At 65.1% G+C, this 54,062-nt stretch carries 56 protein-coding genes and 2 tRNA genes (2 of these 58 cut by a window edge); 31 read left to right on the top strand and 27 right to left on the bottom strand.

Annotation, left to right across the window (positions count from 1 at the left end; all coding sequences use genetic code 11):
- Nucleotides 1-453, bottom strand: partial view of a glycine zipper 2TM domain-containing protein gene (locus CAG41_RS07635; RefSeq protein ID WP_085581628.1) — the 5' portion only. The gene continues 12 nt to the left of window position 1, outside the view; 453 of the gene's 465 nt are visible here — the first part of the coding sequence; it begins with the start codon at nucleotides 451-453; its stop codon lies beyond the left edge, outside the window.
- Nucleotides 454-621: 168 nt separating this feature from the next.
- On the opposite strand from CAG41_RS07635, the gene CAG41_RS07630 reads away from it, so the two are divergent.
- Nucleotides 622-858 (top strand): hypothetical protein, encoded by a 237-nt coding sequence (locus CAG41_RS07630; RefSeq protein ID WP_085581626.1) that lies wholly within the window; start codon nucleotides 622-624, stop codon nucleotides 856-858.
- A gap of 5 nt (nucleotides 859-863) precedes the next feature.
- Here the strand turns inward: CAG41_RS07630 and pdxH are convergent, their stop codons facing one another.
- From pdxH to dinG, 5 genes are all read right to left on the bottom strand, one after another.
- Complete coding sequence (gene pdxH, locus CAG41_RS07625; protein ID WP_085637319.1) at nucleotides 864-1,511, bottom strand: pyridoxamine 5'-phosphate oxidase; 648 nt, start codon at nucleotides 1,509-1,511, stop codon at nucleotides 864-866.
- Between the two features lie 24 nt (nucleotides 1,512-1,535).
- Nucleotides 1,536-2,636 carry an OmpA family protein gene (locus tag CAG41_RS07620; protein WP_085706823.1) on the bottom strand — a complete coding sequence of 367 codons (1,101 nt, stop codon included), beginning with the start codon at nucleotides 2,634-2,636 and terminating at the stop codon, nucleotides 1,536-1,538.
- 113 nt (nucleotides 2,637-2,749) lie between these two features.
- Nucleotides 2,750-3,895, bottom strand: a complete 1,146-nt coding sequence (locus CAG41_RS07615; RefSeq protein WP_085581620.1) for a serine hydrolase domain-containing protein — start codon at nucleotides 3,893-3,895, stop codon at nucleotides 2,750-2,752.
- A gap of 193 nt (nucleotides 3,896-4,088) precedes the next feature.
- Complete coding sequence (locus tag CAG41_RS07610) at nucleotides 4,089-6,449, bottom strand: beta-galactosidase (RefSeq protein WP_085656091.1); 2,361 nt, start codon at nucleotides 6,447-6,449, stop codon at nucleotides 4,089-4,091.
- 95 nt (nucleotides 6,450-6,544) lie between these two features.
- A complete protein-coding gene (dinG, locus tag CAG41_RS07605; RefSeq protein ID WP_085581616.1) occupies nucleotides 6,545-8,689 on the bottom strand; it encodes an ATP-dependent DNA helicase DinG in 2,145 nt (714 codons plus the stop codon).
- A 99-nt stretch (nucleotides 8,690-8,788) separates the two neighbouring features.
- On the opposite strand from dinG, the gene CAG41_RS07600 reads away from it, so the two are divergent.
- Nucleotides 8,789-9,253 carry a CopD family protein gene (locus CAG41_RS07600; protein WP_085706822.1) on the top strand — a complete coding sequence of 155 codons (465 nt, stop codon included), beginning with the start codon at nucleotides 8,789-8,791 and terminating at the stop codon, nucleotides 9,251-9,253.
- Between the two features lie 57 nt (nucleotides 9,254-9,310).
- Here the strand turns inward: CAG41_RS07600 and CAG41_RS07595 are convergent, their stop codons facing one another.
- From CAG41_RS07595 to CAG41_RS07580, 4 genes are all read right to left on the bottom strand, one after another.
- Nucleotides 9,311-10,069 carry a collagen pro alpha-chain precursor gene (locus tag CAG41_RS07595; protein ID WP_085632144.1) on the bottom strand — a complete coding sequence of 253 codons (759 nt, stop codon included), beginning with the start codon at nucleotides 10,067-10,069 and terminating at the stop codon, nucleotides 9,311-9,313.
- Entirely contained in the window at nucleotides 10,062-10,340 is a 279-nt protein-coding gene (locus CAG41_RS07590) for a DUF1145 domain-containing protein (RefSeq protein WP_085581610.1), read from the bottom strand. Before CAG41_RS07590 ends, CAG41_RS07595 begins: the two co-directional genes overlap by 8 nt.
- Before the next feature lie 161 nt (nucleotides 10,341-10,501).
- On the bottom strand, nucleotides 10,502-11,221 hold the full coding sequence (locus tag CAG41_RS07585) for an OmpA family protein (RefSeq protein WP_085581608.1): 720 nt from the start codon (nucleotides 11,219-11,221) through the stop codon (nucleotides 10,502-10,504).
- 90 nt (nucleotides 11,222-11,311) lie between these two features.
- Nucleotides 11,312-12,007, bottom strand: a complete 696-nt coding sequence (locus tag CAG41_RS07580; RefSeq protein WP_085581606.1) for an OmpA family protein — start codon at nucleotides 12,005-12,007, stop codon at nucleotides 11,312-11,314.
- A gap of 199 nt (nucleotides 12,008-12,206) precedes the next feature.
- On the opposite strand from CAG41_RS07580, the gene CAG41_RS07575 reads away from it, so the two are divergent.
- From CAG41_RS07575 to CAG41_RS07560, 4 genes are read left to right on the top strand one after another with little or no spacing between them, the layout of a single operon-like run.
- A complete protein-coding gene (locus CAG41_RS07575) occupies nucleotides 12,207-12,704 on the top strand; it encodes a DUF6231 family protein (RefSeq protein WP_085581604.1) in 498 nt (165 codons plus the stop codon).
- Nucleotides 12,705-12,708: 4 nt separating this feature from the next.
- Nucleotides 12,709-13,185, top strand: a complete 477-nt coding sequence (locus CAG41_RS07570) for a YchJ family protein (RefSeq protein WP_085632142.1) — start codon at nucleotides 12,709-12,711, stop codon at nucleotides 13,183-13,185.
- A gap of 40 nt (nucleotides 13,186-13,225) precedes the next feature.
- Entirely contained in the window at nucleotides 13,226-13,711 is a 486-nt protein-coding gene (locus tag CAG41_RS07565) for an LEA type 2 family protein (protein ID WP_085706821.1), read from the top strand.
- Between the two features lie 5 nt (nucleotides 13,712-13,716).
- Complete coding sequence (locus CAG41_RS07560; protein ID WP_085581598.1) at nucleotides 13,717-13,917, top strand: SEC-C metal-binding domain-containing protein; 201 nt, start codon at nucleotides 13,717-13,719, stop codon at nucleotides 13,915-13,917.
- A 254-nt stretch (nucleotides 13,918-14,171) separates the two neighbouring features.
- Here the strand turns inward: CAG41_RS07560 and CAG41_RS07555 are convergent, their stop codons facing one another.
- Nucleotides 14,172-14,729, bottom strand: coding sequence for a cysteine hydrolase family protein (locus tag CAG41_RS07555; protein ID WP_085637342.1), 558 nt, complete (start codon nucleotides 14,727-14,729; stop codon nucleotides 14,172-14,174).
- 188 nt (nucleotides 14,730-14,917) lie between these two features.
- On the opposite strand from CAG41_RS07555, the gene CAG41_RS07550 reads away from it, so the two are divergent.
- The 8 genes from CAG41_RS07550 to CAG41_RS07515 all read left to right on the top strand — a co-directional run bounded on the left by CAG41_RS07550 (nucleotide 14,918) and on the right by CAG41_RS07515 (nucleotide 24,803).
- The gene (locus CAG41_RS07550; RefSeq protein ID WP_085706820.1) at nucleotides 14,918-17,365 is read left to right on the top strand and encodes a penicillin acylase family protein; all 2,448 of its coding nucleotides are present in this window, start codon (nucleotides 14,918-14,920) and stop codon (nucleotides 17,363-17,365) included.
- 355 nt (nucleotides 17,366-17,720) lie between these two features.
- The gene (locus tag CAG41_RS07545; RefSeq protein ID WP_085581590.1) at nucleotides 17,721-18,743 is read left to right on the top strand and encodes a ligase-associated DNA damage response exonuclease; all 1,023 of its coding nucleotides are present in this window, start codon (nucleotides 17,721-17,723) and stop codon (nucleotides 18,741-18,743) included.
- Complete coding sequence (locus CAG41_RS07540; protein WP_085637348.1) at nucleotides 18,740-20,392, top strand: ATP-dependent DNA ligase; 1,653 nt, start codon at nucleotides 18,740-18,742, stop codon at nucleotides 20,390-20,392. Before CAG41_RS07545 ends, CAG41_RS07540 begins: the two co-directional genes overlap by 4 nt.
- Before the next feature lie 227 nt (nucleotides 20,393-20,619).
- Complete coding sequence (locus tag CAG41_RS07535) at nucleotides 20,620-21,402, top strand: transporter substrate-binding domain-containing protein (protein ID WP_085581586.1); 783 nt, start codon at nucleotides 20,620-20,622, stop codon at nucleotides 21,400-21,402.
- 56 nt (nucleotides 21,403-21,458) lie between these two features.
- The gene (locus CAG41_RS07530) at nucleotides 21,459-22,187 is read left to right on the top strand and encodes an ABC transporter permease (protein ID WP_085581584.1); all 729 of its coding nucleotides are present in this window, start codon (nucleotides 21,459-21,461) and stop codon (nucleotides 22,185-22,187) included.
- On the top strand, nucleotides 22,184-22,894 hold the full coding sequence (locus CAG41_RS07525; protein ID WP_085581582.1) for an ABC transporter permease: 711 nt from the start codon (nucleotides 22,184-22,186) through the stop codon (nucleotides 22,892-22,894). The genes CAG41_RS07530 and CAG41_RS07525 overlap by 4 nt, the downstream gene beginning before the upstream one ends.
- 12 nt (nucleotides 22,895-22,906) lie before the next feature.
- Nucleotides 22,907-24,025 (top strand): succinylglutamate desuccinylase/aspartoacylase family protein, encoded by a 1,119-nt coding sequence (locus CAG41_RS07520; protein ID WP_085706819.1) that lies wholly within the window; start codon nucleotides 22,907-22,909, stop codon nucleotides 24,023-24,025.
- 13 nt (nucleotides 24,026-24,038) lie between these two features.
- Nucleotides 24,039-24,803 carry an ABC transporter ATP-binding protein gene (locus tag CAG41_RS07515; protein ID WP_085581578.1) on the top strand — a complete coding sequence of 255 codons (765 nt, stop codon included), beginning with the start codon at nucleotides 24,039-24,041 and terminating at the stop codon, nucleotides 24,801-24,803.
- Nucleotides 24,804-24,882: 79 nt separating this feature from the next.
- Here the strand turns inward: CAG41_RS07515 and CAG41_RS07510 are convergent, their stop codons facing one another.
- Nucleotides 24,883-25,092 carry a hypothetical protein gene (locus CAG41_RS07510; RefSeq protein ID WP_085581576.1) on the bottom strand — a complete coding sequence of 70 codons (210 nt, stop codon included), beginning with the start codon at nucleotides 25,090-25,092 and terminating at the stop codon, nucleotides 24,883-24,885.
- Between the two features lie 107 nt (nucleotides 25,093-25,199).
- On the bottom strand, nucleotides 25,200-25,766 hold the full coding sequence (gene dcd / locus CAG41_RS07505; protein WP_085581574.1) for a dCTP deaminase: 567 nt from the start codon (nucleotides 25,764-25,766) through the stop codon (nucleotides 25,200-25,202).
- 353 nt (nucleotides 25,767-26,119) lie between these two features.
- Here dcd and CAG41_RS07500 point away from each other — a divergent pair, with 353 nt between their 5' ends.
- Nucleotides 26,120-26,329: a cold-shock protein gene (locus tag CAG41_RS07500; protein WP_017902777.1), complete on the top strand. Its 210-nt coding sequence runs from the start codon at nucleotides 26,120-26,122 to the stop codon at nucleotides 26,327-26,329.
- Nucleotides 26,330-26,447: 118 nt separating this feature from the next.
- On the opposite strand, the gene CAG41_RS07495 is transcribed toward CAG41_RS07500, so the two are convergent.
- Nucleotides 26,448-27,455 carry a DUF481 domain-containing protein gene (locus CAG41_RS07495; protein ID WP_085581572.1) on the bottom strand — a complete coding sequence of 336 codons (1,008 nt, stop codon included), beginning with the start codon at nucleotides 27,453-27,455 and terminating at the stop codon, nucleotides 26,448-26,450.
- A gap of 178 nt (nucleotides 27,456-27,633) precedes the next feature.
- Between CAG41_RS07495 and CAG41_RS07490 the strand changes: the two genes are divergently transcribed.
- From CAG41_RS07490 to CAG41_RS07475, 4 genes are all read left to right on the top strand, one after another.
- Nucleotides 27,634-27,987 carry an MGMT family protein gene (locus CAG41_RS07490; RefSeq protein ID WP_085581570.1) on the top strand — a complete coding sequence of 118 codons (354 nt, stop codon included), beginning with the start codon at nucleotides 27,634-27,636 and terminating at the stop codon, nucleotides 27,985-27,987.
- A 43-nt stretch (nucleotides 27,988-28,030) separates the two neighbouring features.
- On the top strand, nucleotides 28,031-29,590 hold the full coding sequence (locus CAG41_RS07485) for an AmpG family muropeptide MFS transporter (protein WP_085581568.1): 1,560 nt from the start codon (nucleotides 28,031-28,033) through the stop codon (nucleotides 29,588-29,590).
- Between the two features lie 130 nt (nucleotides 29,591-29,720).
- The gene (locus tag CAG41_RS07480) at nucleotides 29,721-31,436 is read left to right on the top strand and encodes a proline--tRNA ligase (protein WP_085581566.1); all 1,716 of its coding nucleotides are present in this window, start codon (nucleotides 29,721-29,723) and stop codon (nucleotides 31,434-31,436) included.
- Between the two features lie 17 nt (nucleotides 31,437-31,453).
- Complete coding sequence (locus tag CAG41_RS07475; protein WP_085581564.1) at nucleotides 31,454-32,407, top strand: hypothetical protein; 954 nt, start codon at nucleotides 31,454-31,456, stop codon at nucleotides 32,405-32,407.
- 66 nt (nucleotides 32,408-32,473) lie between these two features.
- On the opposite strand, the gene dinB is transcribed toward CAG41_RS07475, so the two are convergent.
- Nucleotides 32,474-33,535 (bottom strand): DNA polymerase IV, encoded by a 1,062-nt coding sequence (gene dinB, locus CAG41_RS07470; RefSeq protein WP_085581562.1) that lies wholly within the window; start codon nucleotides 33,533-33,535, stop codon nucleotides 32,474-32,476.
- A 281-nt stretch (nucleotides 33,536-33,816) separates the two neighbouring features.
- Between dinB and CAG41_RS07465 the strand changes: the two genes are divergently transcribed.
- From CAG41_RS07465 to CAG41_RS07450, 4 genes are all read left to right on the top strand, one after another.
- Nucleotides 33,817-33,893, top strand: a tRNA-Met gene (locus tag CAG41_RS07465).
- Nucleotides 33,894-34,087: 194 nt separating this feature from the next.
- Nucleotides 34,088-34,164: transfer RNA gene (locus tag CAG41_RS07460), tRNA-Met, on the top strand.
- A gap of 278 nt (nucleotides 34,165-34,442) precedes the next feature.
- Complete coding sequence (mprF, locus tag CAG41_RS07455) at nucleotides 34,443-37,082, top strand: bifunctional lysylphosphatidylglycerol flippase/synthetase MprF (protein ID WP_085581560.1); 2,640 nt, start codon at nucleotides 34,443-34,445, stop codon at nucleotides 37,080-37,082.
- Nucleotides 37,082-38,377: a virulence factor family protein gene (locus tag CAG41_RS07450; protein ID WP_085581558.1), complete on the top strand. Its 1,296-nt coding sequence runs from the start codon at nucleotides 37,082-37,084 to the stop codon at nucleotides 38,375-38,377. Before mprF ends, CAG41_RS07450 begins: the two co-directional genes overlap by 1 nt.
- Nucleotides 38,378-38,432: 55 nt before the next feature.
- On the opposite strand, the gene CAG41_RS07445 is transcribed toward CAG41_RS07450, so the two are convergent.
- From CAG41_RS07445 to CAG41_RS07435, 3 genes are all read right to left on the bottom strand, one after another.
- Nucleotides 38,433-38,720 carry a type II toxin-antitoxin system RelE/ParE family toxin gene (locus CAG41_RS07445; protein WP_085581556.1) on the bottom strand — a complete coding sequence of 96 codons (288 nt, stop codon included), beginning with the start codon at nucleotides 38,718-38,720 and terminating at the stop codon, nucleotides 38,433-38,435.
- 11 nt (nucleotides 38,721-38,731) lie between these two features.
- Nucleotides 38,732-39,022 (bottom strand): Phd-YefM, encoded by a 291-nt coding sequence (locus CAG41_RS07440; RefSeq protein WP_085581554.1) that lies wholly within the window; start codon nucleotides 39,020-39,022, stop codon nucleotides 38,732-38,734.
- Between the two features lie 175 nt (nucleotides 39,023-39,197).
- Complete coding sequence (locus tag CAG41_RS07435; protein WP_371856103.1) at nucleotides 39,198-41,039, bottom strand: potassium transporter Kup; 1,842 nt, start codon at nucleotides 41,037-41,039, stop codon at nucleotides 39,198-39,200.
- Between the two features lie 347 nt (nucleotides 41,040-41,386).
- On the opposite strand from CAG41_RS07435, the gene rimO reads away from it, so the two are divergent.
- The 5 genes from rimO (at nucleotide 41,387) to tsaA (ending at nucleotide 45,487) form a co-directional block, all read left to right on the top strand.
- The gene (gene rimO / locus CAG41_RS07430; RefSeq protein WP_085632127.1) at nucleotides 41,387-42,724 is read left to right on the top strand and encodes a 30S ribosomal protein S12 methylthiotransferase RimO; all 1,338 of its coding nucleotides are present in this window, start codon (nucleotides 41,387-41,389) and stop codon (nucleotides 42,722-42,724) included.
- Nucleotides 42,725-42,847: 123 nt separating this feature from the next.
- Entirely contained in the window at nucleotides 42,848-43,321 is a 474-nt protein-coding gene (locus CAG41_RS07425; protein WP_085632125.1) for a GNAT family N-acetyltransferase, read from the top strand.
- A gap of 216 nt (nucleotides 43,322-43,537) precedes the next feature.
- A complete protein-coding gene (locus tag CAG41_RS07420) occupies nucleotides 43,538-44,248 on the top strand; it encodes an rRNA pseudouridine synthase (protein WP_085581546.1) in 711 nt (236 codons plus the stop codon).
- 69 nt (nucleotides 44,249-44,317) lie between these two features.
- Entirely contained in the window at nucleotides 44,318-44,785 is a 468-nt protein-coding gene (locus tag CAG41_RS07415; protein ID WP_085581544.1) for a DUF1456 family protein, read from the top strand.
- Nucleotides 44,786-44,788: 3 nt separating this feature from the next.
- Nucleotides 44,789-45,487, top strand: a complete 699-nt coding sequence (gene tsaA, locus CAG41_RS07410; RefSeq protein WP_085581542.1) for a tRNA (N6-threonylcarbamoyladenosine(37)-N6)-methyltransferase TrmO — start codon at nucleotides 44,789-44,791, stop codon at nucleotides 45,485-45,487.
- A gap of 91 nt (nucleotides 45,488-45,578) precedes the next feature.
- On the opposite strand, the gene fpr is transcribed toward tsaA, so the two are convergent.
- The gene (gene fpr / locus CAG41_RS07405) at nucleotides 45,579-46,358 is read right to left on the bottom strand and encodes a ferredoxin-NADP reductase (RefSeq protein ID WP_003222277.1); all 780 of its coding nucleotides are present in this window, start codon (nucleotides 46,356-46,358) and stop codon (nucleotides 45,579-45,581) included.
- 147 nt (nucleotides 46,359-46,505) lie between these two features.
- Between fpr and CAG41_RS07400 the strand changes: the two genes are divergently transcribed.
- On the top strand, nucleotides 46,506-47,432 hold the full coding sequence (locus CAG41_RS07400; protein ID WP_085581540.1) for a LysR family transcriptional regulator: 927 nt from the start codon (nucleotides 46,506-46,508) through the stop codon (nucleotides 47,430-47,432).
- Here the strand turns inward: CAG41_RS07400 and CAG41_RS07395 are convergent.
- The 3 genes from CAG41_RS07395 to CAG41_RS07385 form a co-directional block, all read right to left on the bottom strand.
- Nucleotides 47,429-47,791 (bottom strand): diacylglycerol kinase, encoded by a 363-nt coding sequence (locus CAG41_RS07395; RefSeq protein WP_085581538.1) that lies wholly within the window; start codon nucleotides 47,789-47,791, stop codon nucleotides 47,429-47,431. The genes CAG41_RS07400 and CAG41_RS07395 overlap by 4 nt on opposite strands.
- A gap of 75 nt (nucleotides 47,792-47,866) precedes the next feature.
- Nucleotides 47,867-48,517, bottom strand: coding sequence for a response regulator transcription factor ErdR (gene erdR, locus CAG41_RS07390; protein ID WP_085581536.1), 651 nt, complete (start codon nucleotides 48,515-48,517; stop codon nucleotides 47,867-47,869).
- 224 nt (nucleotides 48,518-48,741) lie between these two features.
- Nucleotides 48,742-49,485 (bottom strand): tRNA-uridine aminocarboxypropyltransferase, encoded by a 744-nt coding sequence (locus CAG41_RS07385; protein WP_085581533.1) that lies wholly within the window; start codon nucleotides 49,483-49,485, stop codon nucleotides 48,742-48,744.
- 189 nt (nucleotides 49,486-49,674) lie between these two features.
- Between CAG41_RS07385 and CAG41_RS07380 the strand changes: the two genes are divergently transcribed.
- Nucleotides 49,675-50,100, top strand: coding sequence for a PA3611 family quorum-sensing-regulated virulence factor (locus tag CAG41_RS07380; protein ID WP_085581531.1), 426 nt, complete (start codon nucleotides 49,675-49,677; stop codon nucleotides 50,098-50,100).
- Here CAG41_RS07380 and CAG41_RS07375 read toward each other — a convergent pair whose 3' ends face one another.
- On the bottom strand, nucleotides 50,101-50,295 hold the full coding sequence (locus CAG41_RS07375; protein ID WP_085581529.1) for a hypothetical protein: 195 nt from the start codon (nucleotides 50,293-50,295) through the stop codon (nucleotides 50,101-50,103).
- Nucleotides 50,296-50,647: 352 nt separating this feature from the next.
- Here CAG41_RS07375 and CAG41_RS07370 point away from each other — a divergent pair, with 352 nt between their 5' ends.
- The gene (locus tag CAG41_RS07370) at nucleotides 50,648-51,763 is read left to right on the top strand and encodes a TIGR00730 family Rossman fold protein (RefSeq protein WP_085581527.1); all 1,116 of its coding nucleotides are present in this window, start codon (nucleotides 50,648-50,650) and stop codon (nucleotides 51,761-51,763) included.
- A gap of 46 nt (nucleotides 51,764-51,809) precedes the next feature.
- On the opposite strand, the gene recX is transcribed toward CAG41_RS07370, so the two are convergent.
- The 4 genes from recX to CAG41_RS07350 all read right to left on the bottom strand — a co-directional run.
- Complete coding sequence (recX, locus tag CAG41_RS07365) at nucleotides 51,810-52,280, bottom strand: recombination regulator RecX (protein ID WP_085581525.1); 471 nt, start codon at nucleotides 52,278-52,280, stop codon at nucleotides 51,810-51,812.
- A gap of 8 nt (nucleotides 52,281-52,288) precedes the next feature.
- Nucleotides 52,289-53,350: a recombinase RecA gene (gene recA / locus CAG41_RS07360; RefSeq protein WP_085581524.1), complete on the bottom strand. Its 1,062-nt coding sequence runs from the start codon at nucleotides 53,348-53,350 to the stop codon at nucleotides 52,289-52,291.
- A gap of 83 nt (nucleotides 53,351-53,433) precedes the next feature.
- Entirely contained in the window at nucleotides 53,434-53,934 is a 501-nt protein-coding gene (locus CAG41_RS07355; protein ID WP_085581522.1) for a CinA family protein, read from the bottom strand.
- A gap of 68 nt (nucleotides 53,935-54,002) precedes the next feature.
- Nucleotides 54,003-54,062 carry the end of a lysis system i-spanin subunit Rz gene (locus CAG41_RS07350; protein WP_085581520.1) on the bottom strand. 477 nt of this gene lie beyond the right edge of the window, so 60 of the gene's 537 nt are visible here — the last part of the coding sequence; its start codon lies beyond the right edge, outside the window; the stop codon is at nucleotides 54,003-54,005.

Here is a 54,062-nt window from a genome sequence, read left to right as displayed (position 1 = left end):
GCGGCTGGTGCCACCCACGGTGGAGATGCGTACGCGCTCGCCCACGCGGAACACTTCGTTCGGCTGCACTTCCTGCACGTAGGCGCGCATGCTGCCGTCGTCTTCGCGAACGGTGATTTCGACGCCCTGGGTGCGGGTCAGGCCTTCTTCGGCGGCGGAGCCGACCAGGCCGCCGGCCACGGCACCGATGACCGCCGCCACGATGCTGCCTTTGCCGCCGCCGATGGCGCTGCCGCCGACGCCGCCCACCGCTGCACCGGCGAGGCCGCCGATCGGGGTCTTGGTGCCTTCGATCTTCACCGGACGCAAGGATTCGATGGTGCCCATGCGAATCGTCTGCACGCGACGCGCTTCGTCACGGGAGTAGGTGTCGCCGGTCAGGCTCGACTGGCAGCCGGTGAGCAGCATCGCCATCGTGGAAAAGGAAGCAACCAGCAGGACAGACTTACGCATAGGATCAACTCCAAAGGACAGGTATTCATTAAACTCCGCAGCTTGACGCCTGTCACGGCGCCGCCCGGATAAAATTGGTTTCATTCAGGCCCGGTACAGGCGCCTCAAACGATTCACCCAACAGTAGCGCCAAAATCGGAAAACCGCGCCACAGCCCCAAGGATTTTCATGGATTACTTCATCATCGTCGCCACAACCGTTGCCGGTCTGTACTTCCATGGGTGGCTGTACGTGCGAATCAAACGCTGGATGGATCGCGATCTGGCATTGTCGCTGGCCGGCAAGGACGAAAGCAAACGCGCCTTCATGCTTGAACGCTTGGCACAGGCTCAAAAACAGAAGATCAAGCGTCGGGATCTGCCGCAGTGGCTCAAGGCCGCTGCGGCAGACTATCCCGAGCGGTAGACTGCCTACGGCGCCAGACGTTCCAGAATCCAGCCGGCGCCCTGCATGCGATAGTTGAGGCGATCGTGCAGACGGCTCGGACGGCCCTGCCAGAACTCGATGCGCTCGGGAAGCAGACGGTAACCGCCCCAGTGTTCAGGGCAGTCCGGCTGGGTGTCGCTGAAGCGCTGCTCGGTGGCCTTGAGCAGATCCTCCAGTTCCCCCCGCCCGTCGATCACCCGGCTCTGCGGCGACGCCCAGGCGCCCAGGCGGCTGCCCAGCGGGCGCACCTGATAATACGCGTCGGACTCGGCCGGCGTGACCTTGACCACCCGGCCTTCGATCCGCACCTGGCGCTCCAGGGTCGGCCAGAAGAACGTCATGGCGGCGAACGGGTTCGCCGCCAGATGCTGGCCCTTGGCGCTGTCGTAGTTGGTGAAGAAGGTGAACCCCTGCTCGTCCAGGCCCTTGAGCAGCAGAATGCGGCAATGCGGACGGCCGTCCGCATCGACCGTCGCCAGGGTCATGGCGTTGGCCTCCACCGGCGCCTGTTCGGTTTTCACCGCGTCGGCGAACCATTGGTGAAACAACGCGAACGGCTCGGCCGGGGCTTGCGCCTCGGTCAGGCCGTCACGGGTGTAATCACGACGCATATCTGCCAGAGCCTGGGTCATGGCGCATTCCTTTTCGTTAACGGATCACTTCTTTGAAGTATCGGCCGCGGCGACTTTCTTGTCGGCCGTGGCGGCTTTGGCCGGTGCGGTCTTCTTCACCGGGGTTTTCTTGGCCGGGGCCTTGGCGGCGGCTTTCTTGGCCGGGGCCTTTTTGGTGGCCGGCACGGCGGCTTTCTTGGCGGCCGGGGCCGGCGTCACCGGTTTGGCGGCTGGCTTGACGTCTTGCGCGGCGACCATGGTCACCGGCTTCGGCGCTGGCATGTTGTATTTGCTCAGCAGCGCGACCATGGTGTTCTGCGGGGTCACCAGCAGTTCGACGCGACGGTTCAGGGCACGGCCTTCGGCGCTGTCGTTGGCCGCGCGCGGCGCTTCGGAACCCATGCCGCGCAGCATCAGGCGGTCACGCTGCAGGCCGCTGAGGCGGAAGATCGCCGCCACGGCCTGGGCACGTTCCTGGCTCAGCTTGATGTTGGCCGGGGCGGCACCGGTGGTGTCGCTGTGGCCGAGCACCAGCACGGCAGTCTTGGGATCCGCTTCGAGGATCTTCGCCACGCGGGTGAACGGACCGAGAGTGACCGGCAGCAGCATCGCCGGACGATCCGGGTTGAACGAGCCTTCCACCGGCGCCGTCACCACCAGCACGTTTTCGCGGCGCTCCAGTTGCAGGTTGCTTTCCTTGATCGCCTCGCGCAGGCGCGGCTCGTAGTCGTCCAGCCAGGCCTGGGTGACTTTCGGGTCAGGCATCGGCGCGGCCTTGGCGCTGGTGTCCTGATCCTTGCCGCCGAACGGCCACCACCACTTGCCGCCCTTGTCGGCGTCGGCCTTGGCCACGGCGACCGGTTTGGCTTCGGGTTTCGCTTCAGGCTTGACCTCGGCCTTGACGTCAGCCTTGGCGTCGTCGGAACCGAACGGCCAGTACCAATGGCTGCCGCTTTCGGACTTGGCCACAGGCGCAGTGACGGCGGGCTTCAGCGGTGCCGGGGCCGGTGCCGGCTCTTTCGCCGCGACCTTGTCGGAGGAGCCGAACGGCCACCAGCTGCCGCCGTCGGCGTCGCTTTTCGGGGTCTGGGCGCAACCGGTGATCGCAAAACACAGGGCCAGGGCGAGAGTTGGTTTGGAAGACATTGGAAACCCACAAAATGAAGTGATGAACAACCGGCACGGGTCGGCCCGGATAAACAGACGCTTTGAATCGAAAAAACGGATGAGGTTCCGGCCCTGGAACCTCCGGCAATGCTTTACAGACAAGTGGCTAGCACCCGCGCCAGCTTCTGCGCGCGCGGATCCATCAAGACGTACGGCCCCAAGGTATTTGTCACAAAACCGAACGCGACATCGTGCTCCGGATCAGCAAAACCGACGGAACCGCCCGCTCCCGGATGGCCGAAGGCGCGCGGGCCGAGGCCGTAGGTGGCGTTCGGCACGTCGGGCTGGTCGAGCATGCAGCCGAGGCCGAAACGGGTGCGGGTCAGCAGGGTCTTGTCCTCGCCGAGGCTGTGTTCGCGGGTCAGCTCGTCGAGCATTTCGCCTTCCAGCAGGCTGCCGTCGAGCAGGCCGGCGTAGAACCCGGCCAGGCTGCGCGCATTGCCGTGGCCGTTGGCCGCCGGCTGCTGCATGCGCCGCCACTCCGGCTTGTTGGTGCTGGTGAGCACCGACGGCGGGTTGGTGAAGGCGCGGGTAGTCATGGCGGTCGGCTCGCGCATCGTCACCTGCAGCAGGCGCTGGGCGGCGGCATCACCGACGTTGCCCTTGCCCCGGGCGATATGGGCCACGCGATGGAATTCTTCGTCAGCCAGGCCGACATGGAAGTCCAGCCCCAACGGCTTGGCGACCCGCGCCACGATGGATTCGCCCGGCCCGCGTCCGTCGGCGCGGCGCAGCAGTTCGCCCACCAGCCAGCCGTAGGTGATCGCGGCGTAGCCGTGGCCGGTGCCCGGCGTCCACCACGGCGCCTCTGCCGCGAGGGCGTCGACCATGGTCTGCCATTCGTACAGGGCTTGCGGGGCCATCAGCTCGCGCAGGGCCGGTAGGCCGGCCTGGTGGCAGAGCAATTGGCGCAGGGTGACGGATTCCTTGCCGGCGGCGGCGAATTCCGGCCAGTAGCGGGCGACGGGAACGTCCAGCTGCAACTTGCCTTCGGCCACCAGTTGCAGCGCCGTGACGGCGGCGAACGGCTTGGTGCAGGAGAACAGGTTGGCGATGGTGTCGCTGTGCCAGGCTTCGCTGCCGTCCTTGTCGGCGGTGCCGGACCAGAGGTCGAGGACGGTTTCTCCGCCGACCCGGATGCACAGCGCCGCGCCGCGCTCCTGGGGATCGTCGAACAGTGCCGCGAAGGCGTCGCGCACCGCTTCGAACTGAAGCTCGTAATGTCCCTGAATCTGCACCCGCAACTCCCCCGCCCAAACGCTCTACAAAGTGGCCGGCATTGTTCCAGCCCTTGAGGGTTTTGGGAACTGCTGCGGGCCGGGCGGTTGTGCGGCCGAAGTGAGGATCGGAGGTTTTCGGCGTTGCGGGCCGGCTCCCACAGCCGTTGACTGCAACGCAATCCCTGTGGGAGCCGGCCTGCTGGCGATGGCGTCAGTGGCCGTTGCCCGAGTGCCCCCCGGCATGGCCGGCGCCCGGCCCCTTGCCGGCCTCGCCCTTGCGCCCGCCTTCGGCTTCATGCCCGGCGTCGCTCACAGGTCGCGCAGCCTCTTTGCCGATCTGCCCGACGGTCGCCAGGTTGCTCTTGCGCACCGCCTCGACAAAGCCCTGGAACGGCAGGTCGGTCACGCCCACCAGGCCGAAGTGGCCGTTCTCGCCGTCCAGCAGGCGTCCGGTCACCGGTTGGTCCAGGTACTGGAACCAGTGCACGCCGACGATCGCCGGCTCGCTCAGGGCCTGCTTGAGGAAGTTGGCGTAGGCCGGGCCGCGGTCCTCTTCCTTGGCCAGCGGCGTCACACCGCCCCAGAACGGGCCGCGGTCGGTGGAGCCGAAGTTGAATTCGGTGATCAGCACCGGTTTGTCCAGTTCACGCAACGCGGCGAAGTCGTAGCCGTCCTGGGGCTTGAGGGTGTACAGGTTGAAGCTCAGCACATCGCAGAACTGCGCGCAGGAGGCCACGGCTTCCGGGGTGCTGACGGCAAAGCGGCCGCCGAGCAGCATCTGGTTCGGCGCATGCCATTTGAGCGAATCGGAAATGGTCTTGAAGTAGGTGTCGGCGAACACTTTCTGGAAGTACTTGAAGTCGGCTTCGATCTCCGGGTGCTCGGCGCTCGGCAGCGGCGGCACGAAGCCCGGATCCTCCATCAATTCCCAGGCCGGCAGGTCGATGCCCCAGGCCTTGGACAGGCCTTCCTGGTTGCGGTACTTGTCCCGCAACTGCTTGAGGAAGGCGCGTTTGGCCGGCACGTCGGTGGTCATTTTCAGGGTGCCGTAGGCCAGGGCGTAGCGCGACTTCGGGTCGTCGCCGGGGCCGGCCCAGGCCAGTTCGTTGTCGGCGTAGTAGCCGATCAGCCACGGATCGTCGCGGTGGTCGCGGGCGGCGATGGCCACGGCGCGCTCGGTGGCCATGGCAAAACGCGGGTCGAACGGGTCGGGCATGCCGCCCCACCAATCGTTGCCGGTGCTGATGCTGGCGTAGTCGCCGACGATGGACAGCGGCAACGTGTAAGGCATGCGCTGGGCGTTGCCCAATGGAGAAGCGCTCCAGTTGCCCACGGTGTTGAAGCCCCAGGCCAGCAGGCGGTCGAGGGTGTGGGCGGTCCAGCGCTTCTCGTCGATCGTGGCCTTGCACGGCACGGCGGCGGCAGCGGCCGCCTCGGCATCGGGTTGGCTCTGCACCTGCGTGGCGCAAGGATCGCCGTTCAAGCGTTGCAGGTTGGCGCCATAGAAATCGTACCAGCGCCCGACGTTGTAGCCGCGCCCCTGATCGGCGCCGTTGCCGCCGCGGTTGTCGCCTTCGCCGTAATGGTTGGCCAGCGGTTGGTCGGGCTTGGGCAGGGATTCGAACATCCATTCGCGCCCGGCGACGTAGGTCGGGTTCACGTCCGGGCTGACGGTGTTCACCCCCAGCGAGTAGAACGGATGGCCTTCCGGCGTCACCAGATACCAGCGAGCGTCGCGCTTTTCGGTATGGAAGAAACCGCTGGCCTTGAACGCCGGGCCGCCGGTCGAGCCGCCGAACCTGTCCAGCGGCGCCTTCTCGCGTTCCGCCAGCCAGCCTTTGAGTTGCTGCTGTTCCTTGGCGGCGGCGGCCTTGAGCTGTTCGTCATTGGCGACCTTCTCCGGCCACTTGCCCCGGGTGGATTGGCCATAGGCATCCACCAGGTTGCCGTAGGCGGCCTTGACCGCCTCGTCGCCGTCCTGCACGCCGAAGCGCTCCAGCAACAGGCTTTGCGCAGCCTTGGGCCGATCCAGCGACAGGCTGACCGACACCACCTGGCTGCGATCCAGCTCGCCGCTGCTGCCGGCCAGCAGGATCCGCTGGCCGTCGACGGTCATCGGCATCGGCGGCGCGGCCTTCATACCCTGGCTCAGGGGCGAGCTCGCGGTCAACGGCACCAGTAGGGTCTGCGCGGGGCCCGCCGGCAGGTCGACGCGGCTGGTCAGGGTCTTGCCGTCGTTGCTCTGGATCTGCACGTAGACAGTGACGGCCCAGTCCATGGCGCTCTGCAGGCGCAGGCTCATCATGCCGGACTGCGACCAGTCCCAGGCGCCTGTCTGCGGGGCCAGACGGAGTGTCGGACGGGCGGCCGGGCTGAACGTCACCCGGCGCAGCACTTCGCCTTCGGGCGTCTGCTCGGCGTTGGCCTGGGGCAGGTCGGCGTTTTCGGTGGTCACCTTCACCACGTCGGCGGGACGGACGAAATTGAACAGGGTCTGCTGGCCGGTTGGCGCCGCCAGCAACGGGGCGGCGAACATCAGGGCAAAAGCGGCAGGCAACGAACGGCGAATCATAAGAACGGAATTCTCCCTAGCGACCCGTGAAGGCCAATGGACAGGCGATGGCTGAGAGATAGACAACGCGGCGGGCAAAACTGCCCACCGGTGCCTCAGGAAATTTCACGCCGGAACGGCGGCAACGCATTGAGGATGGCCTTGCCGTAGCGCTGGGTGACCAGTCGCCGATCCAGCAAGGTGATGATGCCGCGGTCCTCTTCGGTGCGCAGCAAGCGGCCGCAGGCCTGGACCAGCTTGAGCGAGGCGTCCGGCACGGCGATCTCCATGAACGGGTTGCCGCCCCGGGCCTCGATCCACTCCGACAGCGCGGCCTCGACCGGATCGTCCGGCACCGAGAACGGGATCTTGGCGATCACCACGTGCTCGCAGTAGGCCCCCGGCAAGTCCACGCCCTCGGCGAAGCTGGCGAGGCCGAACAGCACGCTGGAATCGCCGCCGTCGACCCGCGCCTTGTGCTTGTTCAGGGTTTCCTGCTTCGACAGGTTGCCCTGGATGAACACCTGCTTGCGCCAGTCGCGGTCAAGGCCGTCGAACACGTCCTGCATCTGCTTGCGCGAGGAGAACAGCACCAGGCTGCCCCGCGAGCCTTCGACCAGATCCGGCAGGTCGCGGATGATCGCGGCGGTATGGCCGGCGGCGTCCCGCGGATCGGCGTTGAGGTCCGGCACCCGCAGCACGCCGGCGTCGGAATGGTGGAACGGGCTCGGCACCACGGCGGTGACGGCTTTCTTCGGCAGGCCGGCGCGCATGCGGAAACGGTCGAACGTGCCGAGCGCCGTCAGGGTCGCCGAGGTCACCAGGCAGCCGTGCGCCACGTTCCACAGGCTGCGGCGCAGGGTCTCCGCCGCCAGGATCGGGCTGGCGTTGACCTCGATGTCGAACAGCGAACCGCTTTCGGCCAGGGTCAGCCAGCGCGCCATGGGCGGGTTGTCTTCCGGATCCTCGGCGGTGAACGCGGTCCACAGCTCCCAGTTGCCGGAGGCCCGGGACAGCAGGCTGCCGAACAGCGGATACCACTCTTCGGCCTGGGTGCTGGCGATGCCGATGTTGACCTCGCCGTCCATGCCTTCCTTGAGCAGGTCGGTCAGGCGGGTGAACAGGTCGTTGAGCCGGGCGAAGCCCTTCTTCAGCTCGATGCCCATTTCGCGCATGTGCTCGGGGATCACCCCGCCGACGAAGCGGTGGCGCGGCCGCTCGCGGCCTTCGGTGTCTTCGCCTGGACGGAAGTCGGCGATCTGCTCGCAGGCGCTGAACATGAACTGCTGCTGGGCCTTGATCTCCCGCGCCAGCTCCGGCACCTGTTCGATCAGCTTGCCGAGGTCGCCGGGCAACGGATGCTGGGCCAGCAGTTTGGTGAGGTTCTTGGCGGTGGTCTCCAGCCAGTCGGCGGTGGAGCGCAGGCGCGTGTAATGGGCGAAATGGCCGATGGCCTTGTCGGGCAGGTGATGGCCTTCGTCGAACACGTAGATCGTGTCGCGCGGGTCCGGCAGCACCGCGCCGCCGCCCAGCGCGAGGTCGGCCAGCACCATGTCGTGGTTGGTGACGATCACATCGACCTTGCCCATGCCTTCGCGGGCCTTGTAGAAGGCGCACTGGCCGAAGTTGGGGCAATGGCGGTTGGTGCACTGGCTGTGGTCGGTGGTCAGGCGCGCCCAGTCGGCGTCCTCCAGGGCGTTGGGCCAGCTGTCGCGGTCGCCGTCCCACTTATTGCCGGCGAGCTTCTCGATCATGCTGGTGAACAGCTTCTGGCTGGCCTCGTCGACCTCGATCTTGAAGCCTTCCTCTTCGAACAGCTGCGCGGTGGCGGTCTGCGCGTGGCCTTCCTGCAGCAGCATGTCGAGCTTGGACAGGCACAGGTAGCGGCCGCGGCCCTTGGCCAGGGCGAAGCTGAAGTTCAGCCCGCTGTTGCGCATCAGGTCGGGCAGGTCCTTGTAGACGATCTGCTCCTGCAGGGCCACGGTGGCGGTGGCGATCACCAGCCGCTTGCCGGCGGCCTTGGCGGTGGGGATCGCCGCCAGGCTGTAGGCCACCGTCTTGCCCGTACCGGTGCCGGCCTCCACCGCGACGATCGCGGGGTCGCCGCTGCGCTTGCCTTCGTCGTCGGTGTCGATGTCGCCGAGGACCTTGGCGACTTCAGCGATCATCAGGCGCTGGCCGTAACGCGGCTTGAGGCTCTTGGCCTCGAGGAAACGCGAGTAGGCGCCCTGGATCGTGGTTTTGAGTTCGGTGCTGATCATGGGGTGTCGGGCGCAAAAAGCGCTGGATAAATTTTCAGTGGTTCGGATCGGCCGCTATCATACCCCGCTAATCAGTCCCGCGCAGAACGGAGTGCCCCAATGACACCTTTTAGCCTCGTTTATCCCGTGCATGTGCTCGCCGCCCTGGTCTGGGTCGGCGGCATGTTCTTCGCCTGGATGGTGCTGCGCCCCGCCGCGATCAAGGCGCTGGACGGCCCCGGCCGGCTGACCCTGTGGGTGGAAGTGTTTCAAGGTTTTTTCCGCTGGGTGTGGGGCGCGGTGATCCTGCTGCCGGTCACCGGCGTGGGCATGCTGCACCTGCAGCAGATCGGCTTCGACAACGCGCCGCGTTACGTGCAGGTGATGATGGGGCTGTTCGTGGTGATGACGGCGCTGTTCATCCGGATTCAGGCCTTGATGCTGCCGGAACTGCGCACGGCGGTGGAGGCGAAGGACTGGCCGGCGGGCGCGGCGGTGTTGGGACGGATCCGTCGGGTGGTGGGGATCAACCTGCTGGTCGGGATTGCCCTGGTGGCGGTGGCGGCGGCGCGGCCGACGTTCTGAGCCGCACGCGACACCGCTCAGGCCAGGGAGCCGGCTCCCTGGCCTGAGCGCGATGGCTTACAGGTGCTGCACGGTCACGGAGCCAGCCGCGCCCACAGGCCCCGGCTGGCCGTCGGCGCCCGGACGGCCGCTCTTGCCGCCGTCGGCGCGGTACACCAGGCAGCCCTTGGACTTGCCGCCCGCCCCTGGCTTGCCGCCAGGCCCCGCCGGGCCGCCCGCGCCGCCGGCCACATCGACCTTGATCAACTGCGCCGGGAAGTCCCGCGGCACTTCAAGACGCACCAGGCCGCCCGGCGCGCCCGGCTGGCCGTCGCTGCCGTTGCTGCCGTCGAAACCGCGTCCGGCCTGACCCCAGGTGCAGCCCGGATCCTGGCCGTTGGCGCCGTCCAGCCCGACGAACCCGGGCGCACCGGTGCCGCCGCGGGCATCGACCGACAGCTGCGGCGCGTTCAGCGCCTTGAACTGCAGGTTCAGGTTGCGCCCGGCGCGGGCCGCTTTTTCGTAAGTGCCCGGCGCCCCGCGCGCGGTGATCCGGCTGCCTTCGGCCAGGTCCGCACGGCTGACCTTCATGTCCAGCGCCTGTTCGCCCGGCACGATGGCGATCCGCGCTTCGTGGCCCAGGCGCAATTCCTTGACGGTCAGTTCGGTGACGTTGGACGGCACCAGCAAGGTGCCGTAGTCGGCGACCTCCAGCCGTTCCAGCTGCAGTGTGCTGGCGGTGTTGGGCAGGCGCATCAGGGAGTTGGTCTCGACGCTGACCACCTGGGCGCAGGCCAGTGGACTGATGAATGCAGCGAGCAGGCAGAGTTTACGCATGGGAAGCCTCCGGGGCGGCCGGGGCCGGGATGGTTTGCAGGTGGAAAACGCCGAACAGCAGGATGCGGCCACGGTCGCGCCAAGGGTGCGGACGCCCCTTGAGGCTGCGGTTGCACAGCAGCGCCTCGAGGACGTGGATCAGCAGCCAGAGACCGCCGGCCAGGTTGACCAGCAGGTGCAGCGGACGGACAAACGGCACCAACTGATTGGCCAGCACCACGCAAACGAACAGCAGGGTCAACAACCGCCCCAGCCCCCATAACAGCTTCATACGCTCCCCCGTGTCGGAATTATTCTTTGGGCGCACAGTAACGGCTTCGGTGATGGATTAGCCAGAGGGGAAAATGAAAAAAATCCGTCACCCGCCGGACGGCCGCCGGCACGCCGTGATTCGGCGGCCGACAGCTCTAGCCTGCGGACTACAGACAATTCCTAACGATTGATGTGCAGTTCCACGCGACGGTTCTGCGCACGGCCCTCATCGGTGTTGTTGTCCGCCACCGGTTCGCGCTCGCCGCGTCCTTCGCTGGTGAGCTTGCCGGGCTCCAGCCCCTGGCTCAGCAGGTACGCCGCCACGCTGCTGGCGCGCCGCTCCGACAGGGCCTGGTTGTAGGCGTCGGTGCCTTTGCTGTCGGTGTGGCCGATGACCTTGATGCTTACCACGTCGGCGTTGCGCAGCTTGTCCATCAACGAATCCAGTTGGCTTTTCGCAGCCGGGGTCAGGTCGGACTTGTCGAAATCGAACAGCACGTTGCCGGCATCGCTCAGGGTGATGACTTCGGTCTGTGGGGCCGGGGCCGGTTTCTCGGTGGCCGGGTACTGCGGCAGCGGGCAGCCGCGGTGGTCGACCGGTGTGTTGGCCGGTGTGTCGGGGCAACGGTCGCGGCGGTCGAACACGCCGTCGCCGTCTTCATCGCCGTCCTGGGCGTAACAGATCAGTCCGCCGGTGAGGATCCCCAACGCCGCGCCGCCGCCCGCCCAACCGCCGTTTTCGAGCGCGCCGAGACCGCCGCCGACCAGCCCGCCGATGAGGCTGCAGATCGGCCACGTGCGTTGATTGAGGGGAGCGGTGCCATCGCTGTGGGTGGCGCAACCGGTCAGCAGGCTGCCCAGCAGCAGAACCGGCAAGACGGACCTTGTGAGAACACTCATCGTGAAAGCTCCTGTGTCACCGGCCCATACCGGTTACACAGGAGTAAAGACCCGCATCCGCGACTGCACAAGCCGCGGATGCGAGGGGGCTCAACGCACGATTTTGATTTCCGTGCGACGGTTCAGCGCGCGGCCGTCCGCAGTCTTGTTGTCCGCCACCGGTTGGCTTTCACCGGCACCGGTCACCGACACGAAGCTTGCGCGAGGCACGCCTTGCTGGATCAGGTACTCGACCACCGAGTGCGCACGGCGGTCCGACAGTTTCTTGTTGTAGGCATCGCTGCCCACGCTGTCGGTGTGACCGGTCACGGTCAGCTGCGCGGTGGAGGATTCCTGTTTCAGGCGCGAGGCGACCTTGTCCAGGACCTGTTTATCGGATGGCGTCAGCGTGGCCTTGTCGAACTGGAAGTGCACATCGCGGATCACGATGGTTTCTTCCTTGACCACGACCGCTTCTTCCACCACTGGCGCAGGTGCCGGTGGAGGGCAGCCGTCGGCGTCGACCTTCACGCCGCGAGGCGTGTGGGGGCACTTGTCGCGGCTGTCCGGCACACCGTCGCCGTCCTCGTCGCCGTCACCGTGCACCCAGCAGTAGGCCGCTGCCGTACCACCGACCAACAGCGCGCCGTAACCGGCCCAGGACGAACTTTCCGTCGCCCCGAGACCTGCGCCGACGACACCGCCGACTGCCGCACAGGTCGGCCAGTCGGTTTTCTGCAAACCTGCACAACCAGTCAACACACTGGTTAGCAGAACCAAGGGCAATGCTGTCCGAACTATGCTCATCTAGTTTTCTCCTGAGGGATCGGCTTGCAACCGATTCAGGGAGTAAAGACCGGAGTTTTAATCTCCGCCAGCAATAGGTGATGGCTGTTTGCACGCCTGTTCACGGGACTTCGCCGCACTTGCCGCAAACCCGCGAAACAGGGCGCTAGGCTCCTGCGCCCCGGCACGCTAGTCTTGACGGCCTGACCGAGGATTTTCCATGACCGTCGCCCTTTCCCCCCGTACGCCGCAGCAGGCGCTGGCCGCCCTGCTCGACCGCTACGCGCCGGCCCGCCTGCTGCTGATCGGCGCCAGCGAGTTCCCGGCCCTGGCCGCCTTCAAAGAGGCCCACCCGGACACCCGCGTCGCCCACGCCGCTCCCGGCGCCTTGCCCGATGAGCTCGCCGCGCAGCGGTTCGACCTGGCGCTGGTGGTCGATTGCCTGGAGCACCTGCCCAAGCGCGACGGCCTGAACCTGCTGGGCGGCATCCGCAACCTCAACGCCAGCCGCATCGCCGTGCTGGCGGACCTTGCGGCCAGCGGCTGGCAGGAGACGGACTTCTACTCCCTGGCCCTGCAGGCCAGCGAGCGCTTTGCCCGCGACGAGCAGGTGCTGACCCTGTTCACCTACGATCTGCTTGACTACAAGCAAGTCCCCGACTGGCTCAACTCGAAGTTCTGGGCCAACCCGGAAAACTTCGGCAAATATTGGTGGTGACGCAATGAGTACAGCCATTTGCCCCTGCGGCAGCGGCAACCTGCTGGAAGCCTGCTGCGGCCATTATCACGCCGGTCATCCGGCCCCCTGCGCCGAAGCCCTGATGCGCTCGCGCTACAGCGCCTATGTGCTGGGCCTGGTCGACTACCTGGTGGCGACCACCCTGCCTGCCCAGCAAGCGGGGCTGGATCGCCAGTCGATCAGCGACTGGAGCGCCCAGAGCACCTGGCTCGGCCTTGAGGTGGAAAGCTCGGAAGTGCTCGGCGGCCAGCCGGAGCACGCCTTCGTCACCTTCACCGCCCGCTGGCACGACAGCCAGGGCGAACACAGCCACCGCGAACGCTCGTCGTTCGTGCAGAACGCCGGCCGCTGGTACTTCATCGACCCGACCGTGGCGATGAAGACCGGCCGCAACGACGCGTGCCCCTGCGCCAGCGGGCAGAAGTTCAAGAAGTGCTGCGCGGGGTATTTCGGCGCGTGAGGTGAGCGGCGTCTAGACTGGGCCGAAAAGGAGTGACTCCATGCCCGGTCGATGGCGCAACCTGCAATTCCTCAGCCTGCTGCTGTTTCTGGCCCTGGGCGGCTGCGCCTCGTGGTTCGCTGACGACTTGCCCGACCCGGCCGTTCATTTGGTGAGGGTCGAGGTGGTGCGGGCCAAGCTGCTGGAACAGAAGTTCATCCTGCACTTTCGCATCGACAACCCCAACGACAGCGACCTGACCGTGCGCGGCCTCGAATACCGCGTGCACCTGGCCGGCCTGCTGCTGACCGAGGGCGAGCACGAACACTGGATCACGGTGGGGCCCAAACGCAGCGCTTTCTATAAGGTGCCGGTGCGCACCAACCTGTGGCCCCAGGTGAAAGAGGTGGTGAAACTGCTGAAGAACCCGAACCAGCAGATCCCCTACCGGCTGCAGGGCGAGATGGAAACCGGTTTATTCATCGCGCACTACGTGCACCTGGAGCGCAATGGCGTGATAATCCCCGCCGAATTGATTCCGGAGTGACCCCGATGACCCAGCAACCTCATGTCCATGGCCCTGACTGCAACCACGATCATGACCATCACCACCACGACCATGGCCATGTCCACGGCCCGAACTGCGGCCACGCCCACCAGGAGCCGGTGCGCAACGCCCTGAAGGACGTCGGCCGCAACGACCCTTGCCCGTGCGGCAACGGCAAGAAATTCAAGAAGTGCCACGGCGCGTGACGCCTGGGGCGAAGACCGCCTTCGCCTGACCGACCGCCATCGCCAGCAGGCTGGCTCCCACCTTGTTCTGCAGTGACCGCAAACACTGCATTCAACCGAGATTCTGTGGGAGCCAGCCTGCTGGCGATGGCGTCAGACCGAGCGCCGCAAGGCTGGCAGAAGACTGTTGTTCTCGGATGGAATCCGCGTCGCGCACCTCTCCTGTGGGAGCTGGCTTGCCAGCGATGACGTCAGCCCATTCACCGCCTCTGCCCTCAGACCGCCGCCAGAATCTCGCGGCTGCCGACCACCGTCGCATACTCGCCGTGCAGGTTCCCCAGCGACATCGCATGCACATCCTCGGCCGAACGCAAGGCACCGAAGAAATCGGCCTTGTCGAAGGTGAAGCACGCATCCTCCGCCACCCAGGCCTCGAACCCCAGATTGCCCGCCGTGCGCGCCGTGGCCTCCACGGAGTTGTGGGTCGCCACGCCGACGATGACCAGTTGCCCGATCCCCGCCCCGCGCAACATCGCTTCAAGCCCGGTCGCGCAGAACGCATCCGGCACCTGCTTCTGGACCAGCCGCTCGCCGTCCTGCGGCGCGAAGCGTTCCTGAAACTCCACCCCCGATTGCCCGGGCCAGAACACCGAGTCCGGTGAACGGGACAAGTGCTGGACATGGATCACCGGCCGGCCGCTGCGGCGCCACGTCCCCAGCAGGTCGAGGATCCGCGCCTCGGCCTGCGGATTGTTCCGTCGCCCCAGGCGCGGATGCAGGATGCCTTTCTGCTGGTCGATGATGATCAGGGCAGCGTTGGCCTGAAGCTCCATGGCGGTGTTTCCCTCGAAAGGTCAGTTGATCGACCACTTCAACATCTCCGTTCGCTGCAGAGCAAGCACCCCGTTCCGTCGCACGCAGCGCCCCGCCCCGGAAATAACTGTGTCACCCGCTTGCGCGGCCCCTTCCCGCTCACTAACGTAGCGCCTTTACTGACGCTACCCCCCGCAGGAGCCTTGCCATGGCCTCGCCAGCCCTCACACAATTTCTTCCCCGGTTCGGCGTTGCCGCAGCAGTGGCCGGCGTCTTGAGCCTGGCCGGTTGCCAGACCTGGAACGCTCAGGATTCGCTCCCGCCCGTCTCCGGCGTGCAACCGCTCAAGGGCCTGGCGCAGAACGTCTCGGTGCGGCGCAACGCCATGGGCATGCCGCTGATCGAAAGCAACAGCTTCCACGATGCGCTCTTCGCGTTGGGCTATGTCCATGCCGGCGACCGGATCAACCAAATGGTGACCCTGCGCCTGCTGGCCCAGGGCCGTCTGGCGGAGATGTCCGGCCCGGCCCTGCTCGATGCCGACCGCTACATGCGCGCGGTCAACCTGAAGAAAAGCGCCGACGAGCTGTACAAGGCCTCGTCGCCGCGGCTCAAGCGCTTCTTCGAAGTCTATGCGCGGGGCGTCAACGCTTACCTGTTCCGCTACGCCGACAAGCTGCCGGGGGACCTGGCCGCCAGCGGCTACAAGCCGGAGTACTGGAAGCCTGAGGATTCGGCGCTGATCTTCTGCCTGCTGAACTTCAGCCAGTCGGCCAACCTGCCGGAAGAGATCGCCTCGCTGGTGCTCGCACAGACCGTCACCACCGACAAGCTGGCCTGGCTGACCCCGTCGGCGCCAGACGAAAACCTACCGCTGGCCGAAGCCGACAAACTGCAAGGCATCAAGCTCAACGGCCAGGTGCCGGGCTTGAGCGAACTGAGCAACGCCACCCAGCAACTGGCGGCGTTGAACCTGCTCGGCGCCGGGTCGTCGAGCAACTGGGCCATCGCCCCGCAACGCAGCCGCAGCGGCAAGAGCCTGCTGGCCAGCGACAGCCACGGCCCGCTCGCCGCTCCGTCGCTGTGGAGCTTCGTGCAGATCCGCGCTCCCAAATACCAGGCCGCCGGGGTGACCGTGGCCGGCCTGCCGATGGTGCTCGGCGGCTTCAACGGCAAAGTGGCCTGGAGCATCAGCAGCGTGCAGGGCGACAACCAGGACCTGTTCCTGGAGAGGATCCGCCGTCAGGGCAGCAGCCTGACCTACGAGGTCAACGGCAAATGGCAGCCGTTGGCGGTGCGCCAGGAAACCTATTTCGTCAAAGGCCAGCGGCCGATCCGCGAAGCGGTGTACGAAACCCGCCACGGTGCGCTGCTCAACAGTGCTCAGGCGGCCCAGGGCTCGGGTTTCGGGCTTGCGCTGCAAGTGCCGAGCTTCACCGACGACAAGTCCCTCGATGCGCTGTTCGACCTGAGCCGCGCGCAGAACGCCGAGCGCGCCTCGGACGCCAGCCGGGAAATCCGCGCCATCGGGCTGAACCTGGTGTTCGCCGACGCCAGCGACATCGGCTGGCAGGTCACCGGCCGCTTCCCGAACCGCCGCGAGGGCGAAGGCCTGTTGCCGTCGCCGGGCTGGGAGGGCCGCTACGATTGGGACGGCTACGCCGACCCGATGCTGCACCCCTACGATCAGGCCCCGGCCCAGGGCTGGCTCGGCACCGCCAACCAGCGGGTCATCCCCCATGGCTACGGCATGCAGCTGTCCAACTCCTGGGCTGCGCCGGAGCGCGGCGAGCGCCTGGCCGAGCTGGCCGGCAGCGGCAAGCACGACAGCCGCAGCGTGATTGCCATGCAGTACGACCAGACCACCCTGTTCGCCGCCAAACTGAAGAAGATGTTCGAAGCGCCGGGCATGGCCCAGCCGCTCAAGCGGGCGATCGAAGCCCTGCCGGACGCCGACCGCGCCAAGGCCCGCGAAGCCTACACGCGCCTGATGGCGTTCGACGGCAAGCTCAGCCCGACCTCCGCCGATGCGGCGATCTACGAGCTGTTCCTGCAGGAAAGCATGAAGCAGATCTTCCTCGACGAACTCGGACCGCAGAGCAGCCCGGCGTGGAAAGCCTTCGTCGCCAACGGCGACCTGTCCTACGCCGCCCAGGCCGACCACTTGCTGGGCCGCGAGGACAGCCCGTTCTGGGACGATGTCCGCACCCCGCAGAAAGAAGACAAACCGGCGATCCTGGCCCGCAGCCTGGCCGCCGCCATCAGCGCCGGCGACAGCCAGCTGGGCGGCGACCGCAGAGCCTGGCAGTGGGGCAAGCTGCACCGCTACGAGTGGAAAAACGCCAACGGCCAGACGATCCGCGGCCCGCTCGCCGCCGGCGGCGACCACACCACGCTCAACCTGGCGGCCTTCGCCTGGGGCCAGGACGCCGCCGTCAGCCGCGCGCCGTCGATGCGCTTCATCGTCGACTTCGGCCAAAGCGAACCGCTGTCGGCCCAGAACGGCACCGGCCAGTCCGGCAACCCGGCCAGCCCGAACTACCTGAACGGGATCGAACCGTGGCTCAAGGGGCAGTACATCGGCCTGCCGATGCAGCCGCAGAACTTCGACCGGGTCTACGGCAAGACCCGCCTGACCCTCACCCCAGGCAAATGAACGCCGCCCGCCGCCGCATCCGCTCGGCGGCGGGCACGGCCCCTGTAGGCGCCAGCCTGCTGGCGATGGCGGCCGGTCTGGTCCATCGAGGCCGGATGTGCCGCCGTCATCGCAAGCAAGCTTGCTCCCACAGGGTTCTGCCGTGACCACAGATTCTGCATTCACCCACGCTTCACTGTGGGAGCCAGCCTGCTGGCGATGGCGTCCGCCAAGACGCCGCAGGGCCGCGCTGTCACGCCCGCAGCCTGCGCGCACCACGCTCCCGAAACGGCTTTTTCGGCGCCCGCAAAATCGATAGAACTTTCGGACCCGCGCTCACCTCATAGCTGACAGGCCCCTCTATCGAGGTAACGACATGGAGCTTGTCATCGCGCGTCCGGAAGGCTTGTACTGCCCTGCCGGGGATTTCTATATCGACCCGTGGCGGCCGGTCGAACGCTCGGTGATCACCCATGCCCACGGCGACCATGCCCGCACCGGCAACCGGCATTACCTGGCCAGCAGCGCCAGCGCCGCAGTCCTGCGCGCACGCCTGGGCCCGGACATCAACCTGCAGACCCTGCCCTACGGCCAGCGCCTGACCCACCACGGCGTCACCTTGAGCTTCCATCCCGCCGGCCATGTGCTGGGATCGGCGCAGATCCGGCTGGAATACGGCGGCGAAGTCTGGGTCGCCTCCGGCGACTACAAGATCGAGGCCGACGGCACCTGCGCCCCGTTCGAACCGGTGCGCTGCCACACTTTCATCACCGAATCGACCTTCGGCCTGCCGATCTACCGCTGGCAGCCGCAGGCCGAGGTGTTCGCCGACATCAACCGGTGGTGGCAGGCGAACACCTGCGCCGGCAAGGCCAGCGTGCTGCTGTGCTATGCGTTCGGCAAGGCGCAGCGGATTCTGCACGGCATCGACCCGTCGCTCGGGCCGATCCTCTGCCACGGCGCGGTCGAGCCGCTGAACCGGGTCTACCGCGAGGCCGGCGTTCATCTGCCGCCGACGCGCTACGCCGGTGACGTGCAGAAGAACGACCCGTTGCTGCGCCAGGCCCTGATCATTGCCCCGCCCCAGGCGGGCGGCAGCAGTTGGATGCGCCGTTTCGGCGACTACAGCGACGGCTTCGCCAGCGGCTGGATGCGCCTGCGGGGCCCCCGGCGGCGGCGCGGCGTGGACCGGGGCTTCGTGCTGTCGGACCACGCTGACTGGCCCGGCCTGCTCTGGGCCATCGGCCAGACCGGCGCCGAACGCGTGAAGGTCACCCACGGCGCGGTCGGCACGCTGGTGCGGCACCTGCGCGAACAAGGGCTGGACGCCCAAGCCTTCAGCACGGAATACGGCGACGACGAAGACGACAGCCCGGCCATCGCCCAGGTGCAGCCATGAAAGACTTCGCCCGCCTGTATGCCGAGCTCGACACCAGCACCTCCAGCAATGCCAAGCTCGCCGCCATGCAAGCGTATTTCACCCGGGCGGCGCCGCAGGATGCGGCTTGGGCCGTGTATTTCCTCGCCGGCGGACGTCCCCGGCAGCTGGTGCCGGTGCGGACCCTGCGGGATCTGGCGGTGGAGCGGTCGGGGTTGGCGCCGTGGCTGTTCGAAGAGTGCTATCAGGCGGTCGGGGACCTGGCGGAAACCCTCTCGCTGGTGCTGCCGCAGAACCCGGACATCTCCGAGGAGGGCCTGGCCGAGTGGATCGAACGCAAGCTCTTGCCGCTGCGCGGCGAAACCCCGGAGTACCTGGCCCGGCAACTGCCGGCGCTGTGGGCACAGCTGGACCGGCCGGGCCTGATGCTGTGCATCAAGCTGATCACCGGCAGCTTCCGGGTCGGCGTCTCGAAGCTGCTGGTGACCCGTGCCCTGGCCGCCCTGGCCGGGCTCGACAGCAAACGCGTGGCGCAGCGGCTGGTGGGCTACACCGACCTCGCCAACCGGCCTGACGCGGCGCGCTACCTGCAACTGATCGCCCCCGAATCCAGCGAAGAGCACGCCCGGCGCGGCGGCCAGCCCTATCCGTTCTTCCTTGCCCATGCCCTGTCGCAGCCGCCGGAGCAGTTCGAGGCGCTGCTGGGCCCGCCCGCCGGTTGGCAGGTGGAATGGAAGTGGGACGGCATCCGCGCCCAGGCGGTGCGGCGCGACGGCCGGCTGTGGATCTGGTCGCGGGGTGAGGAACTGGTGACCGAACGCTTCCCGGAACTGGGCGGCCTGCTCCGCGGCTTGCCCGACGGCACTGTGATCGACGGCGAAATCGTGGTCTGGAAAGACACCCCGGGGTCGCCGTCGGTGCAGCCGTTCGCCCTGCTCCAGCAACGGATCGGCCGCAAGCGCCTGGACAAGAAAATCCTCGAGGACGCCCCGGTGGCGATGATCGCCTATGACCTGCTGGAGTGGCAGGGCGAGGATTGGCGCAATCGGCCGCAAAGCCAACGGCGCGAACAGCTGGAGCAGGTCATCGCAGGCTGCGCCGATCCGGTTCTGCGGCTCTCGCCGATCCTCACCGCCGACGACTGGGCAGGCCTGGCTCGCCAGCGCGAGGCGTCGCGGCGCCTGGGGGTGGAAGGCATGATGCTCAAGGCCCGCGATGCGCTGTACGGCGTGGGCCGCACCAAGGACATGGGTGTGTGGTGGAAATGGAAGGTCGATCCGTTCAGCGTCGATGCGGTGCTGATCTACGCCCAGCGCGGCCAGGGCCGGCGCGCGAGCCTCTACAGCGACTACACCTTCGCGGTGTGGGACGGCCCGTCCGGCGCCGGCCAGCGCTCGCTGGTGCCGTTCGCCAAGGCCTACTCGGGGCTGACCGACGAGGAAATGCGCCAGGTCGACATCATCGTGCGCAAGACCACCGTGGAGAAGTTCGGCCCGGTCAGCAGCGTCACGCCCAGCCTGGTGTTCGAACTGGGCTTCGAAGGCATCGCCCTCTCGCGCCGGCACAAAAGCGGCATCGCCGTGCGCTTCCCGCGCATGCTGCGCTGGCGCCAGGACAAGAGCGTGGACGAGGCCGACGACCTGGCCACCTTGCAGAACCTGCTGACCTGATCCCTCGCCGCACGAGCGTCACTCACCACGGCTGTCACAAAACGGTGCGGCGCATCGCACCTGCCCGATTCCGTGCACCGATCCCCCGCGCCGTCCCTTCCTACACCTTTTAAAACACTTGTTCGGGACTCTGGTTCGGAAATTGCTACTTTCTATAGGTCGTAAGCGTTCCAGTAACAATACTTCTGCGCCCACAAGCGCTCTTATTGGTTCTTAGGGATTGAATAATGAAAAAAGCATTGCTGACCCTTTCTGCACTGGCGTTGTGCATGGCTGCCGGTTCCACGCTGGCCAAGGAGTACAAGGAGCTGCGGTTTGGCGTTGACCCTTCCTACGCGCCGTTCGAGTCGAAAGCGGCCGACGGCAGCCTGGTGGGCTTCGACATCGACCTGGGCAACGCGATCTGCGCCGAGCTCAAGGTCAAGTGCAAGTGGGTCGAAAGCGACTTCGACGGCATGATCCCGGGCCTCAAGGCCAACAAGTTCGACGGCGTGATCTCGTCGATGACCGTGACCGAGGCCCGCGAGAAGGTCATCGACTTCTCCAACGAGCTGTTCTCCGGCCCGACCTCCTTCGTGTACAAGAAAGGCGCCGGCATCACCACCGACACCGCGTCGCTCAAGGGCAAGACCGTCGGCTACGAGCAAGGCACCATCCAGGAAGCCTACGCCAAGGCCGTGCTGGACAAGGCCGGCGTGAAGACCCAAGCCTACGCCAACCAGGACCAGGTGTACGCCGACCTGGTCTCCGGTCGCCTGGACGCCTCGATCCAGGACATGCTGCAGGCCGAGCTGGGTTTCCTGAAGTCGCCGCAGGGCGCCGACTATGAAGTGAGCAAGCCGGTGGACGACAAACTGCTGCCGTCCAAGACCGCTGTCGGTATTAAGAAAGGTAACACCGAGCTGAAAGCGCTTTTGGATAAAGGTATCAAAGCGTTACACGATGATGGCAAATACGCAGAGATTCAAAAGAAACACTTCGGTGATCTGAATCTGTACAGCGGCAAGTAATGCCACGGCGCCCATCCCGGATGGGCGCCTTTCTCATCCGTTCAGGTTGCTGATTCATGTTCGAAAACCTATTACAGAATCTGGGGCTTTCCGCCTTCAGCCTCAAGGGCTTCGGCCCGTTGCTGTGGGAAGGCACCTGGATGACCATCAAATTGTCGGCGCTGTCGCTGCTGGTGGCCGTGCTGCTCGGCCTGATCGGCGCCAGCGCCAAACTGTCGAAGGTCAAGCTGGTGCGCCTGCCCGCCCAGCTCTACACCACGCTGATCCGCGGGGTGCCGGACCTGGTGCTGATGCTGCTGATCTTCTACAGCCTGCAGACCTGGCTGACCTCCCTCACCGATTACATGGAATGGGAATACATCGAGATCGACCCGTTCAGCGCCGGCGTGCTGACCCTGGGCTTCATCTACGGCGCGTATTTCACCGAAACCTTCCGCGGCGCGATCCTCGCGGTGCCCCGGGGCCAGGTCGAAGCCGCCACCGCCTACGGCCTCAAGCGCGGCCAGCGTTTCCGCTTCGTGGTGTTCCCGCAAATGATGCGTTTCGCCCTGCCGGGCATCGGCAACAACTGGATGGTGATGCTCAAGGCCACCGCGCTGGTGTCGATCATCGGCCTGGCCGACCTGGTCAAGGCCGCCCAGGACGCCGGCAAGAGCACCTATCAGCTGTTCTACTTCCTGGTGCTGGCCGCCTTGATCTATCTGCTGATCACCAGCGCCTCCAACTTCATCCTGCGCAAGCTTGAACGCCGCTACGCCGCCGGGGCCCGGGAGGCCATCCGATGATCGAACTCCTGCAGGATTACTGGAAAGCCTTCCTTTATACCGACGGCAACAACATCACCGGGCTGGCCATGACCCTCTGGCTGCTCAGCGCCTCGATCTTCATCGGCTTCATTACCTCGATCCCGCTGTCCATCGCCCGGGTCTCGCCGCACTTCTACATCCGCTGGCCGGTGCAGTTCTACACCTACCTGTTCCGCGGCACGCCGCTCTACATCCAGCTGCTGATCTGCTACACCGGGATCTACAGCCTGGCCGCCGTGCGCGCCCAGCCGGTGCTCGACAGTTTCTTCCGCGATGCGATGAACTGCACGATCCTGGCCTTTGCCCTCAACACCTGCGCCTACACCACGGAGATCTTCGCCGGGGCGATCCGCAGCATGAACCACGGCGAAGTCGAAGCGGCCAAGGCCTACGGCCTGACCGGCTGGAAACTGTACGCCTACGTGATCATGCCGTCGGCCCTGCGCCGTTCGCTGCCGTACTACAGCAACGAAGTGATCCTGATGCTGCACTCGACCACCGTGGCCTTCACCGCGACCATCCCGGACATCCTGAAAGTCGCGCGGGACGCCAACTCGGCGACCTTCCTGACCTTCCAGTCGTTCGGCATCGCCGCCCTGATCTACCTGACCGTCACCTTTGCGCTGGTCGGCCTGTTCCGCCTCGCCGAACGCCGATGGCTGGCCTTCCTCGGGCCGACCCACTAGGACACCTTTGCAATGCGCCATCAGATACATGAGCTGCTGGCCCCGCTGCCGGGGACCGCGCGCCAGATCCACAGCTTCCACTTCGGCCCGCAGAAGGGCCAAGGCAAGATCTACATCCAGTCCTCGCTGCACGCCGACGAACTGCCCGGCATGCTGGTGGCCTGGCACCTCAAGCGACGGCTGACGGAGCTGGAGGCCGCCGGCCGCCTGCGCAGCGAAATCGTGCTGGTGCCGGTGGCCAACCCGGTCGGCCTCGAACAGGTGCTGATGGACGTGCCGCTGGGCCGCTACGAGCTGGAGAGCGGGCAGAACTTCAACCGCTGGTTCGTCGACCTCAGCGAAGAGATCGGCAACGACATCGCCGAGCGGCTGGGCGACGATCCCCGGCGCAACCTCGAACTGATCCGCGCCAGCCTGCGTGCAGCCCTTGATCGCCAGACTGCCGCCACCCAACTGCAATCCCAGCGCCTGACCCTGCAGCGGCTGGCCTGCGATGCGGACATGGTGCTGGACCTGCACTGCGACTTCGAGGCCGTCACCCACCTCTACACCACGCCCGAGGCCTGGCCGCAGGTCGAACCGCTGGCGCGCTCCATCGGCTCCCAGGCCAGCCTGCTGGCCACCGACTCCGGCGGCCAGTCGTTCGACGAATGCTTCACGCTGCTCTGGTGGCAGCTGCAAGAGCGCTTCGGCGAACGCTTCGACATTCCGCCCGGCAGCTTTTCGGTGACCGTCGAACTGCGCGGCCAGGGCGACGTCAGCCATCCGCTGGCCGAACAGGACAGCCAGGCGCTGATCGATTACCTGACCCACTTCGGCGCGATCGCCGGCGAACCGGTGCCGCTGCCGCCGCTGCCCTTCCCGGCCACGCCGCTGGCCGGGGTCGAGCCGGTCGCCACGCCGGTCGGCGGGCTGCTGGTGTTCACCGCCACGCCGGGCCAGTACCTGGAGGCCGGCCAACAGATCGCCGACATCATCGACCCGATCACCGACCGCGTGACCCCCGTCCACTGCACCGTCGCCGGCCTGCTGTACGCGCGCTCGCTGCGCCGCATGGCCACCGCCGGCATGGTCGTCGCCCATGTGGCCGGCGCCGAAGCCTACCGCAGCGGCTATCTGCTTTCGCCTTGAGGATGCCTGTTCCATGTACAAACTGACTGTTGAAGACCTGCACAAGAGCTACGGCGACCATCAGGTGCTCAAAGGCGTTTCGCTCAAGGCCAAGACCGGCGACGTGATCAGCCTGATCGGCGCCAGTGGCTCGGGCAAGAGCACCTTCCTGCGCTGCATCAACTTCCTCGAACAGCCCAACAGCGGCGCGATGAGCCTCGACGGCCAGCCGATCCGCATGGCCACCGACCGCCACGGCATGCACGTCGCCGACCCGGACGAACTGCAGCGCCTGCGCACCCGCCTGGCCATGGTGTTCCAGCACTTCAACCTGTGGAGCCACATGACCGTGCTGGAGAACATCACCATGGCCCCGCGCCGGGTGCTGGGCTGCGCCAAGGCCGAGGCCGAAGACCGCGCCCGCCGCTACCTGGACAAGGTCGGCCTGCCGGCGCGGGTGGCCGACCAGTACCCGGCGTTCCTTTCCGGCGGCCAGCAGCAACGGGTGGCCATCGCCCGGGCGCTGGCGATGGAGCCGGAGGTGATGCTGTTCGACGAGCCGACCTCGGCCCTCGACCCGGAACTGGTCGGCGAGGTGCTCAAGGTGATCCAAGGCCTGGCCGACGAGGGCCGCACCATGATCATGGTGACCCACGAAATGAGCTTCGCGCGCAAGGTGTCCAGCCAGGTGCTGTTCCTGCACCAAGGGTTGGTGGAGGAAGAAGGCGCGCCGGAGGACGTGCTGGGCAACCCCAGGAGCGAGCGGCTGAAGCAGTTCCTCAGCGGCAACCTCAAGTGAACCGTCCCTGAAAACGCAACGGCCGGTCAGCGGAAACCTTTTCGGCTTCCGTTGACCGGCCGTTCGTTCGGGCGACGGTTCAAGCGACAGGCGCCGGCGGCGGTTCGTCCGGCAAGGTGGGCTCACCGGGTTCGGTCGGCTGTTCGTTGGGCGTATCGGGGTCGGGTTGACCGGGAATGCCCCCGGCCATGCCGACGGGCGGTTGCGCCAGCAACGACCAGGCCAATACCCCGACCTGATTGGGCTCGAGCCTTGCCAGTTCGGCGGTGATTCGCGGATCGATCTTCATGGGGGCCCTCCTCGGCGAAGGCCCGCTCTGCGCAAGGCAAAACGGGCGGTACACCCCATAGAGTGTCCACCCGCCGAAGAATTCCCGGCAAATGCCGGACGGACGGATCAGGTGCGCGGCAGGGTCACGCCGCGCTGGCCCTGATACTTGCCGCCGCGATCCTTGTAGGAGACTTCGCATTGCTCGTCGGATTCCAGGAACAGCATCTGCGCCACGCCTTCGTTGGCGTAGATCTTCGCCGGCAGGTTGGTGGTGTTCGAGAATTCCAGGGTCACGTGGCCTTCCCACTCGGGTTCCAGCGGCGTGACGTTGACGATGATGCCGCAGCGGGCATAGGTGCTCTTGCCCAGGCAGATGGTCAGCACGTTGCGCGGAATGCGGAAGTACTCGACGGTGCTGGCCAGGGCGAAGGAGTTCGGCGGAATGATGCACACGTCGCTGTGAATGTCGACGAAGCTGCCGGCGTCGAAGTTCTTAGGATCGACGATGGCCGAATTGATGTTGGTGAACACCTTGAAATGATTGGTGCAACGCACGTCGTAGCCGTAGCTCGACACACCGTAGGAAATCACTCGGCTGTCGTCGCTGCCGCGCATCTGGCGCTCGACGAACGGTTCGATCATGCCGTGTTCCTGCGCCATGCGGCGAATCCACTTGTCCGATTTGATGCTCATGGCGGGTGTCCTGAATAGCGAGGTGGAAAAAATCTGTCCGGCATCTTACCGGGCGCGTCGCCGGGTTCAAAGTCCGGGGCGCGATTATCCCCCCATCGCCAGGTTTCACGGGGCCTGGCGACGAACCGTCACACCGCCGGTCCCGAAAACGGAGAAACCTTCGCAAGAAGCATTGGCACGTTCATGAAAAAGGGTTAAGGTGGCGCCACTGTGCTGCTTGTGTCACTGAGAATCTCTCCACGATATGTTGAATTTCGATCCAACCGTCTACAAGAATTTTTCCTGCTCTTTGCACTCAGTCTCGGCCAGGGTTCTTCCTGAGTCGCAGTAATCTTTGTCCAAGGAGTTTCACCATGTCCAATCGCCAAACCGGTACCGTTAAGTGGTTCAACGATGAGAAAGGCTTCGGCTTCATCACCCCACAATCCGGTGACGATCTGTTCGTACACTTCAAAGCCATCCAGGCTGACGGTTTCAAAACCCTGAAAGAAGGCCAGCAGGTTTCTTTCATCGCTACCCGCGGTCAGAAAGGCATGCAAGCTGAAGAAGTACAAGTTATCTAACTTGTCGCTTTAGCGAAAAAAGAGCCCCGCCCTCAACGCGGGGCTTTTTTGTGGGCGCCTGCTTATGGCGCAGGCAAAAAAAACGCAGCCCGACGGCTGCGTTTTTTTGTGGGCGGCGTTACCAGGCCACACCGAACCCGGCGGTGTAGCGGGTCTTGTTCAGGTCCGCATCGTTGGTGCCGCTGATGATGTCGCGCTCGGCCTTGACGTTCAGCGAGGCCCAGTCGGTGACCTTGTAGCGCAGGCCCATCTCCGCATCCAGGGCGTAGTTCGCGACATCGGACAACGGCTTGCCGACTTCGCCGTTGGTGAAGAACTCCACCTTCTTGCCGATCAGGTAGCGGTTGTAGTCCCACTTCACCGCCACCGAGTAGAAATTGTCCTTGCTGCCGTCGCGGTACTCATAGTCGGTGCGGTTGAACAGCGAGCCCAGGGAGAACGCCCCCAGCTCGTCGTCCCAGAACTGGTAGCCTGGACCGGTGCCGACCACCCGCTGGCGCGCCAGCTCTTCGATGTGGTCGCGCTTGTAGCTCAGGCGGCCTCGCCAGAACCACTGATCGGTGAGGAAGCGGTCGAGGGAGTACTCGGCGCGCCAGTTGTCGGTGGTGGTGACGTCATCCTGCACCTCGCGGTTGTATTCGCCTTCACCGGTGTGCCGCCAGCGGCCGTGGCGCGCAGAGGTCTTGAAGCCGATGTCGTAGTCGTCGGTGTCCTTTTCGGCCCGCTGGTAATCCAGGGCCAGGTCGACGTTGCCCTTCCACACCAGATCCTCGACCACAGGCTTGGGCTTGAGGATCTGCTGGATGCTCGCCAGTTCGACGGTCTTCGGCGCCTCGCCGTTGGCCAGGGTGACCTTGCCGTCGCCGGCGGCGCTCAGCGACTTGGCCTTCTCGCCGCTGTAGGCATCCTGCTTGACCAGCAGTTCCTGATCGCTCTCCAGGGTCTTGACCTGTTTCCAGTCGATCGTGACGGCACCGGCGTACGGGGTCTGGATCAACAGCTTGCCGCCGTCGAACAGCGTGATCTTGCCGCTCAGCTTGTCGCCGTTGTTCAACCAGACGGTATCGGCAAGCAGGGGGGTGGATGCGCTGAAGACAGCGAGGCACAGCAGGGTTCTGGACAACATAAGCGAATCGGGGGCTCGAGTTTGCGGGAAAAAAGGTCGGCATTATCCGTAGGAATAAGTCCCTGACAACGACTGACATGACTATTTCTGTTGAGTTCATTTCTCAATTGGCCCTGCACCGATTAGGCTTAAAGGCATCGAGGCGATTGTTTTGCACAACCGCGCAGGAACCGCAGACGTGACAGACCCGAACCCAACCGACGAAAGCCAGGCGCAAATCCGACGCACGGCGCTCTACTCGACCCTGGCCCAAGTGCCCGAAGGCAAGGTCGTCAGCTATGGTCAATTGGCCGAACTGGCCGGGTTGGGGCGCGCCGCCCGCTGGGTCGGCCGCACCCTGAGCCAACTGCCCGGCGACACCCGGCTGCCGTGGCACCGCGTGCTCGGCGCCGGCGGCCGCATCAGCCTCCCGGCCGGCAGCCCATCGGGGGACGAACAACGGGCGCGGTTGCGCATGGAAGGGGTCACCGTCCTGAACAATCGTGTGGATATTCGGCGCCATGGCTGGCGTCCGGTAGAGCACAGCGGTTAGAGTGCGCGCTTTGTTTTCGCAATCTTGAGGCAGACTTCAGCCCATGCCCCGTAAAACCTGGCGCGCCGCGCTCGCCGCCTATGCCAGTCCTTCGACGCTCGTGCTGTTGTTGCTGGGTTTCGCCGCCGGCCTGCCGTACATGCTGGTGTTTTCAACGCTGTCGGTCTGGCTGCGCGAAGCCGGCGTGGCCCGCGAAACCATCGGCTACGCGAGCCTGATCGGCCTGGCCTATGCGTTCAAGTGGGTCTGGTCGCCGCTGCTCGACCAATGGCGCCTGCCGCTGCTGGGCAAACTGGGGCGTCGCCGCTCCTGGCTGGTGCTGTCGCAGTCGCTGGTGATCCTCGGCCTGGTCGGCATGGGTTTCTGCGATCCGCAGAAGCACCTGTCCTGGCTGATCGCCATCGCCGTCCTCGTCGCGTTCGCCTCCGCCACCCAGGACATCGCCGTGGACGCCTATCGCCTGGAGATCGCGGACGACAACCGCCAGGCCGCGCTCGCCGCCAGCTACATGTCCGGCTACCGGGTCGCAGCCCTGCTGGCGACCGCCGGTGCACTGTTCTTCGCCGAAGGCTTCGGCTCCACCGGCTTCAACTACCAGCATTCAGCCTGGACCGGCACCTACGTCCTGTTCGGCGTCCTGATGGTGCCGGCGCTGCTGACCTCCCTGCTGATGCGCGAGCCGCCCGTGCCGCTGCGCACCCAACTGCAGGCCGGCCGCTACACGTTCATGCACCAGCTGATGTCGGTGTTCGTGCTGATCATCCTGCTGGTGTCCGTGCCGGCGATGTTCACCCAGCTCTACAACACCGACTTCGCCAGCGTGCTGTTCGAAGGCGTCAGCCTGCTCGACCTGCTGCTGGAGGACCGCGCGTTCCTGCGGGCGATCCTCTACACCACCCTCACCTGCCTGTGCCTGTCGGCCATGGGCCGCCGGGGCCTGGCGCCGGTGCTGACGCCGGTCAACGACTTCATCCTGCGCTACCGCTGGCAGGCCCTGCTGCTGCTTGGGCTGATCGCCACCTACCGGATGTCCGACACGGTGATGGGCGTGATGGCCAACGTGTTCTACATCGACCAGGGCTTCACCAAGGACCAGATCGCCAGCGTCAGCAAGATCTTCGGCCTGATCATGACCCTCGTCGGCGCCGGCATGGGCGGCCTGCTGATCGTGCGTTTCGGCATCCTGCCGATCCTGTTCATCGGCGGCGCGGCCTCGGCGGCCACCAACCTGCTGTTCCTGATGCTGGCCGACATGGGCCCGAACCTGAAGATGCTGGTGCTGACCATCTCCCTGGACAACTTCAGCTCCGGCCTGGCCACCTCGGCGTTCGTCGCGTACCTGTCGAGCCTGACCAACCTCAAGTTCTCCGCCACCCAGTACGCCCTGCTCAGCTCGATCATGCTCCTGCTGCCGCGGCTGATCGGCGGCTATTCCGGGGTGATGGTCGAGAAGTTCGGCTACCACAACTTCTTCCTGATCACCGCGATGCTCGGTGTGCCGACCCTGGTGCTGATCGCCCTGCACTGGTTCCAGGAAAGCCGCCGCGAAGGCCCGACGCCGACGCCCGAGCCCGTGCAGGCGCCGGTCGCGGAAGAGTCGTAGGGCATTTCGCCAAAGGCGGGACGAATCCCGCCGTTCTGCCCCGCCGCCGGCCGCACGCCTGTACGTCAGCAAATCTCGCCCGTACAATGCTCCGTCTATTTCCAGTCTCAGCAACCGACAACGGCCAATCATGCGCACCAGTCAATTTTTGCTCGCCACACAGAAAGAAACGCCTTCCGACGCGGTCGTGATCAGCCATCAGCTGATGCTGCGCGCCGGCATGATCCGCAAACTCGCTTCGGGCCTGTACACCTGGCTGCCGATGGGCCTGCGGGTAATGCGCAAGGTGGAAGCCATCGTCCGCGAAGAAATGGACGCCGCCGGCTCTCTGGAAGTGTTGATGCCGGGCACCCAGCCGGCCGAACTGTGGCAGGAGTCGGGACGCTGGGAAGAATACGGCCCTGAACTGCTGCGCATCAAAGACCGCCACGGCCGCGACTTCTGCGCAGGCCCGACCCACGAAGAGGTCATCACCGACCTGATGCGCAACGAGTTGAGCAGCTACAAGCAGCTGCCGATCAACCTGTACCAGATCCAGACCAAGTTCCGTGACGAGATCCGCCCACGCTTCGGCCTGATGCGCGGCCGCGAATTCATCATGAAGGACGCCTACTCGTTCCACGCCGACCTGGCCTCGCTGCAGGTCACCTACGACCGCATGCACCAGGCGTACTGCAACGTGTTCACCCGCCTGGGCCTGAAGTTCCGCCCTGTGGAGGCCGACAACGGTTCCATCGGCGGCGCCGGCTCCCATGAGTTCCACGTGCTGGCCGAGTCCGGCGAAGACGACATCGTCTTCAGCAACGGCTCCGACTACGCGGCCAACATCGAGAAGGCCGAAGCCGTGCCGCGCGAAACCTCGCGTCCTGCACCGACCGAAGAGCTGCGCCTGGTCGACACCCCGGACACCAAGACCATCGCGGCCCTGGTGGAAAAATTCGGCCTGCCGATCGAAAAGACCGTCAAGACCCTGATCGTGCACGCCGAAGAGAAAGGCAAGCTGATTGCCCTGATCATCCGCGGCGACCACGAACTCAACGAAATCAAGGCCGCCAACCAGCCTGGCGTGGCCAGCCCTCTGGTCATGGCCAGCGACGCGGAGCTGCGTGACGCCATCGGCGCCGGCGCCGGCTCCCTCGGCCCGCTGAACCTGCCGCTGCCGATCATCATCGACCGCTCGGTCGAACTGATGAGCGACTTCGGCGTCGGCGCCAACATCGACGACAAGCACTACTTCGGCCTGAACTGGGAACGCGACCTGCCGGTTCCGACCGTGGCCGACCTGCGCAACGTCGTGTCCGGCGATCCGAGCCCGGACGGCAAGGGCACCCTGGAGATCAAGCGCGGCATCGAAGTCGGGCACATCTTCCAGCTGGGCAACAAGTACAGCAAGGCGATGAAGTGCGAAGTGCTGGGCGAGAACGGCAAGCCGGTCACCCTGGAAATGGGTTGCTACGGCATCGGCGTGTCCCGCGTGGTGGCTGCGGCCATCGAGCAGAACAACGACGAGAACGGCATCATCTGGAGCGACGCCCTGGCACCGTTCCAGATCGCCCTGGTGCCGCTGCGCTACGAGACTGACCTGGTGCGCGAAGCCACCGACAAGCTGTACGCGGAACTGACCGCCGCCGGCTTCGAAGTGCTGCTGGACGACCGCGACAAGAAGACCAGCCCGGGCATCAAGTTCGCGGACATGGAACTGATCGGCATCCCTCACCGGATCGTGGTCAGCGACCGTGGCCTCGCCGACGGCAACCTGGAATACAAGAGCCGTTCCGAGGCCGAGGCGCAAGCGCTGCCGGTCGCTGACGCGCTGTCCTTCCTGCAGGCCCGCATCCGCCGCTGACACCAGATAGAGACGTCATGTTCAAGCGAAACACCTTAGGCCTCGGTGGCGCCGCCCTGTGCGGCGCCCTGCTGGTCAGCGGCTGTGCCAACCACATGTCGCAACGCAGCGAGCACGAGGAACGGGTCGAGCGCAAACTGCTCGATCACAGCCTGCAGATCGATGTCGGCGAGCCCAAGGTGCTTGAGCTGCCGCAGCGGCGCGTGAAGATCCACGAGCAGAAGACCTTCGAGGTCACCGAGTTCGAGGTCACCCGTCACTACGACCGCTACACGCCTTACCAACCCTGGCGGGAAATCTACGAGATCCCGCTGGGTGCGGTGGCGGTGGTGGCCGGCGTCGGCGCCAACGTGGTCAACGTGTTCGCCCTGGGCAACCTGCCGGACAGCGTGACCAAGGACTGGCTGAGCTACGGCTTCGCCGGGCTCAACCCGTTCATGAACGTACAGTCCCACGGCCGTGCGCAACAGAACCTGGCCGGCATCGACGAAGTCCAGCGCGACAAGCGCACGGAATACTCAAGCCTGCCGTGGAGCGAGCGCCCCGTTCAGGTCAAGGCCGGCAAGCAGACCTTCGACATGACCACCGACCGCAACGGCGTGCTGCGCCTGAACCTGCTGGACAGCCCGTTCGCCGAGCATGACCTCAATCACCTGGGCAAACTGCAGATCAGCGTGGAAGACGCCAAGGACGACGTGCACACCGACTCGTCGCTCGCGATCAGCACCCACCTGCGCGGCAAGCTGCTGGAGGCCCACGCGCTGATCTACGACGATCTGGAAGACGACGAAGTGAGCCAGTGGGTGCACCGGGTCAAGCGCCTGTCGGAGCTGGGCCTGGAAGAGGAAGCCAGCGAGCTGGAACAGAGCCTGATCGAGCTGACCCGCAACGATCCGGAACTGCAGACCGAATTCCTCAAGTCCCTGACCAGGGATGCCGGGCGCCTGGTGGCGGACCCGGGGCCGAACTGAGAACAAAGCAATGGGGACCATGGCGGTCTGCCTGACGGGCCGCCTTAGCCAGGCTCCACCACCGGATCAGCGCTCAAACAGCTCCATCTGCTCGAACCCGCCCCGCAGATCCTCCAGCCTCACCCCCACTCCCAACAACCGCACGGGCTTGCCGCCCCGGTTGAACGCCTGGGTCAGCATCAACTGATAACTGCCCAGATCCCGCCCTGCCCCGGCCTGCTCCAATGTGGTCTGGGTGAAGTCATGGAACTTCACCTTGACGAACGGCTTGCCCGGCCGGTAGCTGCTGTCGATCCGCGCCATGCGGGTCTTGAGGGTCTCCAGCAGTTCCGGAAGCTTGTCCAGGCAACTACGCAGATCCGGGAGATCGACGTCGTAGGTGTTTTCGACGCTGATCGACTGCCGGCGGCTGTCGTTGTGCACCTGCCGCTCATCGATCCCGCGGGCCAAGCTCCACAGACGCTCGCCGAAACTGCCGAACTCGCGCACCAGCGTCAACTTGTCCCATTCGCGCAACTGCCGGCAGTCGTCGATGCCCAGCTTGTGCAGCTTGTCGGCGGTGACCTTGCCCACGCCGTGCAGCTTGCCGACCGGCAAGCCGGCGACGAAGTCCTCGACCTGGTCCGGCGTGACCACGAACAGACCATTGGGCTTTTTCCAGTCGCTGGCAATCTTGGCCAGAAACTTGTTCGGCGCCACCCCGGCGGACACCGTGATGTGCAGCTGATTGGACACCCGTCGGCGGATGTCCTGGGCGATCCGTGTGGCGCTGCCGCCAAAATGAGCGCTGTCCGACACATCGAGGTAAGCCTCGTCCAGCGACAGCGGTTCGATCAGGTCGGTGTAGTCGCGAAAGATCGTGTGAATTTCCTTCGACGCCTCGCGATAGGCGTCCATCCGGGGCTTGACGATGGTCAGATCCGGGCACAGCTTCAGTGCATGGCCGGAAGACATGGCCGAACGCACGCCGTACGCACGCGCCTCGTAGTTGCATGTAGCGATCACCCCGCGACGCTCCGGCGAGCCGCCAACGGCCAGAGGCTTGCCGGCCAGGCTCGGGTCGTCACGCATCTCGATGGCGGCGTAGAAACAGTCACAGTCGATGTGGATGATTTTTCGCTGGGTCATGACAGAAAGGAAAACATGGCAAGCCGGATCGGCAGTATCTCACTGACACCTGTATATAGCACCAGTACTCAGAAGGTTCTTTTTCACCCGTAGGAAATCCGAACCGAATTTATTTCTTCAATCGAGATTAGCCGGGCAATAGAGCTGAAACCCTTGCCCTGCCTGCCCCGCAGCCTTCCAGGCCACCGTGAAATTCCGCTAAGCGGTTGAAGCTCAACAGATTTTTTCCACATTGCCGGTTGACACCCCGGCAATCCTCTGTAGAATGCCGCCACATCAGACGCGGGATGGAGCAGCCTGGTAGCTCGTCGGGCTCATAACCCGAAGGTCGTCGGTTCAAATCCGGCTCCCGCAACCAAACATCAAAAAAGGCCACTTGAAAAAGTGGCCTTTTTTGTGCGCGCGTGTATTGCAGGCGCGACACAAACCCTTGCGACTGAACCACTTAGCGCTCCCCCGCAGGCCGTCCGGCCGAAATGCACACTAATTTGACCCTTATCCGCATTAGCGGTTGACACTGCGCCGCCGGTCTGTAGAATGCCGCCTCACAGACGCGGGATGGAGCAGCCTGGTAGCTCGTCGGGCTCATAACCCGAAGGTCGTCGGTTCAAATCCGGCTCCCGCAACCAAACATCAAAGAAGGCTACTCGAAAGAGTGGCCTTTTTTGTATCTGTGGAAAAAGTCCTTTCGCAACAATGATCTGTCATCGTGCAGTGAACCCTTCAGGATCCTCAGACCCGCCGCACAGCGACTATGCTTGAGTCGCGGGCCGGTGCCTGCGATCCGGAAACCGCCCTCGCCGCCATCCGGCGGGAGGCGTAGTATTTTGTGATTATTTTTTTCTACAGGGATTGGTAACTTGGCTGGATACCCCCATCCTGTCGCGCACAATCCACGAGGTGATTGATGCGCGCCAACTCGTCTGATCCACAAGACACCGTCACAGCGACCCAACCGATCAAGACCGAGCGCCTGCGCTTGCTGGATCGCCTGAGCAAGTACCGCCAGCCGATCGGCCTGGCGGTTACGCTGCTGCTGTTCGCCATCGCGCTGATCGCGTGCCGCCACCTGTTGAGCGAGCTCGATCTCGACGCCCTGCACGACTCGATCCTGGACGTACCGAAACCGGCCCTGCTCGGCGCCTTCGGCGCGACGGTCGCCGGCTTCATCATCCTGCTGGGCTACGAGTGGTCCGCCAGCCGCTACGCCGGCGTGACGCTCGCGCCGCGCACCCTCGCCCTCGGCGGCTTCACCGCGTTCGCCATCGGCAACGCCATCGGCCTGTCGCTGCTGTCCGGCGGCTCGGTGCGCTACCGTCTGTATGCGCGCCACGGGCTGGGCGCGACGGAAGTCGCGCATATGACCCTGTTCGCCAGCCTGTCGCTGGGTTGCGCCCTGCCGCCGCTGGCCGCCCTCGCCACCCTGAGCGACCTGCCCGCCGCCTCGCAGGCCCTGGGCCTGTCCGAAGGCCTGCTGGGGACGATCGCCGGCGCCGTGCTGCTGCTGGGCTCGATCCTGGTCATCGGCATCTACCGCCGGCGCCTGCCGGAGCAGCCCTACCCGGACAACCTGCTGGTCAAGGCCGGCCGCCGCACCCTGCGCCTGCCGGGCCGGCGCCTGACCGTCCTGCAACTGGTCATCACCGCCCTCGACGTGGCCGCCGCCGCCACCGTGCTGTACCTGCTGCTACCGGAAGCCCCGCCGTTCGGCGCCTTCCTGCTGGTGTACCTGCTGGCCCTGGCCGCCGGCGTGCTCAGCCATGTGCCCGGCGGCGTCGGCGTGTTCGAAGCCATCCTGCTGGCCGCCTTCGCCGACAAGCTCGGCGCCGCGCCGCTGGCCGCCGCGCTGCTGCTGTACCGCCTGATCTACGTGGTGCTGCCGATGCTGGTGGCGTGCGTGCTGCTGCTGATCAACGAAGGCCAGCGCCTGTTCCAGTCCCAGACCCTGCGTGCGGCCTCCGGCCTGGCGGCGCCGATCCTGGCGGTGCTGGTGTTCCTGTCCGGCGTGGTGCTGCTGTTTTCCGGCGCGACCCCGGAGATCGACACGCGCCTGGAACACATCGGTTTCCTGATTCCCCACCGCCTGGTCGATGCCTCGCACTTCGGCGCCAGCCTGATCGGCGTGCTGTGCCTGATGCTCGCCCAGGGCCTGCGCCGCCGGCTGTCGGCGGCGTGGATGCTGACCACCATCCTGTTGCTGGTGGGCGCCCTGCTCTCCTTGCTCAAGGGGTTCGACTGGGAAGAAGCCACCCTGATGACCCTCACCGCCGCGCTGCTGGGGGTGTTCCGCCGTTCCTTCTATCGTCCGAGCCGCCTGACCGAGCTGCCGTTCTCGCCGCTGTACCTGGTGGCCAGCCTGTGCGTGCTGGGCGCATCGACCTGGCTGCTGCTGTTCGCCTACCAGGACGTGCCGTACAGCCATCAGCTGTGGTGGCAGTTCACCCTCGACGCCGATGCCCCGCGCGGCCTGCGCTCGCTGCTCGGCGCCGCCGTCCTGCTGCTGGTGATCGCCCTGACCTGGCTGCTGCGCACCGCGCGCCCGGTGATCCACCTGCCGACCGCCGACGAACTCGACCGCGCCGCGAAAATCCTCATGGCCTCGTCGCAGCCCGACGGCGGCCTGGCCCTGACCGGCGACAAGGCGCTGCTGTTCCACCCCAACGATGAAGCGTTCCTGATGTACGCCCGCCGCGGCCGTAGTCTGGTGGCCCTGTACGACCCGATCGGCCCCGGCCAGCAGCGGGCGGAAATGATCTGGCAGTTCCGCGACCTGTGCGACATCCATCACGCCCGCCCGGTGTTCTACCAGGTGCGCGCCGAGAACCTGCCGTACTACATGGACATCGGCCTGACCGCGATCAAGCTCGGCGAAGAGGCCCGGGTCGATCTGCATCGCTTTGACCTGGATGCCAAGGGCAAGGAGATGAAGGATCTGCGCTACACCTGGAACCGCGGCACCCGCGACGGCCTGTCGCTGGAGATCCATGAGCCGGGCCAGGCGCCGATGGACGAGCTCAAGGTCATCTCCGATGCCTGGCTGACCGGCAAGAACGTGCGCGAGAAAGGCTTCTCCCTGGGCCGTTTCAGCGACGATTACCTGAAGCATTTCCGCATTGCGGTGATCCGCTTCGAAGGCCGTCCGGTGGCGTTCGCCAACCTGCTCGAGACCTACAGCCATGACCTGGCCAGCCTCGACCTGATGCGCTCGCACCCGGATGCGCCGAAGCTGACCATGGAGTTTCTGATGGTCGGCCTGATTCAACACTATAAGAGTCACGGATACGCGCGCTTCAGCCTGGGCATGGTGCCGCTGTCGGGGTTGCAGCCCCGGCGCGGGGCACCGCTGACCCAGCGCCTGGGCTCGATGGTATTCCGCCGTGGTGAGCAGCTGTACAACTTCCAAGGCTTGCGCCGTTTCAAAGACAAGTTCCAGCCTGATTGGGAACCCCGTTACATGGCCGTGCCCGCCGGACTCGATCCCCTGGTGGCGCTGGCCGACACTGCCGCCCTGATCGCGGGCGGCTTGACTGGATTGGTGAAACGCTGATGATTCAACGCTCCCTGAAGTACATCCTGGCCACGCTGATCGTGCTGGCCGTGATTGCCGGCGGCGGATTCTGGTACCTCAAACGCCCGGCACCGGAACCGACCCTCGAACAACTGACGCCCGCCGACGGCCCGGCCATGACCCGGGTCATTCCCGGCACCAAGCCCAAGGCCCAGGTGCTGGTGGCGGTCAACGACGACCAGAAGCTCAGCGACAAGCAACTGAGCACCCTGAGCCGCAGCGCTTCGGCGCAGATCGTTCAGGTGATCCTGCCCAAGGACTGCCTGCAGCAAAGCCGTGCCCTGCAGACCGGCCTGCGCCAACTGAACGGGCCGGCCACCCTGGTCAGCGGCATCGGCCCGGGCGCGGTGCTGGCCTGGCGCTGGCTGTCCGAGCAGAAGGACGACAAGGCCCAGGCCGTGTCCGTCGACCTGGCCCTGGAAAAGGGCGGCTGCACTCACCTGCTGCCCAAGTCCGCCGCCCACGGCCACTGGCTGGTGGCGTGGAACGACAACCCGGACGACACCAGCGCCGGCTTCGTGCGCGACCAGCCGAACGCCGAAACCAGCATCAGCGACTACGACATCAACCTGCCGCAGGTGCTGAACAACGAACTGCGCAAGCTCCTCGTCGGCGGCGACAAGGCCAACGGCGGCCTGCAGATTCCGGTGGTGGAAGTCCCGGCCGGCCAGGCCCGGGACACCGTCACCCTGTTCCTCTCCGGCGACGGCGGCTGGCGTGACCTGGACCGCGACGTGGCCGGGGAAATGGCCAAGATCGGCTACCCGGTGGTGGGCATCGACACCCTGCGCTACTACTGGCAGCACAAGAGCCCCGAGCAGAGTGCGCTGGACCTGACCGAACTGATGCAGCACTACCGGCAGAAATGGGGCACCAAGCGCTTCATCCTCACCGGCTACTCGTTCGGCGCCGACGTGCTGCCGGCGATCTACAACCGCCTGCCGGAGACCGAGCAGCAACGGGTCGACGCCATCATCCTGCTGGCCTTCGCCCGCACCGGCAGCTTCGAGATCGAAGTCGAAGGCTGGCTCGGCAACGCCGGCAAGGAAGCCGCCACCGGCCCGGAAATGGCCAAGCTGCCGGCCGCCAAGGTGGTGTGCATCTACGGCGAGGAAGAGACCGACGAAAGCGGCTGCACCGACAAGACCGCCGTGGGCGAAGCGGTGAAGCTGCCCGGCGGCCACCACTTCGACGAGAACTACCCGGCGCTGGCCAAGCGCTTGGTGGATCTGATCGAGAAGCGTCAGGCGAGCGAGCAGACCGCCGCCGAGTAACCTGAGCGGCCTCAATGAAAAGCCCCCGCAGCCGCAAGGCTCCGGGGGCTTTCGTTTAAAGGCGACGCTCTGCGGCGTCGTAGACCTCTTCGTCGCGTCGCGCGCCGACGGCGACGATCAGAACCTGGATGGCCTTACCGTCGACCCGATAGACAATCCGCGTGTCGCCGGTTCGGATCCGCCTGCAGCCGGCAAGGCTGGCCCTCAACGGTTTGCCGATCTTGTCCGGCTCGCCATGGATGATCCGCTCTTCAATGACATCGAGAATCCGGTTGGCCGCTGCCGCTCCCAGCTGATCCAGATCGCCCTGGACTTCCGGATGATAAACCACTCCCCAAACCATCCAGCGCTCCCTTAATCCTTCCGGGCGTACCTTGCCCGCATATCCTCATGACTGACTGCGCGGGTCTGATCAAAGCTGCCCAGACGCTCACGGGCTGCCGCTTCGATGCGCAGGTTCTCAAGCTCGTCCAGCATTTCCTGATAGGCCTGCACATTGATGATGACCGCTGCCGGCTGGTTGTCCTTGAAGATGACCAGACGTTCGGTGGCACGACTGGAAATCTCCTTGAGCCTCGCGCTGAAGCCCCGGACCATGGCAGTCACGGAGATAGCCTGTTCAGCACGCTCTAGTAATGCCGTCATATTCACCTCTTGCTCAGTTGCTGTTGCGCACGATAATGCACAGAGTATTGCGTTGTATTAAACACAGTGCAACTTGATGCTTCCGTCGTGCACCCCGCAACCGAACGCTCCCGCCGCCCACAAAAAAGCCCCCGCCAGCCGCAAGGCCGACGGGGGCTTTCGCTTTACGGCGGGATTACATCTCCACCTGCGTCCCCAGCTCGATCACCCGGTTCAGCGGCAGGTTGAAGAAGCGCAGGTTGCCGTTGGCGTTCTTCAGCATGAAGGCGAACAGCGCCTCGCGCCAACGGGCCATGCCTTCGAGCTTGGAGGCGATGACCGTTTCGCGGCTGAGGAAGTAGGTGGTGCGCATCGGGCTGAAGTCCAGGTCGTCCAGATGGCACAGCTTCAGCGCCTGGGGCACGTCCGGCTCGTCGGTGAAGCCGAAATGCAGGATCACCCGGAAGAAGCCTTCGCCGTGGGCCTCGACCTCGAAGCGCCGGGACGGCGGCACGCGCGGGATGTCTTCGTAGACCACCGTCAGCAGCACCACTTGCTCATGCAGCACCTGGTTGTGCAGCAGGTTGTGCAACAGGGCGTGGGGCACGGCGTCGGAGCGGGCGGTCAGGAACACGGCGGTGCCCTGCACTCGGTGCGGCGGCTGCACGCGGATGCTGCTGATGAAGATCGGCAGCGGCAACGCGCCTTCGTCCAGACGCTCGACCAGCAGTTGCTTGCCACGCTTCCAGGTGGTCATCAGGATGAACAGCGCCAGGCCGGCGATCACCGGGAATGCGCCGCCCTGGACGATCTTCGGCACGTTGGCGGCGAAGTACAGGCCGTCCACCAGCAGGAAGCCGAGCAGGACCGGCACGGCGAGCACCGGCGGCCACTTCCACAGCAGCAGCATCACCGCCGACACCAGGATGGTGGTCATCAGCATGGTGCCGGTCACGGCCACGCCGTAGGCCGAGGCCAGGGCGCCGGAGGACTCGAAGCCGATCACCAGCAGCACCACGCCGACCATCAGCGACCAGTTCACCGCACCGATGTAGATCTGCCCTTGCTCGTCGCTGGAGGTGTGCTGGATGTACATGCGCGGGATGTAGCCGAGCTGGATCGCCTGACGGGTCAGGGAGAACGCGCCGGAAATCACCGCCTGGGACGCGATCACCGTGGCCAGGGTCGACAGGCCCACCAGCGGGATCAGGGCCCAACTAGGCGCCAGCAGGTAGAACGGGTTGCGCGCGGCGTCCGGGTTCTCCAACAGCAGTGCGCCCTGGCCGAAGTAGTTGAGCACCAGGGCCGGCAGCACCAGCAGGAACCAGGCGCGGGCGATCGGCTTGCGGCCGAAGTGGCCCATGTCGGCGTACAGCGCTTCGGCGCCGGTCAGCGCCAGCACCACCGCGCCGAGGATCGCCACGCCCATGCCGGCATGCACCATGAAGAAACGCACGGCCCAGACCGGGTTGAGCGCGTGCAGCACTTCCGGGTAGTGGCTGATGCCGTAGATCCCGAGGGCGCCGAGCACCAGGAACCAGGTGACCATGATCGGCCCGAAGAGAATGCCGATCCGCGCCGTGCCGTGTTTCTGGATCAGGAACAGGCCCACCAGCACCACCAGCGACAGCGGCACCACCCAGTGGTCGATGCCCTCGAACGCCAGCCCCAGGCCTTCGATGGCCGAGAGCACGGAAATCGCCGGGGTGATCATGCTGTCGCCGTAGAACAGCGCCGCCCCGATCAGCCCGCAGACCACCAGCAGCGTGCGCAGCCTGGCCCGCTGCCCCGCCGCCCGCCGCGCCAGCGCGGTGAGGGCCATGATCCCGCCTTCGCCCTGGTTGTCGGCGCGCAGCACGAACATCATGTACTTGATCGACACGACCCAGATCAGCGACCAGAAAATCAGCGACAGGATGCCCAGCACCCCGTCGTGATTGACGGGCACGCCATAGGCGCCGGAAAACACTTCTTTCAGGGTGTACAACGGACTTGTGCCAATGTCGCCGTAAACCACCCCGACCGCCGCGACCAGCATGCTCAGCGGCTTGGTTGCCGAACCTTCGGCGCCCGCCGCATGACTACTTGCGTGACCCATCCAACACTCCTGATTCCCAGACCGGCCTCTGAACGAAGCACTTTGCTTTTTGATGCAGCCTGCGCCCTTATTACCTGTTGTTACAGTCGATTGGTTGACTATAAAAAAGCGGTAAAGCGCATTGGCGCGAAGCATAGCGCAGCACTCGTCGCATTTCCCCGTATAAAGCTGGTCAAGTGCGCTGCTCGTCGCTAGAATTGCGCACTTTTTGATCAGAGGCGCAGTTCAAGCGCCCGTCCGTCGGCTCATGCATCAGGCAAGCGACGTCACAGACACCGAGGTTAGACATGTCCACCACTCCTGCGCCGGCCAATCCCAAGGTTGGCTTCGTATCCCTGGGTTGCCCCAAAGCACTGGTCGACTCCGAGCGCATCCTGACCCAGCTGCGCATGGAAGGCTATGACGTGGTGTCCACCTATCAGGACGCCGATGTCGTGGTGGTCAACACCTGCGGCTTCATCGACTCCGCCAAGGCGGAGTCGCTGGAAGTCATCGGCGAAGCGATCAAGGAAAACGGCAAGGTGATCGTCACCGGCTGCATGGGCGTGGAAGAAGGCAACATCCGCGACGTGCACCCGAGCGTGCTGGCCGTGACCGGCCCGCAGCAGTACGAGCAAGTGGTCAGCGCCGTGCACGAAGTCGTGCCGCCCAAGCAGGACCACAACCCGCTGATCGACCTGGTGCCGCCGCAAGGCGTCAAGCTGACCCCGCGCCACTACGCCTACCTGAAGATTTCCGAAGGCTGCAACCACAGCTGCAGCTTCTGCATCATCCCGTCGATGCGCGGCAAGCTGGTCAGCCGTCCGGTGGGCGATGTGCTCGACGAGGCCCAGCGTCTGGTCAAGTCCGGCGTCAAGGAACTGCTGGTGATCTCCCAGGACACCAGCGCCTACGGCGTCGACGTGAAGTACCGCACCGGCTTCTGGAACGGCGCGCCGGTGAAGACCCGCATGACCGAGCTGTGCGAAGCCCTCAGCACCCTCGGCGTCTGGGTGCGCCTGCACTACGTCTACCCGTACCCGCACGTCGACGAGCTGATCCCGCTGATGGCCGCCGGCAAGATCCTGCCGTACCTGGACATCCCGTTCCAGCACGCCAGCCCCAAGGTCCTCAAGTCGATGAAACGCCCGGCGTTCGAAGACAAGACCCTGGCGCGGATCAAGAACTGGCGCGAGATCTGCCCGGACCTGATCATCCGCTCGACCTTCATCGTCGGCTTCCCCGGCGAAACCGAAGAAGACTTCCAGTACCTGCTGGACTGGCTGACCGAAGCCCAGCTCGACCGCGTCGGCTGCTTCCAGTACTCGCCGGTCGAAGGCGCCCCGGCCAACGACCTGGGCCTGGACATCGTGCCGGACGACGTCAAGCAAGACCGCTGGGAGCGCTTCATGGCGCACCAGCAGGCCATCAGCTCGGCGCGCCTGCAACTGCGCATCGGCCGCGAGATCGAAGTGCTGGTGGACGAAGTCGACGAGCAAGGCGCGGTCGGCCGCTGCTTCTTCGATGCCCCGGAAATCGACGGCAACGTGTTCATCGACAACGGCAGCAACCTCAAGCCGGGCGACAAGGTCTGGTGCAAGGTGACCGACGCCGACGAGTACGACCTCTGGGCCGAACAGATCTGATTCGGCAAACCCTGTTCCCGCAGGGAATTGCCCGCTGAAAGCCAAGCCCTGCTCTCTTTGCCGAGATGCGGGGCTTTTTTACGGCTATCGTTGGTGAATCCACTGATGAGGAGGCAAACGGACATGCGTCATCCTTCGGTCATCCACACGCCGAAACTGAGCGACTACCCGGAACTGACCCGGGTCTGGGAAGCCTCGGTGCGCGCCACCCATGACTTTCTGCCGGACAGCTATATCCTGTTGCTCAAGGATCTGGTGCTGACCCGCTACCTGGATGCCGTGATGCTGATCTGCACCAAGGACCACCGCCAGCGCATCACCGGCTTCGCGGGCGTGGCGGCGGGCAAGGTGGAAATGCTGTTCATTGATCCGGACCATCGCGGGCAAGGCCTGGGCAAGCAATTGCTGCGCTACGCCCTGGAACACCTGAACGCCGACGAACTGGACGTCAACGAGCAGAACCCTCAGGCCCTGGGCTTCTATTTCAAGCAAGGTTTCGAGGTGATCGGCCGTTCGGACGTCGACGGCATGGGCCAGCCCTACCCGTTGCTGCACATGCGGCTGCGCCAGAACCGCCAGCGTTCGAGCACTGGCTAGAGGAGCGGCTGCCTTGCTCAGGCTTTGCGGCGCCGTCAATGACGCCATCGCCAGCAGGCTGGCTCCCACAGGTTTGGCTGCACCGCAAGACCCAGGCGGGAGCAGGCTCGCTCCCGCGTCAAATCCGCACAGGAAACGCAGCGAACCGAAATGGATCCGGGCCTTGGCGCCCCCATGGAGGTACAATGCCGACCCCTTTTTTATTGCGACCCTGCCATGACTGACCCGATCCGCCTTTCCAAACGCCTCATCGAACTGGTCGGCTGCTCCCGCCGTGAGGCCGAACTGTTCATCGAGGGCGGCTGGGTCACCGTGGACGGCGAAGTCGTCGACGAACCGCAGTTCAAGGTCGGCGACCAGAAAGTCGAGCTCGACAAGGACGCCAAGGCCACCGCGCCGGAGCCGGTGACCCTGCTGCTCAACGTACCGGCCGGCATGGACACCGAGACCGCCATGCGCTCGCTCGGCGCCGACACCCTCAGCGAAGAGCACCGGTTCGGCAAACGGCCGCTGCGCGGGCACTTCCTGCGCCTGACCGCCGGCGCCGATCTGCAGCCGGGCGCCAGCGGCCTGATGGTGTTCACCCAGGATTGGAAAGTGCTGCGCAAACTCACCGCCGACGCCGCGAAGATCGAGCAGGAGTACGTGGTCGAGGTCGAGGGCGAAATGACCGAGCACGGCCTGAACCGCATGCAGCACGGCCTGCGCGTCAAGGGCACCGAACTGCCGCCGGTCAAGGCCAGTTGGCAGAGCGAAAACCGCCTGCGCTTCGCCATGAAGAACCCGCAGCCCGGGCTCCTCGCTCGGCTGTGCGAAGCGGTCGGGCTGAAGGTGCTGGGCATCCGTCGCATCCGCATCGGCGGCGTGTCCATCGGCAAGGTGCCGGCGGGCCAGTGGCGCTACCTGTCCGGCAAAGAGAAGTTCTGACGCCCGGCCGCCTCCCGACATCCGGCATCGCCTGCGCGGTGCCCACAACGAACCCTCAGGATTGCACACATGATTCACAACGACGTACTGCGCAGCGTGCGCTACATGCTCGACATCAGCGACAAGAAGGTCGTCGAGATCACCAAGATGGGCGGCATGGACGTGGCGCTGAAAGACGTGGTGGCCTACCTCGACAAGAAGGAAGAGGACGAAGAAGGCTTCGTGCGCTGCCCGGACGACGTCATGGCCCACTTCCTCGACGGCCTGGTGATCCTCAAGCGCGGCAAGGACGACAGCCGCCCGCCGCTGCCGGTCGAACTGCCGGTGACCAACAACATCATCCTGAAGAAACTGCGCGTGGCCTTCGAGCTGAAGGAAGACGACCTGCACGTGATCCTCAAGTCCGTCGACTTCCCGGTGTCCAAGCCTGAGCTGAGCGCCCTGTTCCGCAAGGTCGGCCACAACAACTACCGCCCGTGCGGCGACCAGTTGCTGCGCAACTTCCTCAAGGGCCTGACCCTGCGCGTGCGCGGCTGAGCCATGGCCTACAGCGTCTCCCCCATCGGCTTCGTGCGCTCCTGCTTCAAGGAGAAGTTCGCCATTCCCCGTCAGCCGCAACTGGCCCCGGCCGCCCGCGGCGTGCTGGAACTGGTGGCGCCGTTCGACCAGGGCGATGCGGTGCAGGGCCTTGAGCAGGTCAGCCACGTGTGGCTGCTGTTCCTGTTCCATCAGGCGCTGGAGGACACGCCACGGCTGAAGGTGCGCCCGCCTCGCCTGGGCGGCAACAAGTCCATGGGGGTGTTCGCCACCCGCGCCACCCATCGGCCCAACGGCATCGGCCAGTCCGTGGTGAAACTGGACAAGGTCGAGGCCGGCAGGTTGTTCATCTCCGGCATCGATCTGCTGGACGGCACGCCGGTACTCGACATCAAGCCTTACGTGCCCTACGCCGACATCGTCCCCGAAGCCTGCAACGGCATCGCCAGCGCCGCGCCGGTGCTGATTGACGTGGAATGGGCAGAGGCGGCGTTGCAACAGGCCCACGGGCATGCCCAGCGCCTCGGCGAACCGCTGGTCGAGCTGATCGGGCAATGCCTGGCCCAGGATCCGCGCCCGGCCTACCAGACGCCCCAGCCTGAGCGCGAGTACGGTGCGCAGTTCTGGGACCTGGACGTGCGTTGGCATTACCCGACGCCGGAGCGGATCCGCGTCCTGGAAGTGGTTCCCGCCGGCGCCTGAGCCCGGAAACGAAAAAGCCCGCGCTGCCGGTGAAGGCAACGCGGGCTTTTTCATGTCTGCGAGAGCGTGCTCGCTCCTGCAGGGGGTAGGCTTACTTCTCGACGAACGCGCGCTCGATCAGGTAGTCGCCAGGCTCGCGCATGCGGGCCGAGATCTTCAGGCCGAAGCTGTCGAGCACTTCGCTGGTCTCGTCGAGCATGCTCGGGCTGCCGCAGATCATCGCGCGGTCGTCCTGCGGGTTGATCGGCGGCAGGCCGATGTCGCTGAACAGTTTGCCGCTGCGCATCAGGTCAGTCAGGCGGCCCTGGTTCTCGAACGGCTCGCGGGTCACGGTCGGGTAGTAGATCAGCTTGTCGCGCAGCGCTTCGCCGAAGAACTCGTTCTGCGGCAGGTGCTCGGTGATGAACTCACGGTAGGCGACTTCGTTGACGTAGCGAACGCCGTGAACCAGGATCACTTTCTCGAAGCGCTCGTAGGTTTCCGGATCCTGGATCACGCTCATGAACGGGGCGAGGCCGGTGCCGGTGCTCAGCAGGTACAGGTGCTTGCCCGGGTTCAGGTCGTCCAGCACCAGGGTGCCGGTCGGCTTCTTGCTGATGATGATCTCGTCGCCTTCCTTCAGGTGCTGCAGCTGGGAGGTCAACGGGCCATCCGGCACCTTGATGCTGAAGAACTCCAGATGCTCTTCCCAGTTCGGGCTGGCGATCGAGTAGGCGCGCATAAGCGGGCGGCCGTTGGGCTGTTGCAGGCCGATCATCACGAACTGACCGTTCTCGAAGCGCAGGCCCGGATCGCGGGTGCACTTGAAGCTGAACAGAGTGTCGTTCCAGTGGTGAACACTGAGGACACGCTCGTGGTTCATGTTGCTCATGTACGGGGGACTCCTGGAGATTGATCTGCGCCTTGCTCTGCACTGCTCTCGAAGAGCGCCGACGGTGCGCAATTGCATCGCATTCTAATAGCGCCGACAATATCTGTTAACTGGATTATCAAGATAACGGTTATCGGTTATATCGATATGCGATTTACACTCCGTCAACTGCAAGTCTTCGTCGCCGTGGCCCAGCAGGAAAGCGTTTCCCGGGCTGCCGGGCTGCTCAACCTGTCGCAATCGGCGGCGAGCACCTCGATCACTGAACTGGAGCGTCAGTCCAGCTGCCAGCTGTTCGACCGCGCCGGCAAGCGCCTGAGCCTCAACGCCCTGGGCAAGCAACTGCTGCCGCAGGCGGTGGCGATGCTCGACCAGGCCAAGGAAATCGAGGACCTGCTCAACGGCAAGTCCGGTTTCGGCTCGCTGTCGGTGGGCGCGACGCTCACCATCGGCAATTACCTGGCGACCCTGCTGATCGGCGGCTTCATGCAGCGCCACCCGGAAAGCCAAGTGAAGCTGCATGTGCAGAACACCGCCAACATCGTGCAACAGGTCGCCCACTACGAAATTGATCTGGGTCTAATCGAAGGCGATTGCAGCCACCCGGACATCGAAGTGCAGAGCTGGGTCGAGGATGAGTTGGTGGTGTTCTGCGCCCCGCAGCATCCGCTGGCCCAGCGCGGCAGCGTGACCATGGACGAACTGACCCAGGAAGCGTGGATCCTGCGCGAACAAGGCTCCGGCACGCGCCTGACCTTCGATCAGGCCATGCGTCATCACCGCAGCGCGCTGAACATCCGGCTGGAGCTGGAGCACACCGAGGCGATCAAGCGCGCGGTGGAGTCGGGGTTGGGGATCGGCTGCATCTCGCGCCTGGCGCTGCGCGACGCCTTCCGGCGCGGCAGCCTGGTGCCGGTGGAGACACCGGACCTGGATCTGGCCCGGCAGTTCTACTTCATCTGGCACAAGCAGAAGTACCAGACCTCCGCCATGCGCGAATTCCTCGAACTGTGCCGCGCCTTCACCGCCGGGGTGCAGCGCAGCGACGAGATCGTGCTGCCCAGCATCGCTTAAAGCAGGATCACCGCCCAGACCAGGGCGATCATGCTCAGGGCCACGAACTGCGCGGCGCTGCCCATGTCCTTGGCGTTCTTGGACAGCGGGTGCAGTTCCAGGGAAATGCGGTCGATGGCCGCCTCCACCGCCGAGTTCAGCAGCTCGACGATCAGCGCCAGCAGGCACACGGCGATCAGCAGCGCCTGTTCGACCCGGCTGACGTCGAGGAAGAACGACAGCGGAATCAGCACTACGTTGAGCAGCACCAGTTGACGGAACGCCGCTTCGCCGTTGAAGGCTGCGCGCAAGCCGTCCAGCGAGTAGCCGGAGGCGTTGAGGATGCGTTTGAGGCCCGTCTGGCCCTTGAAAGGTGACATAAAGTAGATAACCGACCAAAAAGAAGTGGGAAAGCTAGATCAACGAAAGTCAAAAAAGCGTGAAGGCGCCAGCCCTCACTGGCTGGGAATTGACTCAAGTTGTTGCAGCAGCAACGCCGCCTGGGTGCGGGTGCGCACGTCCAGCTTGCGGAAGATCGCCGTGACGTGAGCCTTGATGGTCGCCTCCGACACGTTCAGCTCATAGGCGATCTGCTTGTTCAGCAGCCCTTCGCAGACCATCGTCAGCACCCGGAACTGCTGCGGCGTGAGACTGGCCAGGCCATCGCTGGCGGCCTTGGCCTCCTTGGAGACGCTGACGGCCTCGAACGCCTGGGGCGGCCAGAACACATCGCCGTCCAGCACCTTGCGCACCGCTTCCTGGATCACGTTCAGGTCGCTGGACTTGGGAATGAAGCCGCTGGCGCCGAACTCCCGGGACTTGACCATCACCGAGGCCTCCTCCTGGGCGGACACCATGACCACCGGAATCTGCGGGTACTGGCCGCGCAGCAGCACCAGCCCGGAGAATCCGTAGGCGCCCGGCATGTTCAGGTCCAGCAGCACCAGGTCCCAATCGGCCTTTTCGGTCAGGCGGGCCTCCAGTTCGGCGATGCTCGCCACCTCCACCAGCCGCACATCCGGGCCGAGGCCCAGGGTCAGCGCCTGATGCAGCGCGCTGCGAAACAACGGGTGGTCATCGGCAATCAGGATGTCGTATGTGGCCATTTTTCAAATGATCCTGTTCTTGATGGCTGGCCCGATGCATTCGGGCCATGCCAAGGCAACTCAAGATAACGCCAGGCAGCGGTATCCACAGGGGCACGTTCAACGCCAATCACGGAAAAAACGGCGTTTCAGACCTTGGCCGCCCCCGAACCGGCGCCAAGCATGCCCAGCGAAGACGGGGTGGTCAAGCGCAACGCCCCCTGCTTTAGCAGTATGGGCCAGTATCAGGCCGGCACCGCTGGCGCGGCGTCAATGAACGGCAGCAGTTCGGCGTGGGCCGGGGTGGACACATTCACCTCCCGCTGCTGCTTGGCGCCCAGGTAATGCTGGCTGAACACGTCGAAATAGGCGTCCAGCGCCGAAGCGGCGTCCGAATCGCCCGCCAGCTCCAGGCACAGCGCCGCGACTTCGGCGGTGCACAGGTGCTCGCTGCGGGTGGAGCGGCGCAGGCGGTAGCGCGACAGCCGGTCGGGCAGCAGGCTGAGGATCGGCAACCGGTCGAAGTACGGGCTCTTGCGGAAGATCTTGCGGGCCTCGGTCCAGGTCGCGTCCAGCAAGATGAACAGCGGGCGCTTGCCGCCGTCGGGCGTCACGGTGTGCGTCACCCGGGACGGCTCGACGTACTCGCCGGGGAACACCAGGTACGGTTGCCGCTGCGGATCGTTGAGCAGCGCAAGCAGCTGTTCGTCGGTGTCGGTACGCGACCAGATGAAGGCATGGTTGTCGCGCACCACGTCGGCGATCAGCCAGCCGGTGTTGCTGGGTTTGAACACTTCCTTGCCGGTCATGATCAGGCAGACCCCGGAACGGGATTCGACCTTCGGGCGCCACGCGCACAGGCAATGGCTCTGGATCACCCGGCAATCGCGGCAACGGGGCGCGCGCCAGCCACGGGCCTGGATCGGCTTGATGCCTTCGTCTTCGCGCTGGTCGCGCAGGCGGGCCACGGCGTTGGGGGCATGGGTCATTGCGGGCGACGCCGGCAGACAGGGGAACTCGACACGAACAGCACTCGGCAAGGCGATAAAGGCCGGCAGTCTACCAGAGCGGCGGGCGCAAGCCTGTACCCTCCCGACCGGCTCCCCTATAATTCGCCGCCACTGAACGCACAGCCCCGTGGCGGGTCGAACCACCAGTCACTGAACCAGGAGAGTTTCATGCTGCGCCTTACCGTTCCCGTCGCTGCCATTGCGCTGGCGTCTTCCCTCAGCGCCCAGGCCGCCTCCCTGAGTGAGCAGAACCTGAACAGAGAGCTGCGCAACGTCGCCACGCAGAGCAGCGTCGGCACGCCTCGGGCGATCAACGAAGACATTCTCGATCAGGGCTACACCGTCGAGGGCACCACGCTGATCAACCACCTGAGCGTGCAGAAGAGCCACGCCGACCAGATGCGCGCCGACCCCAAGGCCGTGTATTTCCAGCTGGGCGCCTCGGTGTGCAACAACCCGTCCTACCGCAAGCTGATGGCCAAGGGCGCGGTCATGCGCTACGACTTCACCGAAGTGAAGACCAACCGTCCGGTCGGTTCCGCCAGCTACCAAGAGTCGGATTGCCCGAAACCCGGCCCGGCCAAGAAGAAGTAATCACCTGGAATTGGCGCGCCGCTGCTCATCCTCGGCGCGCAGTTCGGCCAGCAAGGCCTGCAGGTAGCGCGAGCGGCGCTCCCCTCCCGCCAGGCGTCGGCAGCACTCCTCCTCGAGACTCACATGATTGGTCTCGGCCGACGCTTTGAGCAACCGATACAGCTGCGTATCGATCTCCAGAATGACTCTGGCCATGTTCCGCCTCCTTGCCACCCGCAAATCCTTGAATCGCATGCGCCCCGTGTACGGCCGCTGACGCAAACCTGTCGCACCGCGCCTGTAACTTAGTAAATCAGAGCATCGGCCGTCCGGCACGGCTTCGGACGAGCGGTGAAAGCACCTTGCAAAGCGACAATAAGCGGTTGCCGGCAAAGACTTTGCGGCGCAATGATGAAGTCGGCGAACTGTCTTGCGACGGTCTAGATTGAATGTGTTTCCCGTTCACTTTTCCGCGGCAGGAAGGAGCTGCCCGCCGGACATTGTTTTGCAGCGCGGCACTGACGCCGCTCGTCAGGGCACAAGGGCTCTGTGCAGAAGGAGACGTTGAATGCCTTACCAACCGAATGACCTGCTCAGCCGGCATTTTCAGGAAAGCGGCCACGACCTCGTCGGCAAGGTCGAAGAACAACTCAACCTGGTTTCACCTGACAGCCCCAACCTCCCCATCTACCGCGACATGATCCTGACCGTGCTGCGCATGGCCCAGGACGACCACAACCGCTGGAACGCCAAGATCACCCTGCAGGCCCTGCGCGAACTGGAGCAGTCGTTCCGCACCCTCGAACAGTTCAAGGGACGGCGCAAGGTCACGGTGTTCGGCTCGGCGCGCACGCCGGTGGAGCACCCGCTGTATGCCCTGGCCCGTGAACTGGGCGCCGGGCTTGCCCGCTCGGGCATGATGGTCATCACCGGCGCCGGCGGCGGGATCATGGCCGCCGCCCATGAAGGCGCCGGCCGCGACCACAGCCTGGGGTTCAACATCACCCTGCCCTTCGAGCAGCATGCCAATCCGACCGTGGGCGGCACCGGCAACCTGCTGCCGTTTCACTTTTTCTTCACCCGCAAGCTGTTCTTCGTCAAGGAAGCCGATGCGCTGGTGCTGTGCCCGGGGGGCTTCGGCACCCTGGACGAAGCGCTCGAAGTGCTGACCCTGATCCAGACCGGCAAAAGCCCGCTGGTGCCGGTGGTGCTGCTGGACGCACCGGGCGGCACGTTCTGGCAGAGCGCACTGGACTTCATCCGCCAACAACTGGAGGACAACCGCTATATCCTGCCGACCGACCTGAAACTGATGCGCCTGGTCTTCAGCGCCGAGGAGGCGGTGGAGCAGATCCAGCAGTTCTACGGCAACTTCCACTCCAGCCGCTGGCTCAAGCGCCAGTTCCTGATCCGCATGAACCACAGGCTCAGCGACCAGGCCCTGGCCCACATGCAGGACGCCTTCGCCGACCTGTGCCTGAGCGACCGGTTCCACCAGCACACCTTCAACAGCGAAGAAGACGAGGCCCAGTTCAGCCATCTCGCGCGGCTGACGTTCGCGTTCAACGCCCGGAACCACGGACGGCTGCGTGAGTTGGTGGACTACATCAACCTGCCGGAAAACTGGGCCCGGTCCAGACCGCAAACCCCTCAACGCAGCCGGGAGCCCTCGAAGGCAACGTGAGGGCAAAAAAAAACGGCCCGCTATCGAAATAGCGGGCCGTTTTCATTTAATCGTCCATCCCTCGACCGCTGAACAAGCGGTTGATCATCTCCATCGAGAATCCCCTGTAGGCCAGGAAGCGGCCTTGCTTGGCCCGTTCCTTGGCGTCTGCAGGCAATTGCCCGGAGAACTTGCGTCGCCACGTATCCTCCAGTTGCGCCTGCCAAGGGATAGCGCTCTCGCGCAAGGCGAGGTCGATGTCGGCACGCTGCAAACCACGTTGGCTCAACTCTTCACGAATCCGCATCGGGCCGTAGCCGGCGCGGGCGCGGTAGGAGACAAAGCTTTCGAGGTAGCGGGCTTCGCTGAGCAGGCCCTCTTCCGTCAAACGGTCGAGGGCGGATTCGATCATTTCATCCGGGGCGCCGCGCTGACGCAGCTTGCGCGTCAGTTCGACCCGACCGTGCTCGCGTCGTGCGAGCAGGTCCATGGCGGTTCGCCGCACCGCGACGAGGGTATCGAGTACGGCGGTCGTCATCGCTGCAATCAGATGTCGGCGTCAGCCATGTCGTCTTCGGTCTCAGTGACCGAAGCGCCAGCCTTGGCATCTGCAACGGCCGACGAAGACAGCAGCTTGTCGCGCAGTTGCTTCTCGAGCGCGGCGGCGACGTCCGGGTTGTCCGCCAGGTACTTGGCCGAGTTGGCCTTGCCCTGACCGATCTTGGTGCCGTTGTAGGCATACCAGGCGCCGGACTTCTCGACGAAGCCGTGCAACACGCCCAGGTCGATCATCTCGCCGTTGAGGTAGATGCCCTTGCCGTACAGGATCTGGAACTCAGCCTGACGGAACGGCGAAGCGACCTTGTTCTTCACGACCTTGACGCGGGTTTCGCTGCCGACCACTTCGTCGCCTTCCTTCACCGCGCCGGTGCGGCGGATGTCGAGACGAACCGAAGCGTAGAACTTGAGCGCGTTACCGCCGGTGGTGGTTTCCGGGCTGCCGAACATCACGCCGATCTTCATGCGGATCTGGTTGATGAAGATCACCAGGCAGTTGGCGTTCTTGATGTTGCCGGTGATCTTGCGCAGCGCCTGGGACATCAGACGGGCTTGCAGGCCCACGTGCATGTCACCCATTTCGCCTTCGATCTCAGCCTTCGGCACCAGCGCGGCCACGGAGTCGACGATGATCACGTCAACGGCGTTGGAGCGCACCAGCATGTCGGTGATTTCCAGGGCCTGCTCGCCGGTGTCCGGCTGGGAGACCAGCAGGTCGTCGACGTTGACGCCCAACTTGCCGGCGTACTCGGGATCCAGGGCGTGTTCGGCGTCGACGAAGGCGCAGGTCGCGCCGGCCTTCTGGGCCTGGGCGATCACGGACAGCGTCAAGGTGGTCTTACCGGACGATTCAGGGCCGTAGATCTCGATGATCCGGCCTTTTGGCAGGCCGCCGATGCCCAGTGCGATGTCCAGACCCAGAGAGCCGGTGGAAATGGCCGGGATCGCCTGACGGTCCTGATCGCCCATACGCATTACGGCACCCTTGCCGAATTGACGTTCGATCTGACCCAGGGCCGCAGCCAAGGCTTTCTTCTTGTTGTCGTCCATTAAAGTCCTCACGTAATCAATAAGGCCTGACGGCCAACACCTGTATAAGTAGCCAGTATTATTCCACAGCGTTCGAGGATCGCCTACCCCTGATTTTCGATTTCTCGTGCCGTCAGTCGCAGCAACCCCTCTAGCGCGGCCTTCACCGTTTGTCGGCGGACGTCGTCACGGGTGCCGGGGAAGTGCTGCACCTCGCTGCACACCGTATCGCCCGCGCCCCAGGCCAGCCACACCGTGCCCACCGGTTTGTTCGGCGAACCGCCGTCCGGCCCGGCCACGCCGCTGACCGCCACGGCGAAGCGCGCCCGGCTGTTGGCCTGGGCACCGCGCACCATGGCCTCGACCACTTCGCGGCTGACCGCGCCCACGGTCGGGAACAGCTCCGCCGGCACATTCAGCTGCAAGGTCTTCTGCCGGTTGGAATACGTCACGTAGCCGGCCTCGAACCATGCCGAGCTGCCGGGAATGCGGGTGATCGCCTCGGCGATCCCGCCGCCGGTGCAGGACTCGGCGGTGGTGACGTGGGCGTTGAGCAACTGCAGGCGCCGGCCAAGTTCGGCGGCCAGTTGGGTGATTTCTTTCACGGCGCACTCCGGATCGGATGGGATGTGCACCACCGTACACGAGCCCATGGCGCATGCAAGGCGCAGGCTCATTCAAGATGTGAAGGTGCGGGCGCCAGGGTCCTGACATAGGCCTGGCAGGCCTGCAG

It is taken from the genome of Pseudomonas sp. B35(2017) (assembly GCF_002113645.1).
Lineage (GTDB): Bacteria > Pseudomonadota > Gammaproteobacteria > Pseudomonadales > Pseudomonadaceae > Aquipseudomonas > Aquipseudomonas ekonensis.
This window is presented reverse-complemented; position numbering and strand designations above follow the sequence as displayed.

Excerpts from the sequence above, each read along its gene's own strand:
- CAG41_RS07630 (WP_085581626.1), top strand. The coding sequence starts at position 622 with ATGGATTACTTCATCATCGTCGCCACAACCGTTGCCGGTCTGTACTTC.
- pdxH (WP_085637319.1), bottom strand. The coding sequence starts at position 1,511 with ATGACCCAGGCTCTGGCAGATATGCGTCGTGATTACACCCGTGACGGC.
- CAG41_RS07620 (WP_085706823.1), bottom strand. The coding sequence starts at position 2,636 with ATGTCTTCCAAACCAACTCTCGCCCTGGCCCTGTGTTTTGCGATCACC.
- CAG41_RS07610 (WP_085656091.1), bottom strand. The coding sequence starts at position 6,449 with ATGATTCGCCGTTCGTTGCCTGCCGCTTTTGCCCTGATGTTCGCCGCC.
- dinG (WP_085581616.1), bottom strand. The coding sequence starts at position 8,689 with ATGATCAGCACCGAACTCAAAACCACGATCCAGGGCGCCTACTCGCGT.
- CAG41_RS07600 (WP_085706822.1), top strand. The coding sequence starts at position 8,789 with ATGACACCTTTTAGCCTCGTTTATCCCGTGCATGTGCTCGCCGCCCTG.
- CAG41_RS07595 (WP_085632144.1), bottom strand. The coding sequence starts at position 10,069 with ATGCGTAAACTCTGCCTGCTCGCTGCATTCATCAGTCCACTGGCCTGC.
- CAG41_RS07590 (WP_085581610.1), bottom strand. The coding sequence starts at position 10,340 with ATGAAGCTGTTATGGGGGCTGGGGCGGTTGTTGACCCTGCTGTTCGTT.
- CAG41_RS07585 (WP_085581608.1), bottom strand. The coding sequence starts at position 11,221 with ATGAGTGTTCTCACAAGGTCCGTCTTGCCGGTTCTGCTGCTGGGCAGC.
- CAG41_RS07580 (WP_085581606.1), bottom strand. The coding sequence starts at position 12,007 with ATGAGCATAGTTCGGACAGCATTGCCCTTGGTTCTGCTAACCAGTGTG.
- CAG41_RS07575 (WP_085581604.1), top strand. The coding sequence starts at position 12,207 with ATGACCGTCGCCCTTTCCCCCCGTACGCCGCAGCAGGCGCTGGCCGCC.
- CAG41_RS07570 (WP_085632142.1), top strand. The coding sequence starts at position 12,709 with ATGAGTACAGCCATTTGCCCCTGCGGCAGCGGCAACCTGCTGGAAGCC.
- CAG41_RS07565 (WP_085706821.1), top strand. The coding sequence starts at position 13,226 with ATGCCCGGTCGATGGCGCAACCTGCAATTCCTCAGCCTGCTGCTGTTT.
- CAG41_RS07560 (WP_085581598.1), top strand. The coding sequence starts at position 13,717 with ATGACCCAGCAACCTCATGTCCATGGCCCTGACTGCAACCACGATCAT.
- CAG41_RS07555 (WP_085637342.1), bottom strand. The coding sequence starts at position 14,729 with ATGGAGCTTCAGGCCAACGCTGCCCTGATCATCATCGACCAGCAGAAA.
- CAG41_RS07550 (WP_085706820.1), top strand. The coding sequence starts at position 14,918 with ATGGCCTCGCCAGCCCTCACACAATTTCTTCCCCGGTTCGGCGTTGCC.
- CAG41_RS07545 (WP_085581590.1), top strand. The coding sequence starts at position 17,721 with ATGGAGCTTGTCATCGCGCGTCCGGAAGGCTTGTACTGCCCTGCCGGG.
- CAG41_RS07540 (WP_085637348.1), top strand. The coding sequence starts at position 18,740 with ATGAAAGACTTCGCCCGCCTGTATGCCGAGCTCGACACCAGCACCTCC.
- CAG41_RS07535 (WP_085581586.1), top strand. The coding sequence starts at position 20,620 with ATGAAAAAAGCATTGCTGACCCTTTCTGCACTGGCGTTGTGCATGGCT.
- CAG41_RS07530 (WP_085581584.1), top strand. The coding sequence starts at position 21,459 with ATGTTCGAAAACCTATTACAGAATCTGGGGCTTTCCGCCTTCAGCCTC.
- CAG41_RS07525 (WP_085581582.1), top strand. The coding sequence starts at position 22,184 with ATGATCGAACTCCTGCAGGATTACTGGAAAGCCTTCCTTTATACCGAC.
- CAG41_RS07520 (WP_085706819.1), top strand. The coding sequence starts at position 22,907 with ATGCGCCATCAGATACATGAGCTGCTGGCCCCGCTGCCGGGGACCGCG.
- CAG41_RS07515 (WP_085581578.1), top strand. The coding sequence starts at position 24,039 with ATGTACAAACTGACTGTTGAAGACCTGCACAAGAGCTACGGCGACCAT.
- CAG41_RS07510 (WP_085581576.1), bottom strand. The coding sequence starts at position 25,092 with ATGAAGATCGATCCGCGAATCACCGCCGAACTGGCAAGGCTCGAGCCC.
- dcd (WP_085581574.1), bottom strand. The coding sequence starts at position 25,766 with ATGAGCATCAAATCGGACAAGTGGATTCGCCGCATGGCGCAGGAACAC.
- CAG41_RS07500 (WP_017902777.1), top strand. The coding sequence starts at position 26,120 with ATGTCCAATCGCCAAACCGGTACCGTTAAGTGGTTCAACGATGAGAAA.
- CAG41_RS07495 (WP_085581572.1), bottom strand. The coding sequence starts at position 27,455 with ATGTTGTCCAGAACCCTGCTGTGCCTCGCTGTCTTCAGCGCATCCACC.
- CAG41_RS07485 (WP_085581568.1), top strand. The coding sequence starts at position 28,031 with ATGCCCCGTAAAACCTGGCGCGCCGCGCTCGCCGCCTATGCCAGTCCT.
- CAG41_RS07480 (WP_085581566.1), top strand. The coding sequence starts at position 29,721 with ATGCGCACCAGTCAATTTTTGCTCGCCACACAGAAAGAAACGCCTTCC.
- CAG41_RS07475 (WP_085581564.1), top strand. The coding sequence starts at position 31,454 with ATGTTCAAGCGAAACACCTTAGGCCTCGGTGGCGCCGCCCTGTGCGGC.
- dinB (WP_085581562.1), bottom strand. The coding sequence starts at position 33,535 with ATGACCCAGCGAAAAATCATCCACATCGACTGTGACTGTTTCTACGCC.
- mprF (WP_085581560.1), top strand. The coding sequence starts at position 34,443 with ATGCGCGCCAACTCGTCTGATCCACAAGACACCGTCACAGCGACCCAA.
- CAG41_RS07450 (WP_085581558.1), top strand. The coding sequence starts at position 37,082 with ATGATTCAACGCTCCCTGAAGTACATCCTGGCCACGCTGATCGTGCTG.
- CAG41_RS07445 (WP_085581556.1), bottom strand. The coding sequence starts at position 38,720 with ATGGTTTGGGGAGTGGTTTATCATCCGGAAGTCCAGGGCGATCTGGAT.
- CAG41_RS07440 (WP_085581554.1), bottom strand. The coding sequence starts at position 39,022 with ATGACGGCATTACTAGAGCGTGCTGAACAGGCTATCTCCGTGACTGCC.
- CAG41_RS07435 (WP_371856103.1), bottom strand. The coding sequence starts at position 41,039 with ATGCTGGTCGCGGCGGTCGGGGTGGTTTACGGCGACATTGGCACAAGT.
- rimO (WP_085632127.1), top strand. The coding sequence starts at position 41,387 with ATGTCCACCACTCCTGCGCCGGCCAATCCCAAGGTTGGCTTCGTATCC.
- CAG41_RS07425 (WP_085632125.1), top strand. The coding sequence starts at position 42,848 with ATGCGTCATCCTTCGGTCATCCACACGCCGAAACTGAGCGACTACCCG.
- CAG41_RS07420 (WP_085581546.1), top strand. The coding sequence starts at position 43,538 with ATGACTGACCCGATCCGCCTTTCCAAACGCCTCATCGAACTGGTCGGC.
- CAG41_RS07415 (WP_085581544.1), top strand. The coding sequence starts at position 44,318 with ATGATTCACAACGACGTACTGCGCAGCGTGCGCTACATGCTCGACATC.
- tsaA (WP_085581542.1), top strand. The coding sequence starts at position 44,789 with ATGGCCTACAGCGTCTCCCCCATCGGCTTCGTGCGCTCCTGCTTCAAG.
- fpr (WP_003222277.1), bottom strand. The coding sequence starts at position 46,358 with ATGAGCAACATGAACCACGAGCGTGTCCTCAGTGTTCACCACTGGAAC.
- CAG41_RS07400 (WP_085581540.1), top strand. The coding sequence starts at position 46,506 with ATGCGATTTACACTCCGTCAACTGCAAGTCTTCGTCGCCGTGGCCCAG.
- CAG41_RS07395 (WP_085581538.1), bottom strand. The coding sequence starts at position 47,791 with ATGTCACCTTTCAAGGGCCAGACGGGCCTCAAACGCATCCTCAACGCC.
- erdR (WP_085581536.1), bottom strand. The coding sequence starts at position 48,517 with ATGGCCACATACGACATCCTGATTGCCGATGACCACCCGTTGTTTCGC.
- CAG41_RS07385 (WP_085581533.1), bottom strand. The coding sequence starts at position 49,485 with ATGACCCATGCCCCCAACGCCGTGGCCCGCCTGCGCGACCAGCGCGAA.
- CAG41_RS07380 (WP_085581531.1), top strand. The coding sequence starts at position 49,675 with ATGCTGCGCCTTACCGTTCCCGTCGCTGCCATTGCGCTGGCGTCTTCC.
- CAG41_RS07375 (WP_085581529.1), bottom strand. The coding sequence starts at position 50,295 with ATGGCCAGAGTCATTCTGGAGATCGATACGCAGCTGTATCGGTTGCTC.
- CAG41_RS07370 (WP_085581527.1), top strand. The coding sequence starts at position 50,648 with ATGCCTTACCAACCGAATGACCTGCTCAGCCGGCATTTTCAGGAAAGC.
- recX (WP_085581525.1), bottom strand. The coding sequence starts at position 52,280 with ATGACGACCGCCGTACTCGATACCCTCGTCGCGGTGCGGCGAACCGCC.
- recA (WP_085581524.1), bottom strand. The coding sequence starts at position 53,350 with ATGGACGACAACAAGAAGAAAGCCTTGGCTGCGGCCCTGGGTCAGATC.